Raw genomic sequence first — 57,671 nt, forward strand, 5'->3', positions numbered from 1 at the left:
CACTTCCTTAGACAGATTCCGACGTTCTTGAGACGAAAACACCGGAATAAACAACTGTCGCAGTTGCTCGACCGTCCCATCCACTTGTTCGGCGTCGATGGGTGTAGAATAAGATCGCAACGGTTGATCCGGCAAAGACAAAATCACCTCGATGCGATCGCTCAAAATAATCGGATAAATCACCGCCGCCGACCGATCAACTTGATCAATAGATGTCTGTTGAAGATCGGCATCGAGACAAGCTTCGCGAAAGAAATTATCCAACTCCGCCAGTTGTAAAGATTGAATTAACTCCCGGGCGGTTTTCAGGCTTTCCTGAGAAGGAACTTCACCCGATGGGGAAGGCTGTAAAATTAAACTCACCAACTGGCGATAAACCGGTTCAACACTCTCTCGAAACGAAAACTGAACATCGGGATCGACCGCAACCAGATCGGTTCTCAACGATTCTAACGTATTGACCGCCTCATTATAAGCCGCGATCGCCATTTCAGTTTTGCCCTGGGCTTTTAACAGTCTACCAAGCTGCCACTGCCAACGATAACTAATATCGGGTGCATTGATGGCAGTAGCCAACAACAAAGCCTCCTCAGTCAACCTCTCGGCAATTGACCACTGTTGCGTTTGTTCGTAAACTGCGGCTAAACTCCCCAAACTGTAAGCTTCGGCTTTTTTGTCTTGCAATTGTCGGGCGATCGCAATAGTTTCACTCAGCAGTTCAACCGCAACCTTAAATTCCGGTTGGGGTAAGTTTAGCAAACTTTCAGCCAAATTCACCCGCAAATAAACCGCTTTGCGACTGGCGGGTTGCTCAGATAATTGTACCCGAATTTCCGGCCACAGGGCGATCGCAATAGTTTCACTTTCAGCTTCCGTTAACAGGCGCAGGTGATTGAGTTGAGCTTGAATCCGAGTTAAACTAGAATCGGCTAACTTCTCGGCCTGTTGGTAAGCCTCGATCGCCAGTTGGGGCTGTTGTTGGGCGCGATAAGTATTTCCCAAACTCAACCAAATTTCCCCTTGGGTTTGAGTCGTCCCCAAAAGTTGAGCAATTTCCAAACTTTCCCGTAAAATCGTTTCAGACTCGTCAAGTTGTCCGACCACTCGCAGCGCTTCAGCCAAACTTCGCAGTCCGGTTGCTTTCAGCAAAGAATTTGGCTGCGATCGCAAATTTTCCCGAATTTGTTGTAAAGTTCTTAAAGCTTGGCGATAGAGTCCCAACGCTTGCAGGGCTTGGGCTTGATTAATTTCGGTCGTCAACACCCCGTTAACATCGTTGAGTTGGGCGAAGACTTCTTCGGCTTGTTTCCACGTCTGGTGGGCTTGTGAGGCTTGTCCTTGCTGTAGGTATAGCTGACCTTGAATATTGAGGACCGAGGCCAAAATACGGGGTTGCGATCGCGATTTTAACAGGTTGAGGCTGCGGTCGATCGCGATCATTGCCTGTTCCCATTCTCCCAAATTTTGCCAAACCAAGGCCAAATTACTCCAGGCGATCGCTTCGTTTAGGGTATCCCCCCGGGCGGCGAAGTCTGAAATAGCTTGTTGGAGGAGTTTGGCGGCTTCGTTGTTTTTTCCGTTTCGGTAATATTGTCGGCTTTGTTGCAGGGTTTGGTGGGGGGAGTCGGGTGGGAGTTGGCTAAATGCGGGTTGAGTGTCTAAAAGCGAGAGTAACAGAAGACTCCCCATCGAGTAAGTCACGCTGCTGTATTGACCCATTGCAACCCATTTCAACCACCTGTTTCCCCTTCGGTGTTCCCTCTTTTTTGTGCGAAGCGCCATAGATGCTCCAATTCCTATCATGTCTGGTTTGTTTAACAGAACTGTATAATCTTATTCAGCCGATTTTCTCTAGTTTGGGCAATTCTCGGGGTTCAGATTAGTTTGTTGACTCATTTAGGTTGACAGAGGTTCACAACAGTGGTATTTTGATAGGTTGGTATTCGGGTTGTGGGTTCAATTGTTGTTTGTCCAATAGTCGCTACACTTTAGATGTTTGGAGCAATGACGCGAGACGAACCCAACCCGAAACCCGTTAGCGGGGGAAAAAATTGCTTAACAGATTGAAATCTGCAAAAGTTTTTAATCGGAATTGAGATGGTACATTAAAAAAATTGAAACATTCACCCCAAACACCATTAACTGTGTTGGTGTACCTCAATCTATACTAAATGCTGACTTATCAAGAACGATTTATCCCCGGTCAAAGAGACTCCCTGATTTTGTTGCAAAATCTGCTAGAATCTGGGCTATTTTTTGATTATATGATGTACCACCAGAAACAGGAGGTTCGCATCGCCGCTAATATTTTAGCCGTCGTGTCCGTTAATCTGGAAACGGTTTGTATTCAAAGTTTAGATCGAACTCAGTTAGAAGCGATCCGAGATCCCTTTGGACAAGTCGAGTCAGCCTTGGCGAAATTACCGATAGAGAATTGGACAGCATACGGTTATGTTAGCTTTGATATGGCTCGTTTTTATTATCCCTATACCAAAGCGATCGATCAACCCCTGCTTTATTTTTTTGTTCCCGAAACGGAACTTCGCATCACCTCAGAAGGGGTTTATCTCAAAAGTTTAAATCATCTGTCCAAGTTGCAGGCGATCTGTGAAATTGAGACACCCGTAAAGACTTATTCTCCGACTTCTATACCCCAATTCTATTTTACCGAAAAACAACAATATCTTCAAAAAGTTCAGCAGTTAATTCAAGCTATCCAAGCGGGAGAATTGCAAAAAGCGATTATTTGTCGTTCGATAAAATTTCCCGGAGAACTGGATATTTTAGGAACTTATGCACTGGGTTATCAAGGAAATCATTCCGCACGTTCCTATGGTTTTCAGTTGGGAGAAGTGCGGGGGGTTGGGTTTAGTCCCGAAATTTTAATGGAGATTAATTCTGAAAATTGGATTGTTACAAATCCCCTGGCGGGAACTCGACCCCGAGGGAAAAATCCCCAAGAAGATTTGCAACTTCAGCGAGAATTATTTACCGATGCAAAAGAAGTCAAAGAACACGCCCTTTCGATTTTATTAGTTCAACAAGAAATGAGAGAAATTTGTATTGAGAATACAGTGCAGATTTTAGATTTTATGCAGGTGAAACAGTATCCCTATGTTCAACATTTATCTTCTCACGTTGTCGGACGTTTGCAACGGGATAAAACGCCTTGGGATGCGTTAAAAGCCTTGTTTCCGGCGATTACCGTTTCCGGAATTGAAAAAAGTCAGGCGATCGCTTGGATCGATCGTTTAGAAGATACACCCCGAGGAATTTATGCAGGTGCAATTGGTTGGTTAAACCGGGAAGGACAAGCAGATTTTGCGATTCCCATTCGTTCGGCTTATCAATATGGAAACAGCATTCATTTAAACGCAGGGGCGGGTATTATGGGAGAATCTATCCCGCAAAGAGAGTATATTGAATGCGGCAACAAAATGAATACTATTTTGACCAATCTCGTTTTAAAAACCGATTAGCAAAAACTAAACCCAAAGCCAAAAAACCTCCCAAAAATTGGGGTTCGGGAATGAGTTGGTTTTCTTCGGTTGTCAAGGCGGCAACTATTCCTTCGGTTGGCGGTTCGGGAAGTTCTAATTCAGTCTCTATCGTCGGCGAAATTATATTGTCAACAGCGGTAATTTTCCCAAATAAAACGGCTTGTGAAGTTTGATGTTCTTGGGAAATAAAATCGCTGAGAATATCTTGATCGGCACCGTCGCTAAAGCCAACTAAGGATAACGTGTAGCTAACTCCGTCAATTTCAAAGCTTTGGGGTGCAAAAGCGGTGGGAAATGAAATCTTGTCGGAACAGTCGCTGCTGACACTGTAATACATACAGTTTCCATTGTTCTTAGTCTCATCAATTTCTAAGTTGAAATCAAAGGTTTTCATCCCCAATTCAGCAAAGTCTAAATTCAAGCTTAAATCAACCGCAGAGGCGGCTGTATTTCCGTAGATAACATTATTGAAATGACTCAATGTTCCAATTTCAAAAACGTTTTCGAGTTCAATCTCTGTAGAATCAACTCCGGTAAACCCGAGTCCGCTTTGTTCTCCTGGAGTGACGGGATTACCCCAACGAATTTGGTTTTCTTCGCCTATGGTTTGGTATTGAATAAATTCTCCGCCGACGGGATTACTCCAACTCCCCGAAGAACCGTTTAAAGTTAACGCATTCGCCGCAGTTCCCCCCAATGCAAACGCCGAGGTCAAAACTGAGGTTAACAGCAAGTTAATAGAAGGTTTTGATGACATAAATCTCTCCCGAGAAAGGTCATTAACTTGCCTATTAGGATACTGTAATTTGTTCCTGAAAACAGAAAAACTTTACGGAATTTTACAATTAAAATTACAACAATTTTTGTTGAAATATAAGGATGGGTAATCCCCATCCCCATTTCTAACTATTTGGTTTGTTTTTTCTGACGAGTTAATACGGCCCCTAAAGCACCAAATACCAGTAAACCCGCAGTTGTTGTAGGTTCCGGTACTGACTTACTTTCTTCGAGGTATGCAAACAGATTACCCTCATTAAAAGGCACGTTATCAAAACTAGGATTGAGAGAAACAAACACGGGAAATCCATTTTCATCAACAAAAGTTCGCCCTTGATTTTCACCCGGAGCGGATTCTGTATCAACATTTAACGATAGCAAAGTTTCGGTTGAAAAGTCGGATTCACTGAGGTTAATTGCCGCAACTAAATCCCAAACTGCGTTCGGATCGTCGTCATTTTGAATAACAGTCAGAGCAAAGTCTAAAAACTCAGCCGCGATTAAACTTTCCGGTGTTCCTGTCTCGATCCAGGCTTGGTAATCTTCGCGACTAAATTCGATTTTGTTGGTGGCATCTAGGGGAGTTAACTGAATTTTTAATCCCTTTTCAGCCGCACTAAAAATTTCTTGAGCGGCTAACGGATCGATCCAAATATTAAACTCAGCAGTGGAGTTTGTAGAGAAAGGTGGGTCAGGAAATGTGGTTAAATTTCCGGGAACAAATACGGCTCCGCCCATAATTTCAACGACAGAAATATTATTGATAATTGTGGGGTCAAGTCGTAAAGCTTCGGCAATATTTGTTAACGGACCGGTGGCTAAAATAGCAACAGGTTCGGGAGAGTTTTTAACGGTTTCTACAATCAGTTCAGCAGCCGATCTTTTTTCAGCAGGGGGAGCGCTATCCGGTAGCGTCACAAACGGCGCCCAAAAGCTATCAGAACCATCCCGAACAAAGTCGGGAAAAGCGTTGTTTCCCGCCACAGGATTGGGGCTACCAATTCCCAGAGGAATTCCGGTAACATTGAGTCGTCCTAACATCCGTTCAACATTATTGACAAAAATTTCAGGACGAGCAATGCCTTGGGCAATTGTAATGGCTTCAATCTCAAACTTAGGATTCGCTAACATATAAGCTAAGGCGGTCATCCCATCTTGACTCCCATCATCATCAAAAATCAGGGGAGTTGGTTTCATTGTAGCCGCAAATGCGTTAACAGCAAACGCACCTGAAAAGGCAACCGTTGTCACTGCGGTAGCAGCAATTTCCGTGAAAATATTTCTCATGCTTTCAACCTAGAAAAAATTAGCCTTTAATTTCATAAAGATTTCGGTTGTTTATCAACTTACAAAAGGCTTAAACGACGAGTTATAAGACTTTCATAAGTCATCCAGAAATCAACTTTACAACTCAAATTATCTCATAAAAATAAAATTTTTTTCTAAAGATTTTATAATTTTTTTTGGAGTTGCTTTACAGAAAAAGGGTTATTTAAAGTCCATACAAAAAATATAAAATAAAAGTAGGATGGGCAATGCCCATCCCCGGAATATTATTTAAGCCTCGATCTTGTTGTTTGTGAGGAGTTAAACTCGCAGCTAACAAACAAAACATCACTAAACTAGGCATTCTTTCAGATTAAACTCACTTGAATTTTTATTTACCCTTTAGCTTAAGGATAAGTAGCTATTAATGAAACCGACGAATGGTTTTCCGAAGTTGATAGACTCCAACCAATCCGAATGTGACTAATAATCCGGTCGCAGGTGACGCTTCCGGTACGGCTTTGAAAGTGGGAGCAAACTGAGTTTCTCCTGTATTGTCTCCAAACAGTTCTGCGGTTTGTAAACAATCTTCAGTACAAACATCAAAGGGGTTTCCAGCGATTGTTAATGTCCCTTGATTTTGACTATCTGGATCTCCGAATACCCCGGAATTTAATTCCATATTAAGATTAGTTATATTGCTAAAAAAATCCGTTGCAAATCGTGCTGCTGTGATCTTTTTCCCTTCAACATTAAATTGATTTGCGAAGTTAGGAAGTGTAGTAAAATCAAATCCAACTAAGGAATCAAATATTGGATTTGTGGTAGAGGTCAAGATAACAGATGTTGCTGAAACATCGTTTCCTTCTTCGACTTCAAGTGTTCCTGAAACTGTTCCATCTACTCCACCAATAAGGTTAGAGAAGTCCCATTTAAAAGTTGCTGCTTTTGCTTCGGGTGCTTGGAGTGCGATCGCCGCAGACAAAACAACAGCAGTAGCGACGGTAGATGTAACTTGGTTGAAGATATTTTTGAGAGTCATAGTTAGATAATTAGGTAGAAGTGAATGATCAAGTGACTCGAAAAAAGCACCTTAAATTCGGGGGAATTTATCCCCTGGAAACTCGTTTAACTCTCTCCAGATTAACCCGACTTAAAACATCAGGCTAACTGCAAGTTTCCCGATTTCCATTAACAGAATGATCGGGCTAAACTTATTCTGACAATCTATTGAAGAGGGTAAAATATATAAAATTTCACCCGAACACCAACCCTATTCGGAACTTAAATCTCGATAAAATGTAGTCTTTCCTGTGTGACTGCTTGTTGAAATCAGGAGGTTTGATTGACGAAATTTCTGAACACATAATAATCGGGTTCACTCCGTTACGGCAATACCCCAACCGTATTTTTACGGAATCTTTAAACTTTCACCCCCAAGCAACCGATCCAACTTTACATAAGGGGGGGTTTTGTAAAGACTCGTAGGTTGGGTTGAGGAACGAAACCCAACATTACTAAGGATTTTTTGGGTTTCACTGTTGTTCAACCCAACCTACAATTTTAGAAACCCAACTAAAAATTTGTTGGGTTTCACTGTTGTTCAACCCAACCTACTGTTATTAGTATTACTGCCCTATTTACCGTGTTCTCCAAGGGCTTTATTAAGGTTCCAAGCCGCACTAATTAATGCTAAGTGAGTAAAGGCTTGGGGAAAATTTCCTAACGCTTCTCCTGTGGCGCCTGTTTCTTCGGCAAAAAGTCCGACATGGTTAGCATAACCGATCATTCCTTCAAACATCAAACGGGCCGATTCTAAACGTTTTTGATCGAGATGTCCCGATCGTGTTAACGCTTCAACTAACCAAAACGTACAAATATTAAAAGTACCTTCCTCTCCTTCTAAACCGTCGTGAGTTTCATCAACATTGTAACGATAAACCAGATTATCTGAAACCAATCCTCCCTTATCTGGCGGCTTATTAATGGCTTCAATCGTTTTCAACATTCGCGGATCGGTAGGCGAGAGGAAAAACACCAAAGGCATGATTAAATTTGCCGCATCGAGGGTATCACTGCCATAATATTGCATAAAAGCTTGGCGTTCTTCATTCCAGCCTTTTTCCATGATTTCTTCATAGATTTGATCGCGAATATCTAACCAACGTTGACGTTCACCGGGAAGCGAACGTTTATCAGCCAGTCGTATCGCCCGATCTAAAGCCACCCAACACATTAAACGAGAATAAACAAAAGCCTGTTTGTCGCCTCGCATTTCCCAAATTCCCTGATCTTTCATTTGCCAGTGATCGCAAACCCAGTTCATCAGCTTTCGCAGTTGAGACCAGAGTTGATAAGAAATCGGAGTGCCATATTTATTGTACAAATAAACCGAATCCATCAATTCGCCGTAAATATCTAATTGAAGTTGTGTGTAAGCTTCATTGCCAATGCGAACCGGACTAGATTGACGATATCCTTCTAAATGATCGAGGGTTTCTTCAGTGAGAACATGACGGCCATCAATTCCGTAGACAATTTGTAGAGTACCATCGGGATTGAGTTCTTTGCAGCGTTCTTCTATCCACCACATGAACTTTTCGGCTTCTTCGGTAAAGCCAATTCGCATCAAACCGTATACCGTAAAAGCGGCATCCCGTATCCAAGTATAACGGTAATCCCAATTGCGCTGTCCGCCAATGCCTTCGGGTAAACTACAAGTGGGGGCGGCAATAATGGCGCCTGTCGGTTCAAAGGTCAGCAATTTCAACACCAACGCCGAACGTTCCACCATTTCCCGCCAGCGTCCCCGATAGGTACATTTGGACAGCCAGTTTCGCCAGTAGTTGACCGTATGTTTAAATAATTCTGTCGCCTGAGAGGGTTTGATGGGTAAACCGCAACCCGCCCCCGCTTCGGTTCCCTGCAACACAAAAACGGCAATTTCTCCCGCTTCTAGGGTAAATTTGGCACAGACGCCCTTATTTTTGGGTTCGAGGGGAATATCGGTGGCGAGTCCCAAATTGGCCGTTGAGGAGTAGAAACAGGCGCCTTTGGGGGTGATGGTGGTTTCGTGATCGTCGCGGGCATAGTTGAAAGCGGGTATACAATCAACGGTAAAGGTCATTGTACCCCGAACCACGCGCACTTCCCGGATCAGGGAATGATAGCCGATTTGATCTTCTCGCAAACCGACCGGCATAAAATCAACAATTTCGCCCACACCATCGCAGGTGAGAAAACGGGTAACGAGAATGTTACTTTCCGGCCAATAAAGTTGTTTGTGGGTAGCATCGGGAACGGCGGGGGCAATTTGGAAATATCCGCCTTTGTTTTCATCTAAAATTGATGCAAATACACTCGGCGAGTCGTGATGGGGAAAACAAAACCAATCAATTGATCCGTTTAATCCCACCAAGGCGGTGGTGTACATATTGCCAATTATGCCGTAATTTTGAATCGGTTGATAGTTCATTATGTAGCTTAAACAGAATTAAATACTGTACTGCCCTGCATCGGAGGGATCTGGAATTAGATCGCGATCGCAATCTAATACCATTTCTTTCTAATCATGCAACTTTTTCTGATCCCTCCGGCTATATCCTTCGGATAGGCTTCGCCAACGCCACCCCCCTTAGTAAGGGGGGCAAGGGGGGATCAATTAGATGCAGCTTCATCAAGAATTGGTATAACTGCTTCTCTTTGATAACATTAGCATTCGTGCCAGTTCTGTATATATAAGGTATATTTTAGGTTTAACCCCAAATTCAACCCCCCTTTCCTATTCGTGAATTGATTATGCAATCTAACCTCAATACCAATACTCAGGAAAATCTCGATTCATCTTTTGATTCTCAAGATAAAATTTTAGCAATTTTGGGCGCCGGGAGGTGGGGGTCTGCGTTGGCGGGTTTGGCGAGGTATAATGGTCATCAAGTCCGGCTTTGGTCGCCGAGTTTGGGGAATTCTATCGAGGACGTTGTTGCGGATGTAGATTTGGTGATTTCTGCGATTTCTATGCCCGGAGTTTCGCCAACGGCGAATCAAATTAAAGCGATTGGTTTGAGGGAAAATATTCCGATTGTTACCGCTACAAAAGGTTTGGATACAGAAACCACTTGCACCCCTTCACAAATTTGGTCGGCTTGCTGTTCGGATCATCCAATTGTTGTGTTATCCGGGCCGAATTTATCGAAAGAAATTGAACAAGAATTACCCGCAGCAACGGTGGTTGCAAGTTTGGATATTGATGCTGCAAATATTGTTCAACAGGTGTTTTCTTCCAAGCGTTTTCGGGTTTATACCAGTTCCGATCCGGTGGGGACGGAGTTGGGAGGAACGCTAAAAAATGTGATTGCAATTGCAGCCGGAGTTTGCGATGGGTTGCACTTGGGAACTAATGCAAAATCGGGGTTATTAACTCGGGCTTTAACGGAGATTATTAGAATCGGAACTCATCTGGGCGGACAGAAAGAAACGTTTTTTGGGTTGTCGGGTTTGGGGGATATGTTGGCGACCTGTAATAGTAATTTAAGCCGCAATTATCGGGTCGGTTACGGACTCGCAGAAGGGAAAACGTTAGAGGAGGTTATTGCTGAAATTGAAACTACAGCCGAAGGGGTTAATACAACTAATGTGTTAATTGAAATTGCCCGGCGAGAACAGATAAATGTTCCGATTTCTTGGAAAGTTTATCAACTTTTAAATAATCAAATTACGCCCCAACAAGCCGTAGAAGCGTTGATGGAACGGGATTTAAAACCAGAATTTTACGAGGGAATTATTCAACCTAAAAGTTCCGATACACACCAACCTTAGGGGCGGCTTCCTACGAGATTTTGTAAAAAAATAGATTCGGATAAGCCCGCCCTTAAACAATTAATTTTCGCGGGCAATAAATTTATGTTAACCGCCCAAAGTATACAATATTTATTAGACTCACTATAATCCCATTTTCAACAGAATGAACAAATTTAAGTTACCGGATACTCTTGTGATTTCTTCTTTTATTCTTCTTCTGGTAATTGTGCTAACCTGGATTATTCCAGCCGGAGAATATGTTCGAGAAATTGTCGAAAATCGTAGTATTGTTGTACCCGGTTCTTATCAAGTTGTACAACCCTCGCCTCAAAACATTTTCAGCTTCTTTATTGCCCCTGTAAAAGGCTTTATTTCTGCTGCTGAAGTGATTGCTTTTATTTTCTTTGTGGGCGGTGCATTTGGCATGGTAAACGCCACAGGTGCTATCGATGCAGGGTTAGAAAAATTAGTCAATTTAACCGTTAGAAATCCGGCTTACAAATGGGTGATTATTCCGGTGTTAATCCTCGCTTTTTCCTTCTGTGGAGGTAGTTTTGGGATGAGCGAAGAAATATTAGTTTTTGTATTAATTACCATTCCCTTAGCCCAAGCATTAGGCTATGATACAATTACCGGGGTTGCTATTCCCTTTGTGGGGGCGGGTGTCGGTTTTGCGGGAGCATTTTTAAACCCCTTTACCGTTGGAGTTGCCCAAGGAATTGCTCAAGTTCCGTTATTTAGTGGAATTCGCTACAGACTCTTAGTTTGGGCGGTGTTTTCTATTCTTGCGATCGCTTATATTTTGTGGTATATTTACCGTCAAGATGTTAGTCGAGAAAATAGTCTGTTATATTCCGTTGAAACCGCAACCCCATTAGAAAAAAAAGTTCGAGAATATCCCCTCACTGTTAATAGAATTATCGTTTTAATCCTATTTTTACTAACAATTTTTATTTTAGCGTGGGGTGTCACAACTCAAGGATGGTATATTACCGAAATAGCCGGATTATTCTTGGCTTTAGGAATTTTTTCGTCGTTAATTGGTGGACTTTCCCTTTCTCAAACCACAAATTCTTTTGTTGATGGGGCAAAAGACATGATGACAGCCTGTTTAATTGTGGGGTTTTGTAAGGGGATTTTAATCGTCGCCACAGAAGGGAAAATAATCGACACAATTTTATTTCAAATTACCCAAACCGTTGAAAGTTTACCTGCGGTGATTTCAGTACAAGCGATGTTTTGGTTTCAAGCCATTTTAAACTTTTTTGTTCCCTCCGGTTCAGGACAAGCGGCGTTAACAATGCCCATTATGGCGCCGTTGAGTGATTTATTAGGAATTTCTCGACAAACCGCAGTATTAGCCTTTCAAATGGGAGATGGTTTAAATAATCTGATTATTCCCACCAGTGGGGTAACAATGGGTGTCCTTTCTATCGCCAAAATCCCCTATGAAATTTGGTTGCGTTGGATAATGCCGTTGATGGTTGCTTTGTTTTTAGGGGCGATGTTTTTTCTGTTTATTGCGGTTCAAATTGGCTGGAGTTAAACTCAGTTATTTTGTCTTATTCCCCACCCATTTTCCCATCATCGTTTTTGACCCAAATCGTGAGGAAATAATACTATGGAAACCCCAAATAAAACCTTGTCTCTCTTTTTAACATCCCGCATCCCCTACAACGGGAATTTCTACCGTTTCCCCCGCTTGTTCAATTTGTAGAGTTCCCTGCGGAATTTCAACAGATTCTATTTCTCCTTTTTCCCCAAGTTCCACGTCAACTTTTACTTCAGTTTCTCCATCTTCGCTGACAAACGTTTGAGAGGTTTTTTGTCCGTAAAAATCTTCTCCTGTTGCTTCGGTTCGCTTGAAATTAACCAATTTACCATTGATTTTCATCAGAGTTGAATTTTCATCAATTCCATTAAAAAAGACTATTGCTTCCTGAGGATTACTTCCAGCTTTCCAGAGACTCATCCCACAACCTCCACCTCCACTATCAAATAACTCATCCATCGTAAACCCTTCAACTTGAGGAACAGTTGCAACCTCTGTTACAGGTGTGATATTAGAAGAATTGGTTTCAGTTTGACTGGTTTGAGAATTGATAGTTTCTCCAGAATTATTACTTACAGAAGATTGAGGAGTACAAGCAGATACACTCGCAAATAATAACAACGCCAAGCTACATTTAAAGATAGTTTTCATGGTGCTTTTCTCCCGGATTCTTCATTAAACTGCCGACTAATAGTTTACATTCGACAGATTATTACTATGACTCAATTTTGAATCAATTGTTTCTGAAAAATTAGAAGAATTGGGAAAATCACACCGATGAACCTAGAAATGAATCACAAACCCCAACCCCAACAGCAAGCCACTCCAAAAATGCAGGGAAACCGCAATATATTTACAGTTACTAACTAACTCCGGTTTGTCGTGATTTAAACCAACGTGACGACAGAGTTTAATCGCCGCCGGTAAACCCGCAAAACTCAATAACGTCCAAATTGGAAACGTTCCTAAAATAACTCCAATCACCGTAATTCCAAATATTATCCCGCAAAACACCGGCAAAAGTTGGGCGCCTGTTTTCGTTCCCATACGAACAATTGGGGAATATTTTCCCGCAGCCAAATCATCTTCGACTTGATGAAAGTGGGAACAAAATAAGATTAAAGTCGTCGAAATTCCGAGAATAATTGAAGCCGCAAAACTAACACCCGACCAACTCTGAGTTTGACTGTAATAAGCCGCAGAAACTGCCAAAGGTCCGAAGGCAAAAAAGCAGAGAAATTCGCCCAAACCTTGATAACCCAAACGAAAAGGAGGCCCTTGATAAGCGTATCCCAGAAAACAACAACCCAAAATTAAACCAATTACAGTAAAGTCTTTTTGCCACCAACAAATTAACAAAATTTCAACAATTCCAACCGTTAAACACAGCAAACCGATGACAAAAACTAAATTCTTTTTTTGGGTTAAATTAACCAAAGAATGCGCTTTATTTTTATCAATTCCCGTTTCTGAGTCGAACACATCGTTATGAATATTTTCCCAGGCTAATATTAAAATAGCCGCACTGATAAACGTGGTAAAAATTCCCCAATTGATGTATTTTTGTTCAAACCAAGCAATAGCTGTCCCCAACCAAATCGGCATAATTGCCACGCTATACATTGGCGGTTTAATAGCAGCCAACCACAGTTTATTTTGGTTTGTCTCTGTAATCAGTTTTGTTGTCATAATCCGTTTTGTTTAAATGACCAAAGATGAACTTAAAGGTTTACAGTTTGACTGGAAATACCCGTCTGTTTTCCGGTTAACACGGTCAGTCTAAAATTACTCGATGGAACGATAGTAATTCCCCGTCTAACAGGTTTAACAACGTGAGTTTGATTGAAAGCTAACTGATAGTTTAACAAAATTGTTGCTAAAATTAGCTTCATTTCAAACAAAGACAGCGCCATCCCGATACAGCTACGACTTCCGCCCCCAAAAGGTAAATATTCGTAGGACGAAAATTTGCGTTCTAAAAAGCGATTTGGGTTAAACTGTTTAGAATTGGGATAAACCTCCTCCCGACGGTGCGCCAGATGAATACACGGCACTAATATTGTACCGGGTTTAAACTGATAATTCTCAATTTTTACGGTTTCTTTAACGACTCTCGGCTGAGAAATTAACGCAATGGGATGAATGCGTAACGTTTCCTGACAAACGGCGTTTAGATAAGGCAATTGTACGATATCCATCGGGTCTGGATTTTCGCCCAAACCGTTTAATTCTTCAACTAATTGATCTAAAATTAGAGGATAACGATGAATCCAATAAAACGCCCAAGCCAACGCCGATGCTGTGGTATCGTGTCCTAACAGCAATAACGTAATTAATTGATCTCTAAGTTCTTCGTCGGTTAGGGGTTTTCCCGCTTCATCTCGGGCGGAAATTAACAGCGAAAGCACATCTTCCCCAGGGGGTTTTCTGCGACGTTCGGCTATTTCAGCGTAAATTAAATCATCAATTTGTTGTCGCTGTTGGAGAAATTTTCCCCAGGGACTCCAGCTTCCTAAATTTTGTTGTAAAGGGGGTAAGAAAAACTGAATTGAATTGAGGGGTTGATTGACACCTTCTAAATAGGGTTCAATTAGATGTTTGAGTTGAAAATAGCGTCGATTTTCTTTCAATCCCAAAACCACTTGTAAAATAACTTCTAGGGCGATTTGGGAGGTATAATCTCTAATGGCAATAAAATTACCCGGATACCAGTTTTTGGTGGCTTTTAACGTTAAATTACAAATGGTTTGACCGTAGGCGGGAAGTTGTTTACCATGCAAAGGAGGCATTAATAATTTCCGCAGGCGTTGATGGCGTTCACCATCTTGCATAATCAAAGATTTAGACCCCGTTAACGGTCGAAAAACGTGGGTAATTTTCCCGAGTTCAAATTTATCCGCATCGGTGTTAAAAATCGCTTCAATCGCTTCAGGATTGCTAAAAAATACAATCGGAGGCGAGTTCAAACCCAGTACCCGTAATGTAAAACAATCTCCAAATTGGTTCGCACACCGTTCTAAAAATTGGGTCGGTTGTGCGATAATTTGTAAGGTTTGGAATAATGCAGGCAGCCTGGGGCCATCAGGCAATCTCATAGATTTGGTTTGTAGAGAATCCAGTACAAAGGGCTAAAAACGTTCTAGAGAAGCGTCTCTAACCTCTATTTGATTAGGATAGCATTTCAGTTAACCCCTGCAACTTTACAAAAAATTACAGATATAATAACAGCAGAGATTCACAACTTTTGTCAGAAGCGAACTCTGCCGAACATCGATTCTCTTTTTCTGTCAATTTTTATGGGTGTGATTATTGGTGCGATTCGTCAATTTTACGAACGACAATCATCCCCCGAGAGCGGGTTGAGCTAGAATCTTTATCGACACAAGCTTTGTACATTCGTTCTACAGGACATTTCCAAAAACGAGTATACTTCTTGGGGTTGGTATCGGCAATTGTGATGTCCTGGGTGTTAGGATCGTAATCAGCCACCAAAGAGAAGTGACCACCGCTCAAATTAAAATTATCGTGGGCAATGGTCACACCAAAATTTAAAATATGAATATCCTTGTCATCGCAGACCGCTTTTTCAATTTCTTGAATAAAGTTGTCGAAAGTCATGGTTGTTTTGTCGAAATGTTCTACTCTGACAGACAGGGGTAACTGGGCTTTTTCGACGTAGGTGAGAAAGGTATCGTAAGTTTCCGCCAACGTCATCCCATCATCTAAAACTGTCGCAATGGGTAATCGGGTTACATAAAAAATATCATCAACAGAGGTAGAATGTCCGAGTGCGGTTAATGCGTAAGCGATGGCTGTTACATTACAACAGTTAATGGGTTGTTGAAAAGCCAAAAGGTTGATATTGTCCAGATCTTTGGTGACCATCAGGGTTATCCTAATTGAATCGATTCCCGGAATTTTTAGGAATCCAGCAATATCCTATCAAGAAAAGTTCTTTCTTTGGCTATGAACGTTCAAGATATTGGTGAACAGGGCTTGTTAGCAATTGTCAAGCGTTTTTGTCCATCAGAAGTGGTGGGAGATGATGGGGCGATTATTACTGCAAAATCCGATGGATCTTTGGTCGTCACTACTGATATGTTAGTCGATGAAGTGCATTTTAGCGATCGCACAACTTCAGCTTCCGATGTGGGTTGGCGGGCGACTGCGGCGAATTTATCGGATATTGCGGCGATGGGGGCGTCTCCGTTGGGTATTACGGTGGCGTTGGGGTTAACCGGAGATACGCCCGTCAGTTGGGTTGAGGAGTTTTATCGGGGGATATCGGAATGTTTGGAACCGTTCAATACGCCGATCATTGGGGGCGATGTCTGTCAGTCGAAAGTCCGCTGTGTTTCGATTACCGCTTTTGGACAGGTTAATTCTCAGTATGCCATTCGTCGAAATACGGCGCAAGCGGGAAATGCAATTATGGTAACGGGGGTGCATGGAGATTCCCGAGGCGGGTTAGAATTATTGCTGAAGCCAGAATTGGGAGAGTCTTTAACCGAGGCGCAACGAGACTGTTTAATTCAAGCTCATCAGCGACCCATACCGCGACTCGATGCGATCGCCATTTTACAGGAAATGCTTCCCGATGGAGTCGTTGTCGCCGGAATGGATAGTAGTGATGGTTTGGCCGATGCGGTGGTACAAATCTGTCAGGCCAGCCAGATCGGGGCGAGAATAGAAAAACATCAAATTCCCATTTCAGACGCCTTAAAACTGCTGGTATCGCCCTCTCAGGCCTTAGACTGGGCGCTTTACGGGGGGGAAGATTTTCAGTTAGTCTTCAGTCTGCCTTTACCGCTTGCCGAAGAATTGGCGGAGAAATTGGGAGGCGGTGCCGCAGTTGTCGGAATGACTTCCCCCGACTCCCAAATTCTATTAGTTGATCAGACGCAACCTCAGACGGACACTATCCTAGTTCTTAACAAAGGATTTAAGCACTTTTAAATTCACCTGTATTCGTTGAAAAGATTAATTTTCAATTAAAAAATTCAACCTTTTCCAGGCCGAGCGGGAAAATGGAGTAGGAACAAGAAAGCCTTACGAATCGAGTGCTTGATTCCAGTTTTCCCGTTCCTAATCCCCAATCCCTTGTTCGTTCTAAGCGGCTGGCCAGTGTTTGGCGACCAACTCAGCCAAGTCTACAACCCGTTGGCTGTAGCCCCACTCGTTATCATACCAAGCGATAACTTTCACCATGTCACCATCCATAACCATCGTCAAACTAGCATCGACAATAGAGGAGGCATCCCGTCCGCGATAGTCGCAGGAAACCAGAGGCAGATCGCTATACTCCAGAATCCCTTTTAAGGGGCCTTCGGCGGCTTCTTGCAGAACTTGATTAACTTCTTCTGCAAAGGTTTTCTTTTCAACCTGAACCACCAAATCTACAACGGAAACATTGGGGGTCGGTACGCGCATGGCAATCCCGTTCAGTTTACCCTTAAGATCGGGAATAACCAACGCGACAGCTTTAGCAGCACCCGTAGAAGTCGGTACAATATTCATGGCTGCCGCCCGCGCCCGACGTAAATCCCGGTGACTCGCATCTAAGATGCGCTGATCCCCGGTATAGCTGTGGGTTGTGGTCATCGTCCCTTTAATGATCCCAAAGTTATCGTGTAGCACCTTGGTAAAAGGAGCGAGACAGTTGGTGGTACAACTGGCGTTACTGACGATATTGTAATCTTCGTGTTTGTAGGTATTGTCATTGACCCCCATGACGAAAGTGCCAATATTTCCGCCTTTACCGGGGGCAGTAATCAACACCTTCTTTGCACCCGCTTCTAAGTGCTTAGAAGCACCTTCTTCAGTGACAAAGACACCTGTAGCTTCGATAATCAAATCCACATCCCAATCCCGCCAGGGTAAATTGAGGGGATTGCGATCGGAGACACACTTAACCGTTTTACCGTTGATCGTCAGGGAGTTTTCATCCGCTTTAATATCAACATCTTTGAGAGTCCCCAGCATCGAATCATACCTCAACAAGTGAGCATTTGTCTTCGGGTCTGAGGTATCATTAATGGCGACCAGATCCAGATTGCTATTCTCGCGAGTCAATAAGCAACGCACAAAGTTGCGTCCGATCCGTCCGAAACCATTGATTGCGACTTTAATCACCTTGTTCCTCCTAACAATGGCATTGCCCAACTCAGGCACGAGCCTTTTATGATTTAGGTTTCTAATGACCCCAATCATACCGTAAAGGCTGACCCATTCTTACGTTTAGGATTCCAAACTTCTCATTCAACCCGGGCAACCGAGGGCGATCAAACCCCTAAAACCCAATCCCAGTATGAGTTTCAGCTTTTTAAATTCCCCCGGGCTTCTCAACTTGACCCAACAAACCGATCCCCGATTCAATTGTCCCACTCCCATCCCCTCGAAATTTTATGGAAACGAATCCGGTATTTGCCTGGAGACAAGGGATATAGTATACAACTACTACAGCATTTCGCCCCCTATACGCGAAGGATGGCGTAGAATGCTTCTTGAGAAATATTTACCGAACTGTATCGGGAAAAAACAATTCTTGATATGATATCGCCTGTTATTGGCGTGGTGTGGTGTGGTTAAGGAGCTAAAATGCCTAGTTCTGTTGATTTCAGTGGCAGACCCTTTCATTTCATCGGGATTGGTGGAATCGGAATGTCTGCTCTTGCCTATATTCTAGCAAAGCGCAACCTGCCAATCTATGGCTCGGACTTGCAAATGACCCATATTACCCGGCGTTTGCAAAACTTAGGCGTCCATATTTTTTGGAGCCAAGAGGCCAGCAATTTTGAGGCTTTTCAAACTCAAATCGATCCAAACAGCACCCCGAACAGCTTAAACTTGGGTCAGACGAACGGCTCCAAGCCAGAAATTCGGGTCCCATCCGGAGCAGTTGAGGCCAAAAGCGGCAACATTGCATCCTCAATGCAATTACCCCAAGTCGTCTGTTCAACGGCCATTCACCCGGAAAACGCCGAGTACAAAGTCGCTCGCGCCCTGGGCTGTCCGATCCTTCACCGCTCTGACCTCCTGGCCGCCCTGATTGAGGAATACCAAAGTATAGCAGTAGCGGGAACTCACGGAAAAACGACCACCAGCAGTCTAATTGCCTATATGATGCTGGAAACCGGCCTCGATCCGACGATCTTAGTCGGGGGTGAAGTCAGCGCTTGGGAAGGCAATGCCCGTGTTGGTCAAAGTCCCTACTTGGTCGCCGAAGCCGATGAATCCGATGGCTCTCTCGTCAAGTTTGCCCCGGCCGTTGGGATAATCACTAATATTGAACTCGATCATCCGGATCACTATCAAAATCTCGATCAAGTCGTTTCTACCTTTGAAACCTTTGCCAATCATTGTCAAACCTTAATCGGTTGTATTGACTGTGCAACGGTGCGAGAGCGGATTCAACCTCAAATTACCTATAGTTTAAATCCCGATTCCGGGGCCGATTACACGGTTGATGCCATCGAGTATCACTCCGACGGTTCTGTCGCTCAGGTTTGGGAACGGGGTAAACTCTTGGGCCAGTTAAAGCTGAAATTACTCGGCCAACACAACCTGCAAAATGCCCTCGCCGCCATTGCCGTTGGACGGCACTTCGGTCTGGAGTTTGCCGAGATCGCCATCGCCCTGGCCAGCTTTAGCGGCGCCAAACGACGGTTTGAACATCGCGGCTATACCAATGGCATCCTATTTGTTGATGACTACGCTCATCATCCCAGCGAGATCCGGGCAACATTGGCCGCCGCTCGCCAACGGATGACCTCGGACTCCCCAACTCTCACCCCCGTTCAACGGATTGTAGCGATCTTTCAACCCCATCGTTACAGCCGCACCCAAGCTTTCTTGTCAGAATTTGCCCAGTGTTTCGGTGACGCTGACCTGGTTGTACTAACGGACATTTATAGTGCGGGTGAACCCAACACCGGCCAAATCGATGGACAACAGTTAGCTGATGCCATTGCCACCTATCACCCTCAGGTTTACTACCGACCCACTTTGGAGTCCGTTAACGCCCTCTTGAGTGAAATTCTCGCTCCCCGTGATTTGGCTCTGTTTCTTGGGGCAGGCAACCTCAACAAAATTATTCCTGAGGCGATCGCATTCTATCAGCCATCACCCGCCATCTCGGGTTGAACTGTGGCTGCAAAAGGCCGTCACAGATGTGGGTGCATGAACTCTCTTACTGTGCTGTTGCACACGATTTGATTTGAAAGCATTTTAAATTTGTTATGGTTATGACGCTTTCCTACGACTCTCCAGGTCAGCTTAATCGGCAGTCAAGTCCCCAAGCTAGAGAGCCAGGTTCTCGCTGTATCTCTTTGCTTGGAACAGACTGTTTGATTCAATCGAAAGTTTCCCTGGCTTCCTACACCTCCTACCGTGTCGGTGGCCCGGCTGAATGGTATGTCGCCCCGAAAAATCTCGATGAAATCCAAGCCAGTTTAGAATGGGCTGCTGCACAAGGACTTTCAACCACTTTACTGGGCGGCGGCTCGAATCTTTTGATCAGCGATCGCGGTTTATCGGGATTGGTGATCGGGACTCGGGCTTTGCGCTCTACTCATTTTGATTTGGCTACCGGACGCCTTCATGTGGCCGCCGGTGAATCTCTGCCCCGTTTGGCCTGGAAAGCCGCCCGTTTGGGCTGGCAGGGCTTGGAATGGGCGGTCGGGATTCCCGGTACCGTTGGCGGGGCTGTGGTGATGAATGCGGGCGCTCACGGCAGTTGTACCTCCGAGATTTTGGTCGAGGCTGAAGTCCTTTCTCGCAACGGACAGCGATCGCTTCTGACTCCCAAAGATTTGGGCTATCGCTATCGCACTTCTAATTTACAAAATAGCGATCGCGTTGTCTTACAAGCCACTTTTGAGTTAAAACCGGGGGCAGATCCGGCTAAGGTCCTGGCCGATACCGCCGATCAACTCCGAAGTCGGCGCAGTTCTCAACCTTACCATCTTCCCAGTTGCGGCAGTGTTTTTCGCAACCCCGGCCCTCAAGCCGCAGGTTGGTTGATTGAACAAACTGGTCTGAAAGGATACCAAATTGGCGGCGCTCAAGTTGCCGAACGCCATGCTAATTTTATTCTTAATTGTGGTGGGGCAACGGCGATGGATATTTTTCAACTTATCCGCCACGTTCAAGAACAGGTCGAAAGCCGTTGGTCTTATCTGTTAGAACCGGAAGTTCGGATTATCGGCGAGTTTTAACCCCGTTAAACCGATCGCTCCGTTTGGCTTCATTCACGCCCATTTTAGCTGCCTACTCAATTCAACTGACTTTTCGGGTTGCAATCGGCCTGCTGTTGAAGCGGGAAAAATACGATAAAATTGACAAGCATCCTTTGTAATGCAGCCTCTATGATTTTCTTTGGGGGTGATCCAAAATCCACTCGCCGTACACTTGTTATCCTTAGATTGTCAAAAGTGACTCTTAAACTCAGTTTGAGAACAGACAACCGATAGCATTTGGCTTTTTGGATTTTGCGATCGGGTGTTTCCAAAGACGAAAATCGACCAATGGCTGAGTGAAAACTCGAAATTGATGGCTCCGGCGATCGCGATCGATGAAACTTGGCACTATAATGTGATTTTGAGGTGAAAACCCCAAAAATCATACACACATCCTAAAAGTTAGACGGTACTGTTGCAGTTTTCTTTAAAATTAGAGAAAGTGCCAACGTGCTGCACTAAAAGTATTCTCAACCGATCAAGTACAATTTGGAAGCGTCCTGGGCGCTATAAAATTGAATTATGTCAAAGCAAGGACAAGGATTTGGCTTCGGCATGGGTAAAATGAAAGAACTCGCCGAAGCGTTCAAAAAGGCTCAACAGGTTCAAGAAGGAGCGAAAAAGCTTCAAGAAGAGTTAGACCAGTTGGAAATTCCCGGCGAAGCCGCAGGCGGCTTGGTTAAGGTATACCTCAGCGGCAACCAAGAACCCCGTCGGGTAGAAATTTCCCCCGATGTGATGGGTGAAGGCCCGGAGGTGGTTTCGGCGATGGTTCTCGAAGCGATGCAAGCCGCCTATGAGAACTCAACCGGCACGATGCGACAACGGATGGAAGAATTGACCGGAGGATTGAACCTGCCCGGAATGTAACCCTCGCAGGTCGCCGAAATCAATGCCTTATCAGTTGCTATTTGTGTGTCTGGGAAATATCTGCCGCTCTCCCTCGGCAGAAAATATTATGAATCACCTGATTAATCAAGCCGCTCTCGGTGATTATATCATTTGTGATTCGGCCGGGACTTCTAGCTATCACATCGGAAGTCCCCCGGATGCTCGTATGACTAAAGCCGCTTCATTACGGGGCATTAGCCTCAAGGGTCAGGCGCGTCAATTTCAGGTCAAAGACTTTGAGAACTTTGATTTGATTTTGGCAATGGATTACGATAACTATGAATCGATTTTAGCCCTCGATCGCACCCGTCAATATCAAGATAAAGTGAAGCTGATGTGCGAGTTTTGTCGCTATCACTCGGTTAAAGAAGTTCCCGACCCCTATTATGGTGGCCCGGAGGGATTTAATCGGGTCATTGATATTCTACTGGATGCCTGTCAAGGTTTGCTGGAGTACGTCGGGTCTCAACCCCAGTTGAAAACCATGTAACCGGGATGGTTATTGGGGAAAATGACGTTTTTATAGGGAACAGGGTCTTGTTTGGCGGTCAAAAATTGCCTGATCTAAAATCTCAGATGAATCGGTGAGAATTGAATTTTATGTCACACAGTCTCACTCCTTCCCCGACAGCGGGATATGCGCCTGAAGACGAGGAAGAAGACTCTAGCTTAGACTATTTCTACGACGAACCCGGAACTCTACCGGGGACGTTGGACCTCGAACCGGATGACCCTGCACCCGAGATCGTCTTAATTGACTACAATCTCGCCAAAGCAACTCGGGTGAAACTCGATCAACCTCAAGATTTTCTTCCCTACTTGACCGCCCAAACCGTGAGTTGGTTGGATATTCAAGGACTGGGAAATACAGAAACTTGGCGACAAATGTCGCAAATTTTTCAATTTCATCCGTTGGCTTTGGAAGATGTGGTCAATGTTCCCCAACGTCCGAAAGTCGTCTACTATGAAAATCCCGACCAAATTGTGATTGTCGCCTGGATGGTTTTACTCAAACCGGACTCTAGGACGCTACATCGAGAACAGGTGAGTCTGATTTTAGGGGAAAATTATCTGATTACCGTTCAGGAAGAACCCCAATACGACTGTTTAGAAGCGGTTCGCGATCGCATTCGCAATAATCAGGGTAGCATTCGCAAGCATGGCGCTGATTATTTAGCCTATGCGATTTTAGATGCGATTATTGATGGCTTTTTTCCCGTGCTAGAACATTACACTGATCGCCTCGAAGAACTCGAAGATGAAGTGCTGTTTAAACCGAGTAATCATACCCTTTGGCAAATTTATGAGGTCAAGCAAGAACTGTTAGTTTTGCGGAGGGCGATTTGGTCGCAACGAGACGCGATTAATATCTTAGTTCGCGATCGCACACGCTTGATTAGTAAACGAGTTCGGGTGTATTTGCGCGATTGCTACGATCATACCATTAATATTCGAGATATGCTCGAAACCAATCGAGAACTTTCTTCAGATCTGATCAATATTTATATGTCCACAATGGGCAATAAAATGAATGAGATTATGAAAATTCTCACGGTAATTTCAACCATTTTTATTCCCCTTACCTTTATTGCCGGGGTGTACGGGATGAACTTCAATCCGGAAGCCTCTCCCTGGAATATGCCCGAGCTAAACTGGTACTGGGGTTATCCGGTTTGTTTGGCGGTAATGCTGGCGATCGGAGTCAGTTTATTTGTTTTCTTTTGGAAAAGGGGTTGGTTTGAGGACTTTTCCGAATTGAAACAAAAGAAATAAATGATGAATTATGAATTATGAATGATCAATTACAAATTCTAATTCTGTAGGGGCGGGTTCCGCAATGATTTATCATGTCCCACAAATAACGGATATAAACCCGCCCCAATTTTGTCGGGAATTCAAAGGGTTAGGGGCGGGTTGATCACAGTTTTCTGTTAGAATTTTGGGGTTAGGGGCGGGTTGATCACAGTTTTCTGTTAGAATTGATGGTTAACTCAGAACCCGCCCCTACAGAACGCGCCTACAGAACGCCTATAGGATGATCTGCTGTTGGCTTCTGGAGTTGTTTCAATATTCCCGCCCCGGTTGCACCCTAACATCTTGCCAAACTGGACTTTGATATGTGATAGTTTGGGAGATCAAAGACCATCATCAAACGTCATCGTTGCTCCCCATGATGTACAAAAACAAATCCTCCCTCTGGTTAACACTAGGAGCCGCTGCCCTTCTGATCGGAGGGGGAGTCGCCACCTACTACTTTGTACTTTCGAGAAAAGCCCTCGAAAACGTTCCCATTGGGGCGAACATCGTGCCGACGGATGCAATGGTGGCGGTTTCGTTGTCCACCGAACCGAAACAATGGGAAAAACTGCGCGAGTACGGCACCCCCGAGTCCAAAGCCGCCCTCAACAAAACCATCCAACAATGGCGCGATCGCCTGTTTACCGATAGCGGTTTTGACTACCAACAAGACATTCAACCCTGGGTCGGAGATGAAGTCATGGTGGCTTGGCTCCCCCATCAAACCATTACCTCGGGAACGCTACCCAAACCCGACTCGCCCCCGTCTTCTCCCACCGAACCGGCAATGGTGATGGTTTTTCCGATAGCCAACCCTCAAAAAGCCCAGGAAGTTCTCGCTCAACCGAAATTGCTCACCGAAGGGGATATTAGCCAACGGACCTATCGGGGAATTGAAATTATTGAAACCCAAGGCTTACCGACTCAAAATTACTCGATCGCCGTTTTGGGTGAAAAGTTCTTGCTGGTCACAACCGATGCTAACGCCACCGATCGCACGATCGATACTTACCGGGGGGAGGCGTCGATCGCCAAAACGCCCGGTTATGCCAATGCGGTGGAAAAAATTCAAACGCCGAGAGCTTTTGCTCAAGTTTATCTGAATATTCCTGTCGCCGCGAGTGTGGCTTCTTTTACCTCCGCTCAACCCATTCCGCCTGAAAATCTTGAGAAATTACAGCAGCATCAAGGGTTTGTCAGCAGTGTGATTTTTGAAGCCGGGGGAATTAATTTTAAAGGGATTTCTTGGTATAAACCGAGCAGTCAAAAAACCTTGGCGGTTGAAAACGAATCTCAGGAAATGCTGAAATGGATTCCGAATAATGCGATGATGGTGATGGCGGGGGGAAATTTGCAGCGACTCTGGCAAGATTATAGCAAAGATGCGGTTTCTAATCCTATTGCTCCTTTTAATCCCGAAACCCTGCGATCGAGTTTAAAACAAGCTACCCAAATGGACTTGGATCAAGACTTTTTGAGTTGGATGGATGGAGAATTTTCCCTGTCTTTAATTCCGGCTGTTCCCAATAAAGAAACCCCCCAAAAGTTTTCGGCGGGATTGGCTTTGATGGTGGAAACCAGAGATCGCCAAGCCGCAGAAACCGCCTTAGAAAAGTTGGATGCGTCGATGAAGTCTAAAGATTTTCGGGTAGAATCGACCCAAGTTGATGGCCAACCTGTGGTTAAATGGACTTCTCCCTACGGCGGATTTAGTGTGGTTCGCGGGTGGTTGGATAACAATGTGTTATTTGCTACTTTGGGCGCCCCGATTGCCAATCAAATTTTACCAGAACCGGAGACGGCGATCGCCTCAGATCCGCTATTTCGCGAAACTGTTCCCACGGAATTAAGTCCGAATAATGGCAGTTTCTTTGTCGATGTCCAACGGGCTTTCGATCGCCGTAATCTTTCTTTACCTCAGCTTCCCCCTCCCCAAGCGGTGTGGGTGAATGCGATCCGATCAATAGGGGTGAGCGCCGCAGTGGTCAGCGATCGCAGCACTCGCTATGATATTTTTGTGAACATCAAAGACGATACTCAACCGAGTTCATCTACTCCGACGGAGACCACTTCTAGCCCAGAAAATCAGGAGAATTTACCCGAATAGTTTATATGGGGTCTCAGTATATTTACAGAAAAACACCATCCTTCAAACCGAAATTTGACCCCGGAAAATCGGTATAATAACGGAAGTCATGGCGACCAAAAATTGATAGGGTATAGAAAGGAGGAGCGATGCCTCTGTTTTGTCATTTATAAAAAGAATTAAACTTTAAAATGATGATTCTTACCTTTTTGGTTCGAGGTTATGTTCTAATTGGTGTGATCTTCTTTGCTCATTGCTTAAGAAAATTCTTCCAAGACCAAAGCACTCCAAAGACGAATAAAAGCTCTTGGATCGTTCTGGGAGCCGCAGCCCTACTCTGGCCGATTGTGATTCCATTATCTCACCTCGAACGTCGAGCCAAGCCAAAAATTAAATCCGATCCGGGTGATATTGTTCAATATCGGATGACGGCGCCTCCTCTGGTTGAACGGGAAAATAGCGATCAGAAAATCTCTCTAACTTCAACTCCCCCCTGCGAAAGCCCGAGTTGCAGCAAGAATAAAGATACCACAAACATCGCCTAACGCTTCTATAGTCTCCGATGAGGCGGCTTTTGTCCTCATCCTTTGGGATAAAATTTTCTGATCGGTTTTAGACAAAACAAAGCGAGTAGTCGCGATAATATTGTGATATTCTTGTAACGATATCGGTTCTGATGGGGATCAGCCATTGGATGCAAGGGGGAAAGCCTAGTGAAAATCTAGCACTGTCCCGCAACTGTAACGAGAGGATAAACCTTCTCTGAGTCAGGATGCCCGCCGATGTTTCCGTCCACTCTGAGCGCGTCTGCGAGGTACAGATAGTGTTAAATTTGATCTGCATTAACCGCCTAACCTTTCAACTTCGGTCGCTACATCGAGAAGTTCTAGATTTGCAACTCTTTCCATCAAGATTTTAACGGACTTACCCGACTGACTAACAGTAAAATAATCTTCAAAAATTCCAACCATGCACAAAATACCCGTTACCGTTGTTACCGGATTTTTAGGCGCCGGAAAAACCACTTTAGTTCGTCATCTCTTGCAAAACAATCAAGGGCGTAAAATCGCCGTTTTAGTTAATGAATTTGGGGAAGTGGGAATTGATGGGGAACTGTTGCGTTCCTGTCAGGTTTGCGAAGACGACGAACTCCCTCAAAATAATCCTCAAAATAACATTGTTGAACTGACAAATGGCTGTTTGTGCTGCACCGTTCAAGAGGAATTTTACCCGACGATGCAGGAACTTCTTAAACGCCGCGACCAAATTGATTGTATACTGGTAGAAACCTCGGGATTGGCTTTACCTAAACCGTTGGTTCAAGCGTTTCGTTGGCCGGAAATTCGCAATCATGCAACGGTTGATGGGGTGCTGACGGTTGTCGATGCTCAAGCTTTGGCTGCCGGCACTTTAGTCGGAGATTTAGAGGCTTTAGAAGCTCAACGCCAAGCCGATCCGAATTTGGAACATGAAACCCCCATTGAGGAGTTATTTGAAGATCAGTTGGCTTGTGCGGATTTGGTTTTATTAACAAAAACCGATTTAATTGATCCAGCTTCCTTAACTAAAGTTCGAGAATGGTTACAACAAGAACTTCCCCCCGGTGTTAAGGTTGTTTCCTGTCAGCAAGGAGAGGTAGAAACGAATCTTTTACTGGGTTTTAATGCGGCTGTAGAAGATAATTTAGAAAGCCGTCACTCTCATCACGATCACGAAGAAGAACACGAACATGATGATGAGATTAATTCGGTACAGCTTATCGTTGAGCAAGCTTTTGAACCGAAAACGTTAATTGAAAAATTGCAAGATTTGGTCAAACAAGAGGAAATTTATCGAATAAAAGGCTTTGTTCACGTTCCCCAAAAACCGATGCGAATGGTCTTGCAAGGGGTGGGAAATCGCTTTGATTCGTTTTATGATCGCCTGTGGTTAAGCGATGAACTCCGCCAAACTCGTTTAGTTTTTATTGGGCGAAAACTCAATTCTACTGCGGTGGAACGGGCGATTTTAAATTAATGCTGTCCGACGACGGTTGGATTCAATTCAAGAGGAGTAGAGAGGTTAATTCTACTTTCTGTAAAATGTTTTGTCGGATAATTCTGTGAGGTGATAGTCTGGAAATAAGGAGCGGCTAATGCAGCGAGACTGCTGCTATAGGTGAGGAATAAAACCACCAGTAAAACTAAAGCCGATCGCAATAGAGAATGATGCTGAACGCATTGTAAGGTAAAGATACCAATGACAATGGTTTCTAAAACTAATGCAATCAAATCCAGTAAATTCATCTCTAAATCTCCCGTATTAAGTTGTTAGAGATTAGGAAGCAGAAAGAAGAAGATTAATTCAATTCTTTCTGAACTTCCTAAATTTTAAGTTACTCCCTTAACTCACTGCGATGGTTGTAGGCATGGGAGCTTGAACATTTTCGCCCAAACGAGTCCGATATAACGTGGCAAATAATTCTTCGTGACGACGAAGATTTTCTTCGATTTCTTGTAATACAAAAGCCGTAGCCGGATCGGTAATTTGAACCGACAAATGAGAAGCATCAATAATACCGGTTTGGATATCGCCTAAAGCCCGTCGCATCAAATCTTGATCGCTACTATTAGACTGTAACCAACCTTGCAATTTGGCGAAAGCTTCGCTTCCCATTGCTTGCCAAGTTACCTGTTCGTCAAAGTCCCGCAGACGGGCTTCTAACAGTTCAATATGACGTTCTTTTGTGCCGATGGCTTCTCGGAAAAGAATCACCAATTCGGGGTCAGAAACTTGTTTGTTATACTCTTTAAAAGCGGCTAAAGTATAACGTTCGCCCACGATCGCCGTATTGAGCGCATTAACAATATCATTTTTGCTCGAACCTTGCCACTGTTCGGCCAGCGTCCACCATTCAAACGTTTGGTCGGTGGGATCGGGTAACGTGACCCCTTCCATGCCCAAATTGAGGTAACTTAATAATGTTACCGTAAACATGGCTAAATCACTCGGCTGACGGGAAGTAATTAAGTTACCATCAACCACAACAGGTTCGTTAACATAGGTCGCCCCGGCATTTTGAATATCTTTGCGAATGGCTTTAAAACCGGTCGCTTGTTTACCTCGTAAAACATCCGCATCTATTAAGACTTGTGGGCCGTGACAAATGGCGGCGATGGGTAAACCTTGGGCCATACCATCGATAATCAGTCTCACCGCATGGGGGTTGCGACGAACTTTGTCGGGAGCGTTACCACCGGGGATGAAAATGGCATCAAAGTCTTCTGAACGAACTTCTGCGGCCGTAGCGTCGGGTTTGGCGGAGGCTTGACCCCGCTTTCCTTCGTATTCGTCGTTCATGCGAGAACCGATAATTACCGTTTTCGCGCCCGCTTTTTGTAATGCGGTATAAGGGATTTGAAATTCGGAGTCTTCAAAACCACTTTCGAGTAAAATAGCAACTCGTTTGGAACTTGAACCATTTGATAGTGATGTCATTTTATAGTTTCCGTACTAATACAACAATTGTTAACAGGGTAATAAACGAAAAGAATTTGGATATACAATCTTTAGTATAGGAAATTAAGCCTAGATTATTCCTCTACCCCGAGAGGGAATTGCTTCAATGGCAGGATTAAAAACCCGGCTTCTCGTAGAAACCGGGCTTGATCAATGGATAATGGATAATGGATAATGGATAATTAATTAATCAGGTTGAAGACCTCTCCTGATCAATGGATAATGGATAATGGATAATGGATAATTAATTAATCAGGTTGAAGACCTCTCCTGATCAATGGATAATGGATAATGGATAATGGATAATTAATTAATCAGGTTGAAGACCTCGACTTTCAAGGAGAAAAAAGAAAAATTATTTCCTCTGTATCAATCATCTTCATTTAGATCGAGGTCATTATCCATTATTAATTATCCATTATCCATTATTACTTATCCATTATCCATTATTACTTATCCATTATCCATTATTGAACAGCCATCTAGAACGAGCGGTTATAAGTAGGATTGACTCGGCGATCGCCAACGGTTCCGGGGATACCAAACAGATGTAAATCTCTGACTTGGTAGTCGTTTAATAAGGCTTCGGCGTTGCGAATTTCCTGGTCTGTGCCTTCCATTAACACTAAATAATCGCCGTGTTCGTGGACGCGAGAATTGTAATATTGTGCTTGATCTTCGGGTAAACCCCAACCAATTAAAGCACCAACTAAACCGCCACCAACGGCACCAATACCGCCACCAAGCAGGGTATTTGCTAAGATTAAACCCAATTCGGCCGCCGGACCCACGCCGGGAATCGCCAAGACTCCCAAGCTTCCCACCAAACCGATGAGTCCGCCTGCGGTACTTCCGGCAACCGCACCCGCACCGGCACCTCCTTTTATTTGATCGCCCGTGCTTTGTTCTACTTCCGCATCAGCAATATTACCCTCGTTATCGTGACGGGTGACAACAGAAACTTTATCCATATCAAAGCCAATATCTCTGAGGCGAGATAAAGCGGCTTCCGCATCTCGACGATTAGAAAATAATCCAACTGCTCTGGTTGTTTCGCCTGTATACATAGTATTTCCTCTGTTCTTTTGTTCTTTGTAACCAATGTAGCGTTTTGAAAATCGATATCGATTCAATCTTTGGGGTGATTTTCAATTATTTTATTACTATTGAAATAGTTTAAGCTTAATCTGTCTTTTTTTCATCTATCGCTAGGAATAGGTGATCTTTTAAGCGGTAAACCCTGATTATTATAAGTAGTCGGACAAAATTAAAGTTAACTGTGCCGTTAAGAGGGTTCTGGCAATAGACAAGCAAAAGAAAAGGGTTTCAGTAGTTGTTAATCTTTTTTAATACAAAGCTGTTTATTGATGTCCGGGTACTTATTTGATTTTATATTATTATCGCCAATCCCTCACACCCTACACCCGACACCTGAAACCGATCTCCAGATCTCTATCCAAAGGCATAAAAGTTTTCTTTGGCTCTCAAATTAGATTGAGATTTGATAAATTTGAATTAAAATTGATTGTTAGTTTTGAAAATTTTCTTCAATTTTAACCTATGTTAGACTGGATTAATCAAGGAATTGTGACTTGGGGATATGTGGGAATTGTCCTGCTGATGTTATTAGAAAACATTTTCCCTCCCATTCCTTCGGAAGTGATTATGCCTTTGGCGGGTTTTACAATCGCTCAGGGCGAATTGAACTTTTTCGGCGTAATTTTATCCGGTGTAATGGGTTCGATTTTAGGGGCGTTACCCTGGTATTATTTGGGTAAAAATTGGGGAGAAAAGAAACTAAGAAGATGGATTGAATTGCGGGGTCAATGGATCGCGATTTCTACAGATGACCTCGAACGTTCTCAACAGTGGTTTCGTCGCTACGGAAATTTGGTGGTGTTTTTAGGTCGAGTTATTCCCGGAATTCGCACTTATATTTCTATTCCGGCCGGCTTACAAAATATGCCGTTATTGCCCTTTTTAATTTACTCGACTTTCGGCACAATTGTTTGGATTAGTTTGTTAACGTTTGTCGGGTATTGGCTCGGAGATAACTATACTTTAGTGAAACAATTTACCACTCCAATTTCTGTGATTGTATTTGTGATTTTAGCCGTTGGAATTACCATCTGGTTCTACAAACGAAAAAAGCGATAAATTCTTCATTTTTTAACCGTTTACACTGGAAGACCTGTTATAAGTGAGTTAAAATTAAATTGGATTGGGCAAAGCTAGGAATCTACCGATCAACTTTGCCCTTTGTTTGTTGCCGAGTTGATCTTAGGCAAATTTATGCCGCTTTCCGATCTTTGGCAGTCGTTTCTATTAAGTTAGCCGTGAAATTAGATGGGGCTTGAGACCAAGCATACTTACGAAGTAACTTTTTGCGATAAGCATCGCGATCGCCAACCATAACCTCTACTCCCCGTCGCATTCCCCATTCGACTAAATTGTTCATACAAGCAACTCGCTCACTCACGGGTAAAGGTAGCCGCGTAATCCCATCGAGATATTCTTTAAACTTGACATAACCTGCCAAACGTCCGGGAGTTTTAACTTTAGGATTAAACCATTTTAACCGACTGGCGTTATCTTTGAGCTTTGCCATATAAGATTGGGAATGAACCCGATGCAGAAATAAACGTTCTTCAACATATCCCATATCACCGAGTAAAAGAATTTCCGCCATTAAATTGCGATCGCTTCCCACATAACTCCCATGAAGTTTAGTTTGAACCAATAAATCCGATCGCATCACTCCAAAAATTTCTGTGAAGTGATTCGCCCACAAAACCCGCCAAAACCGTTCGCTCGGACGCGATCCATTTAAGCGTAAATCTTTATCGTGAGTTCCGTAGATTTCACCTTTCCCATTAATTTGATAAGAAAGACTGTGAGCCACTGAACATTGAGGATTATTATCAAGTAACTCAACACATTGACGCAGATAATCGGGATCTAAAACATCATCATGGGCAGCCCATTTAAAATAGGGAGCCAACCCCGGTTGAAAGACAAAATTATAGTTGGGTGCGGCGCCTAAATTTTCCCGTTGTCTGTGATAAATAATCCGGCGATCGCGATCGGCATATTCGCGGCAAATCTCCTCTGTTGCGTCGGTTGAGGCATTATCACTGATAATTAACAAAAAGTTGGTTAGGGTTTGATCCAAAATTGATTCGATCGCCGATCGCAGATAATTTTCTCCGTTGTAAACGGGCAAACCGATCACAACTTTAGGAGCCTTTTCGTCTGCCAGTGAGTTATTCATAGTCGGGTAGATGCGAAAATTTGAGTTGCTATTCATGACACCCAAGTCAAGTAGATTTACATGAAAAATATATCTGACTGTTACTCACAAGCACCCAGAAAAAAACGAACTTTATATATTTCGAGAAACAGTTGATCGATAGTATTACTCGATTTGACTGTTGATTTTAATCTCCCTTTTTTAGATTTGTCAAGGCTTTGTATATATTCAGAAAAAAAATCTATTGTTTGTAAATTTTTATTAAAATAATTACAAAAAAAGGTTACTTTCCCAGCCAAAATTCAAATATTTTATTAAGTTTTGAACGATAAACATCTGCCAAAATATCAAGGATTCTTGATACTTAACGGTCTTTTGAACATTCAAACCGGAGGAGATTTCGCCCAAACAAATCCAATCCCCGCTGATGAGATGGGAGGAAAAAGCTTTCCTGGGAAGGCTCCAATCTATTAACCCGGCCGATGGCTAAGGATAAACACTTCTAATATCCAACCCCCTTTAACTTTATGTTTAGATTAATTCAGCTTGTTTATATCCAGTTTTCTTTCACTAAAAATTTTTAAATGTGAGACGTTAACAACCCTTTTTACTCACAGTTTAACAAGCTAGCTTACAGCTTACATCAACATCCCAAAGGAAGTATACCGGGTTATATAAAGTTTAAGACAATCTTTGTAAAGAATTGGTAAAGAACCCGCCACCGAGATCATCTGTACATCCCAGAAACCCAGTTTTTCATCTCATATGATCTCCGGTTGATTAATGGATGTTATGGGGCGGGGCGGGTTTAATTCAATCTCGGAGTGGTCATCAAAATCGAGGATGAACCCGCCCCTACAGCACTTCGGATTGATTAGTCCGAGATGATATCAAACCAAACAAAAAAAGAGGGCAACAAACTGTCGCCCGACCTACAAACGTAAATTAAGAATCACTCAAGCGAAACAATCAACTAAGAAGCCGCAACCGCAACTTTTTCCGTCGATCCTTCCGCACTCGCTTCTGGGCTATTCTCCTCAGAAGGCGGTACAACCTGCCAGAACTTCGGCAAATACTCGGACCAATTCGCCAAAATCGTCCGTGCTTTTTGACTTCCGGTGCGTTCGGCGTGCTGTTCGATCAGGTCTTTCAACTGCTTTTCCCCTGCCGGAGTACAAACCCGTTGAATCTTAACAATCTCCCCATTAACCCGTTCCGGGAACTGATCATTTTCATCGAGGAAATAGCCAATACCGCCAGTTTGACCGGCCGCCACATTGCGACCAACAGCCCCCAACACAACCACAACACCGCCCGTCATATACTCACAACAGTGGTCGCCAGCGCCTTCAATCACCGCCCGTCCCATCGAATTCCGCACGGCAAACCGTTCGCCCGCCTTACCCAAAGCATAAAGCGTTCCTCCGGTTGCCCCGTAGAGGCAGGTATTGCCAATAATCACATTTTCAGAGGGGTCATAACTAACCTCGTCGGCAGGCTTAATAATCAACTCGCCGCCGTGCATTCCCTTACCGACATAATCATTCGCTTCCCCGGTCAACGTCAGCGTCATACCCGGCAAATTAAACGCCCCAAAACTCTGACCCGCAGAACCCGTAAACTTCAGGCTAATTTGTCCCGAGAATCCGGTATTGCCGTACATCGAGGCAATTTTTCCAGCAATTCGCGCCCCCACCGTGCGGTCTGTATTCACCAGACGAACCGTTTTGTTAACCGTACCCTGGTTACGAATCGCCGTAGCAATATCCGCATCTTCAAGCAACACATCATCCAACACCGGACCGTTGCTGTGAACGCCCTCATGGTTCAACCAATCTCGGTCAGTACGAGTATCGGGCAAATTCATCAAACAATCAAGATTAATCCCTTGCGTCTTGGTCAGTTTCACGCCTTCGCGCATTTTCAGCAAATCCGAACGCCCCATAATCTCGGTCAGCGAACGATAGCCCAAACGCGCCAACAACTGCCGGACTTCCTCAGCAACAAAATAGAAGAAATTCACCACATGATCCGGCGTACCGGGGAAACGCTTCCGCAAATCTTCCCGCTGAGTCGTCACGCCCACCGGACAGCCGTTGGTGTGGCAAATCCGAGCCATAATACAGCCTTCAGCGATCATGGCAATCGTCCCAAAGCCAAATTCTTCCGCTCCCATCAGAGCGCCCATGATCACATCCCAACCGGACTTTAAGCCGCCATCAACCCGCAACCGCACGCGATCGCGAAGCTTATTATTCATCAGCACCCGATGAACCTCAGTCAAGCCCAATTCCCAGGGCGTACCGGCGTGTTTAATCGAAGATAACGGACTCGCCCCGGTGCCGCCATCGTGACCGGAAATCTGGATGTAATCGGCGTTTGCCTTGGCGACTCCCGCCGCAATGGTACCGATACCAATTTCAGCCACCAACTTCACCGATACCATTGCTTGGGGGTTAATTTGGTGCAGGTCAAAAATCAGTTGCGCCAAATCCTCAATCGAGTAAATATCGTGGTGGGGGGGCGGAGAAATCAGCGTTACACCCGGTTTCGAGCGTCGCAACATGGCAATATAGGCGCTCACCTTTTTACCCGGCAACTGTCCGCCTTCTCCGGGTTTGGCCCCCTGAGCGATTTTAATCTCAATTGATTGAGCATTCATCAAGTATTCGGGAGTCACCCCAAACCGCCCCGAGGCGACCTGTTTAATGGCCGAACTTGCGCTATCGCCGTTGCGTAACCCTTTCAAATAGGGACGGCTAGCCGAATTGCCCTGATCATCGACATCATCCAACGCCTTAAACCGGGCCGGATCTTCGCCGCCTTCGCCGGAGTTGGACTTTCCGCCAAGTCGGTTCATGGCGATCGCTAACGTTTCGTGGGCTTCTGGAGATAACGCCCCGAGCGACATTCCGCCGGTACAGAAGCGTTTGACAATTTCCACCACCGATTCGACGTCTTCGAGGGGAATTGGTTCGCGATCGCTGTTAAAATCGAGCAGATCTCGCAGTGCCGAAACCGGGCGACCTTCGAGGTATTGCTGATAGGTTTGATAGTGGTCATATCCGGGCAATTCCGCACCCTTACCGTTGCCGTTTGTACTGCGAACAGCTTGGTGTAAAACTTTTGCCAATTCGGGGTTATTGCTGTGATATTCGCCCCGTTTGAAGAAGTTGACAAAACCGTAATTTTCCAGTTTTTTCTGTTCGGTTTCCGGGAACGCCTTAGAATGAAATTGGTTAACTTCTTGAGCCAATTCGCCAACGGTTAAACCGCCAATTCGCGAGGTTGTCCCTTTAAAGCCCAATTCCAACAAATCTCCGGCTATTCCAATGGCTTCAAAAATTTGGGCGCCGTGATAGGAAGACAGCAGCGAAATTCCCATTTTCGAGAGAATCTTTAACAAACCGCCTTCTACCGCTTTGCGATAATTCTTTTGCGCTTCGGCCAAACTCAGGGATAATTTACCCTGTTCGATCGCCTTTTGAGTCTTCGGTTGTAACCACCATCCGCGTACACTTTCTAACGCTAAATAAGGACAAACCGCAGAAGCCCCGTAACCAATTAAACAGGCAAAATGATGGGTACTCCAACATTGGGCTGTCTCTACGACTAAAGAGGCTTGACAGCGCAAACCGGTTGCGATCAAATGATGGTGAACCGCACCAACAGCCAACAAAGGCGGAATATAAGTCAAATCTGCACTAAGATTGCGATCGCTTAAAATGACAATTTTTTTGCCATTGCGAACTTCATTTTCCGCCTGTTGACAGAGGTGTTTAATCGCGTCTGACAGTCCATTCGGGCCTGTAGAAACCGGGTACAAAGTTGACAGTTTGATACTTTGAAAATCGCTTTGACATATCGCTTCGAGTTCAGCAATATTAAGAACCGGAGACTCTATTTTCAGCATCCGAGCATTTTCGGGTTGGGGATCGAGTAAATTTCCCCGCTGACCCAATTGCATATTCAGCGACATGACGATCCATTCGCGCAACGGATCGATCGGCGGGTTTGTCACCTGAGCAAACCGCTGTTTGAAGTAATCATACAGCAAGTGAGGTTTGTCGGAAAGCACCGCCAGGGGAATATCATCGCCCATGCAAAACGTCGGTTCTTTCCCCAAGCTTGCCATATCCGCGATCACCATATCCAAGTCTTCCGAACCGTAGCCGAAAGCGGTTTGGAGTCTTAACTGAGTTTGGGGATCAAATTCGGTTTGTTCAGCAAAGGGTTGGGGTTCTAAGTTTACCCGATAATTGTCCAACCACTCGCGATAGGGGTGACGGGCTGCGATGCGTTCTTTAATTTCCCAGTTTTTGAGAACTTCGTGGCTTTCCAGGTCAACCGCCAACATTTGTCCGGGTCCCAAACGGCCTTTTTCGACGATATCTTCCTCGGGGATGTTGACCACTCCGGCTTCGGAAGCGACAATCACTAAATTATCTTTGGTAATGCAGTAGCGCGCCGGACGCAAACCGTTGCGGTCTAGAGTGGCACCGACTTGTTTACCATCGCTAAACACCAGCAAAGCCGGCCCGTCCCAGGGTTCTTGTAAACCGCTGTAATATTCGTAAAAATCGACAATTTCTTCCCGTCCCTGAAGATCGGGTTGATTTTTATAGGCTTCCGGCACCATAATCATCAAGGTTTCCAGGGGAGTCCGACCGGTTCGCACCAACAACTCCATCACATTATCGAGGTTGGCGGAGTCGCTATTGGTCGCATCCACAAACGGTTTTAACGTTTCTAGGCGTTCTCCCCAAGTCTCGGAAGCGAGGGTTCCTTCGGATGCCCGCATCCAGTTAATGTTACCCAGAAGGGTGTTAATTTCGCCGTTATGACCCAGTAAACGCATCGGTTGAGCTAGGGGCCATCTGGGGAGGGTATTGGTGCTGAAGCGTCGGTGATAGACCGCAAACGCACTCTTGTAGGCGGGATTTTTCAGATCGAGGTAAAATTCTCCCAAAACCGCACTTCGCACCATGCCTTTATAGACAATTGTCCGACAGGAGAAGGAACAAATATATACATTTTGTCCCCAAACAAACCCTTTGGCTTCCAAAGCATCCCCTATCGAACGCCGTGCCAGATATAATTGTCGCTCAAAAGCGTCTCCCGTCTTATCGGTATTTGAGGAAACGACAAACTGTTCGATGGAAGGCTGATTTTCTCGCGCTTGCGGCCCCAATACATCGGGATTAACGGGAACTTTCCGCCACCCTACATTCGTCAAATTCTCGGCCTTGAGTGCTTCGTCAATAATTTGACGGGCTGTAACCGCCTCCGACTCCTCGGGGGGTAAAAACACCATTGCCACCCCATAGGCTTCGTGTAGCTGTTCGACCGACTTTGACTGAAGTTCGGACAATTCTGGGGACTGCTGCAACATTTCCCAAGGAATAGCACTCATCAACCCGGCGCCATCTCCCGAGTCATAATCAGCGCTGCATCCGCCCCGATGTTCCAAACAGGTGAGGGCGGGTAAGGATTTTTCGATAATATCATGGCTAGCTACACCCGATGGATTGGCTATAAAACCCACCCCACAAGCATCTCGTTCTTCGACCAACCAGCGTTGACCGCCGTAGGGGACACCTGTGTTAACCATACCCTGATGTTGATGACTGTTCGTTTTGACTGTCATCCCTTGATTTTGATTCTCGCTTGTGTTGATGTGATCCATGTCGCAAATTTCGTAAGCTACTGTTAAGATACGCTGACCGCACGACGGTCGCGAACGCTTTGGGTACCCAAAACGACTACAGATGCAAGAAGCCGTTTGGGGTAGAACAGCGACTTGCTGACCCATTTGTGTGCTTCAACGCAGTGAATAGAGTTATTGTTCCTAACCAAGTTATCGATATTCACGCTTAGGGTTGACCCCTCGCCAAAAGCGCGTGTGAAGTTCCCCGATGCCGGAAGCGTGATAGAAATTGTAAGTAATTTAGGATAAAGAAAAACGGGCAAAATTTCCATTCCTCGGAGTCACTAAAAAGATATCTATTCAAGTGTCAATTTCAGTTGGTATAGACTTAGAGTTGAGGTAGAAATTGCAGGTTGAATGTCTTTGACCTCCAGATTGCTCTGTTAGGGGCAATATTGCCACCGGACTCGACGAGCCGAGATGCTGTCACCTCGTTGATTGATCATGTTCTCACCCCAATCACCGATAAGGACTCACCAAACCTGACCCTGTACACTTTGCTGCTTCCTTCATCGATACCTCCAGACCCCCAAAAGGTTCTAAAAGTCGATCTGTTGAAGTCCGCAGACTTTGATTTCCACTAAGGACACCTGCTCCCCGGCATTCGGCCGATACCGAACACACGATACTAGAATGATCTAAACCGATCTACCTCGAGTGATTATGTAACCTAGAACACGGGGATATAAGCTGCATAGCGTCCCGACCGTTTTCTGATGGTGTAGTCATAGGATACACTCAAGCCGAGTGTAGCGTGAATATCAATTCTAACGTCTGAGTTCGTCTCTGTTGTGTCTTTACGGGTCTGCGGCGTTTGAAGGTCAGACTTCTCAAAAATTTAACCTTTAAGCCCAACTGACTTAATTTCATGTTTCAATCAATCTGGCTTTCTACTCAGTACATTGCTATCTGTACTGCTTTCTTTCTGGTATTTGGCTTTGAGAGTTCTTCGGCACAAGCTCGCTCTGAAGCCCTCAAAATCGTTCGACAGGGTTCTTCTATTGAACTGAATCACCAAAAATTAGATTTGGCTTGGGTTCAATGGCAAACCTCGGAAGCTGAACCGCTACGAGTGGGAATTCGAGATCTGGGGTTAATGAGGCTTTTCGGCTTAGACCTACTGAACACAAATGATAGCAGTATTCAACCGATTCAGTGGTTTTCCTCAGCAGACTCTTTCCCTCTGAGATTACCCGTTTTTCCCGACTCACCGCACCGATATCTAGATATTACCGCTTTAGCTCAAAAGGGACAATGGGATCTTTCGGTCGTCGGAACTCGCCTCGAAATTGTCACCCCCCAAGCCACTATTCAAGCCATCGAGGAACATCCCCTTTCGCCTTCGGTGAATTTGCCGGTTTCTCCCGAACTACTCCCGAGTTACCGAAAATTAGAGATAACATTGGATCGGCCTGTCGTTTGGCAACATCCCGAAATCGCTCCGGCTGCCAACTCTCCTCAAAACCTGCAAGCAGATGACCCCAATTCGCCCTCCGTTCCCCCTCTAACCACTTGGAGGATGAATTTAGCCGCACAACCCGATGGAGGGCTTATCGGTTCATTTCCCGCCCTCTCGGAGAACCCTCTGACCGGACTGAAAGTGGTTGACGATCGCGATCGAACCTCTCTGGTGTTTAATGTTCCCGTCGGTTGGCGTCCGGTGGTTTCGACCGTAACCGATCCCGATCGGCTGATTCTTGAAATTCGACCCGATTTTCTAGTCGAACGCGATATCCTGTGGATGCCGGGGTTGCGTTGGCGACAGCAATACATCGAAATTCCCGATCCCCAATCCGCCGATCGCCTTGCTTCTAGCCGTTTTCCTGTTTATTGGCTGGAAATTGACCTTGACCCCCCTCAGCGAACCCTAGAACCCATTCTCAGCCGCAATAGTTCCCGTGTGGGATTGGCGCCTTTGCTAATAACCGCTTCGCGATCGCAAGCTGTCGCCGCCATTAACGGGGGATTTTTTAATCGAAATACCCTGTTTCCCCTCGGTGCCATTCGCCGTCAAGGACGCTGGTTGTCCAGTCCCATTCTCAACCGGGGGGCGATCGGTTGGACGGATCAAGGAGAAATTTACATCGATCGTCTGACCCGTTTGGAAACGTTAGTTACCCCGAGCGGGGAGCGTTTCCCGATTTTACATCTCAATAGTGGATATGTCGAAGCGGGTATTTCTCGTTATACTTCGGACTGGGGTTCGACCTACGTTCCGGTGATTGATCGCGAATGGGCGATGCTTACCCGCAATCATCGGGTTGTTGAGCATTTATTGCGAGAAAGACCGGTTAAGCTTCCGGTTCCCATTGTCGGCGATGATTATTTACTCGTGATCCGCAATAATATTGCGAGATTGGCTCAAATTCCGGTGGGGACGGAAGTTAAGATTGAGAGCGAAACTCAACCCCCGGTTTGGGAAGCATACCCGCAAATTTTAGCCGCAGGGCCGCTGTTATTGCGATCGGGTCAAATTGTACTCGATGCCCCCGCAGAACGCTTTAGCGAGGCGTTTAGCAACCAACGGGCGATTCGGAGTGCGGTGGGGAGAACGGGTGAAAACAAGCTTCTTTTGGTTGCGGTTCACAATCGTCCTCTGGGGTCCGGGCCGAGTTTAACTGAACTGGCTCGAATTCTGCAAGAATTGGGGGCGGTTTCGGGGCTAAATTTGGATGGGGGAAGTTCGACGAGTTTGTATTTGGGAGGGGATTTGATCGATCGACCTCCTCAAACGGCGGCGCCGGTTCACAATGGATTGGGTGTGTTTTGGCAACCTTAAATGCTAGTCGAATTGACGTACTCTAAGACTAAGCTTGCGCTATAATCTCAGATTCTTGAAGGACGTTAATCCTTACTGGCTGCGTCAAACAGACCCTAGACACTCGCTCAAAACTGAGTTTATGCTTACTTTTGAGACCGATATTTAAACTTCCGTTGCAATCAGCGTTAATCAAATGACCGTATGCACTCTTATACAATCCACGCTTAACTCGTCTCCCCGAAAACTTGGGCTTGACGGGATTATCGGCATTATAGATAGGCATTTGATCGCGATCAAGGCTGGATGCTTTGGAAGTGTAGGATTCTTCCTGTTCAACGTAGTTCAACCCATATCGTTCACAAAGGTTTTGTAAACCGAACTGTACTTAAGTAAAGATTGGGTAAAATTTGCTGATAATCCGTAAAATCAGGGATGACAGTTCCCCAGATCGATTTGCTATGTTTGTTGTTAGCGTCTAAGAGGTGACAGGTTCGCCGAACTCGTTCCAAAGCCTAGTGCTTCTAGAGATCAACTTGTGAGCTTCAGCAGGTTGAGTCAAGCTAACCCCGAACTGGAGCGACCACTTAGGCAAGCTCTATGGTGATGTTGGTGGGGATGATTCTCTTCCGACTCCAATTAGGTACAGTGGCTGATGTCTAGGTGTATTTACTAAAATCCCGTTGTCAAGTCGTTCTGTGAGATAAAGATTATTATGGTAGCTATCCAAGAAAAGGCTCAAAGCCCGAACTCTTTGAAAACTTCTTCTCAAATTGTTGCTTCTACCGAGTTGCGTCCTTGGGGATCTTTTACAACTCTTGAAGAAGGTCCGGGTTATAAGATTAAGCGGATTGAAGTGAATCCCGGACACCGCCTCAGTTTACAAATGCACCACCATCGCAGCGAACACTGGATTGTTGTTTCTGGAACGGCTAAAGTGGTTTGTGGCGATCGCGAAGAAATTCTGTTTGCCAATCAATCAACTTATGTTCCCCAGTGTACCTCTCACCGTTTGGAAAATCCTGGGGTGATTCCTTTGATTTTGATTGAAGTCCAAAATGGTGAGTATCTGGGTGAGGATGATATCGTTCGTTTCCAAGATGATTATTCTCGCGCTCCGGCTCAAAGCAAATAAAACACACAAAATATAATAATATCATTGTTGAAGAACTGGGGATTAGATCGGGGTGTATGGGGCGCTGATTAGCCCAACTGCGTTCTAGTCTCCGGTTTTTCAAGGGTTTTGATCTTGTTGTTTTAGTGATGATACAAATTACCCAAGCTGCAACTCGTGAAGTGTTGCGTCTGAAGTCTAAGCAAAAGAACGCTGATGTTTTGTTTCGCTTGCGGGTGCAGCCCGGAGGATGTAAGGGTTGGTCTTATCAGATGACCTTTGATGACGCTTTACAGCCCGACGATGGGGTTTATAATTGTGGTGAGATCAAAGTCGTGATTGATACCCAAAGTTTGAGCCAGGTTCGGGGGTTGACTTTAGATTACTCCGAGGATTTGATGGGCGGCGGATTTCGCTTCAATAATCCCAATGCGACTCAAACCTGTGGTTGTAGTCATTCGTTTGAGGGGAAAGCTTAAGAAATTTTAAGAATTTCCGGGAACACCCTTGACAAAATCTGGTTTTATTACCTATAGTAACAATTTGGGTATCAAAATAATTGAAGAATTCGGTATAGTGTTCTGCCCGCTAAAGGCGGAAAGATATATTCTGCTCGAAGGAGCGGAAAGCCGAATCTTTAAAAGAGCCAAGTCAAAGAAAGGTAAAATTTGGAGAGATTGTCTGGGTCAAATGTAATAATTGTCAATTTTTAGCCAGGAGAGTTTCTTGCCCAAGAAAATCCCAGCCTCTACAGCCAAGAGTGATTGAGGTGTAGAGAAAATTGAACTCAATTGAACAAGGCAATGGCTCAAATTCGGCAGCTCAACAAAAATTTGAAGGTATCCCCCATCAACCCCTAGATGATGAGGAAAACGGGTGTCGCCGTAGGTTAACGGTGGAGATCCAATCTTTGAAATATCCTAGCACGCCGATCTGAATTAATATCTTAATGCGGTATTCAACGTTTGGAAAGGAGGGCTAGAGATTGTGGATATTGAATAAAAACAGTATCCAAAAGCCGGAAAAACTGCCGAGAACGTCTTGAGCCGGGGAAATCCGAAGCCGGAAAACGCTAGAGAAAAAACCGAAGCTAGGGGTCGGAAGAAATCCGATTGCTCTGGTTTTATCCAGCAATAAACAACAACAAAAATCTCCCCGCTAAAGGGATGGGGAGTGAGTCAAAATCACTCTGAAACGAGAAAAAGCCGATTTGAGGGAATATGTTATAACTCATGCCCACTATACAGCAACTTATTCGATCTGCACGAGAACAATCTCAGAAAAAGACAAAATCACCCGCTCTTAAGAGTTGTCCGCAACGCCGAGGAGTGTGTACGAGAGTCTATACAACTACGCCGAAAAAACCTAATTCTGCACTGCGTAAAGTCGCGAGGGTACGATTAACATCAGGCTTTGAAGTGACGGCTTATATTCCAGGAATTGGTCATAATTTACAGGAACACTCGGTGGTGATGATTCGTGGAGGTCGGGTAAAAGATTTACCCGGAGTCCGATATCACATTATTCGAGGAACTTTGGATACAGCCGGCGTAAAAGACCGCCGTCAAGGACGCTCAAAATATGGGGCGAAACGTCCGAAGTAAAATAAAAATCGAAGTCGTCAGCCGACGATGCCGCCTGTGGAAATGACTAATAATCAAAAGAAATTAGGGTAAAAATTAGGTATGTCTCGCCGTAGAGTAGTTCAAAAGCGTCCCGTTCCCCCAGACTCGGTGTATAATAGCCGCCTAGTCAGTATGATGGTTCGTCGCATTATGAGGCATGGAAAAAAATCCCTGGCTTATAAAATTATTTATGATGCGATGAAAATTATCGAAGAACGAACCGGAGCCGAACCGTTAGAACTGTTTGAAAAAGCAGTGCGAAACGTGACTCCGTTGGTGGAAGTGAAAGCCAGACGGGTCGGTGGTGCAACTTACCAGGTGCCGATGGAAGTTCGCTCAGAACGGGGAACCACCTTGGCGTTGCGCTGGATCATCAATTATTCCAGACAGCGTTCCGGTCGGACAATGGCGTTGAAACTGGCTAACGAGCTAATGGATGCGGCCAACGAAACCGGAAGTGCGGTTCGCAAACGGGAAGAAACCCACCGGATGGCAGAAGCAAACAAAGCCTTTGCCCATTATCGGTACTAAAATTAATCAGGTGGGGATAGCAGTGATTTCCGCAAACAGATAGAATCTTAATGAAGGCTTAAAAAGGAGGTAGCTGTGGCACGTACTATCCCGCTTGAGAGAGTACGTAATATTGGTATTGCAGCCCACATCGATGCGGGCAAGACAACCACAACCGAACGAATTCTGTTTTATTCGGGTGTGGTTCATAAAATGGGTGAAGTCCACGAAGGTACTGCGGTAACGGACTGGATGGCTCAAGAGCGGGAGCGTGGTATCACGATCACGGCTGCCGCAATCAGTACCAGTTGGAGAGATCACCGGATCAACATCATTGATACTCCCGGTCACGTAGACTTCACGATTGAAGTTGAACGTTCGATGCGGGTGTTAGATGGGGTGATTGCGGTCTTTTGCTCGGTTGGTGGCGTTCAGCCCCAATCCGAGACCGTTTGGCGACAAGCAGAACGTTATAGAGTTCCTCGGATTGCATTTGTTAACAAGATGGATCGCACCGGGGCAAACTTTTTCAAAGTTTACGAGCAAGTGCGCGATCGCTTGAGAGCCAACGCCGTTCCGATCCAAGTTCCCATCGGCAGCGAAAGTGACTTCCGGGGCTTGGTAGACTTGGTGGCGATGAAAACCTATATCTACACCAATGATTTGGGGACCGACATCCAAGAAACCGATGAAATCCCAGAAGATGTTCGGGATTTGGTCGCCGAATACCGGGAAAAAATGCTGGAATCGTTGGCAGAAGCCGATGAGTTCATCATGGAGAAGTACCTCGAATCCTTAGAAGGGGGAGAACTTCCCACAGAAGAGGAACTTCGCAGTGCGATCCGTAAAGCAACGATTGCCGGAAGCATTGTTCCGATCTTGTGCGGTTCGGCCTTTAAAAACCGAGGCGTACAACGGTTGTTGGATGCTGTGGTGGATTATCTCCCGGCTCCGACCGAAGTGCCGGCGATTAAAGGTACTCTTCCGAGTGGAGAAGAACAAGAACGTCCCGCCGATGACGAGGCTCCCTTGTCTGCATTGGCATTTAAGATTATGGCCGATCCTTACGGTCGTTTGACCTTCGTTCGGGTTTACTCGGGCATACTTCAGAAGGGAAGCTATGTTTTCAACTCGACCAAAAACAAGAAAGAGCGGATCTCTCGCTTGATTGTGTTGAAAGCAGACGATCGGATTGAAGTGGACGAACTGCGATCGGGAGATTTGGGAGCCGCTTTGGGTCTCAAAGATACCTTAACTGGAGATACGCTCTGTGATGATGGATCTCCGATTATTCTGGAATCTCTGTTCATCCCCGAGCCGGTAATTTCCGTTGCGGTCGAACCGAAAACCAAGCAAGACATGGAGAAACTCTCCAAGGCTCTGCAATCTCTGTCGGAGGAAGACCCCACTTTCCGCGTCTCCATCGACCCGGAAACCAACCAAACCGTGATCGCCGGAATGGGTGAACTCCATTTGGAGATTCTGGTAGACCGGATGTTGCGAGAGTTTAAGGTCGAAGCCAATGTGGGCGCACCGCAGGTGGCTTATCGCGAAACCATCCGCAAAGCCGTTAAAACTGAGGGCAAATTTATCCGCCAGAGTGGGGGTAAAGGTCAATACGGTCATGTTGTGATCGAGCTAGAACCGGGCGAACCCGGAAGCGGCTTTGAGTTTGTCTCTAAAATTGTCGGGGGTTCGGTTCCAAAAGAATACATTAACCCGGCAGCAGAGGGGATGAAAGAAGCTTGTGAATCCGGTGTCATCGCTGGATATCCTTTGATTGACGTCAAAGCGACTTTAGTCGATGGCTCCTATCACGATGTAGACTCCTCAGAAATGGCCTTTAAGATTGCGGGTTCGATGGCAATCAAGCAAGGGGTTCAGAAAGCCTCACCTGTGCTTTTAGAGCCAATGATGAAGGTTGAGGTGGAAGTGCCGGACGATTTTATTGGCACGGTCATCGGCGACCTGAACTCCCGTCGAGGTCAAATCGAGGGTCAGGAAACCGATCAGTCACAAGGTCTGGCTAAGGTGACGGCGAAAGTTCCCTTAGCGGAAATGTTTGGTTATGCGACTGATATTCGGTCCAATACCCAAGGCCGGGGAATTTTCTCGATGGAATTTAGCCATTACGAAGAAGTTCCTCGCAGTGTGGCTGAAACGATTATTGCCAAAAGCAAAGGCGAATAATTAACAGTTGAGAGGGGGCAGTTGTGCGGCGTGAGAAGATAAAATACAGATTGGCTCCGAACGCCTTCTGTTCCCTCAGACTCAATCTCGAGTTATCAGGTTTTAGCCTCAATCATTCAACATCTAACATCTCGAATCAAAGATCAAGTAGGATATGGCACGCGCAAAATTTGAACGGACTAAACCCCACGTTAACATCGGTACCATCGGTCACGTTGACCACGGTAAAACCACTCTGACTGCTGCAATTACCATGACCCTAGCGGCAGGTGGTGGAGCCAAAGCTCGTAAATATGAAGATATTGATGCGGCTCCTGAAGAAAAAGCTCGGGGTATTACTATCAACACCGCTCACGTTGAGTATGAAACCGCAGAGCGTCACTATGCTCACGTTGATTGCCCCGGACACGCGGACTATGTGAAAAACATGATCACCGGAGCCGCTCAAATGGATGGGGCGATCCTGGTGGTTTCGGCGGCAGATGGCCCCATGCCCCAAACTCGCGAGCATATTCTGTTGGCCCGTCAGGTGGGTGTTCCCAGCTTGGTGGTTTTCCTCAACAAGAAAGATATGGTCGATGACGAAGAGTTGCTCGAACTCGTTGAACTGGAAGTTCGCGAACTCTTGAGTTCTTACGATTTTCCCGGCGATGATATCCCCATTGTTGCGGGTTCCGCTCTCAAGGCTGTAGAAGCGTTGAGCAGTAATCCTAAAATTGCACGGGGAGATGACGAGTGGGTAGATTACATCTACGCGCTTATGGATAACGTCGATGAATACATTCCCACCCCGGAACGTGCGGTTGATAAGCCTTTCCTGATGGCGGTAGAAGATGTTTTCTCCATCACAGGTCGCGGTACGGTAGCTACAGGCCGGATCGAACGGGGTAAAATCAAGGTGGGTGAAACCGTTGAATTGGTTGGTATCAAAGATACTCGTAGCACAACTGTAACGGGTGTGGAAATGTTCCAGAAGATCCTCGAAGAAGGAATGGCTGGAGATAACGTCGGACTGTTACTGCGGGGTCTGCAAAAAGCGGATATCGCTCGGGGTATGGTACTCGCTAAACCCGGTAGCATTACCCCTCACACTCAATTTGAGTCTGAGGTGTATGTTCTCAAAAAAGAAGAAGGCGGTCGTCATACACCCTTCTTTTCCGGCTATCGTCCTCAGTTCTATGTACGGACCACCGATGTAACCGGTACGATCGACAGCTACACCGCTGATGATGGTTCCAACGTAGAAATGGTCATGCCCGGAGACCGGATTAAAATGAACGTGACTCTGATCACTCCGATCGCAATTGAGCAAGGGATGCGCTTTGCGATTCGTGAAGGTGGACGGACGATCGGTGCCGGTGTTGTGTCTAAAATTGTGAAGTAGGCATGGTAGCCTCCAAACACTGATCAAATAAACGGCTCGTCTTGAACTCCCGGTTGTTAACCCACAAAGGGAATTTAGACGGGCTGTTTATCCCGGTGTAGATCTGGCTGTTGTCCAAAGATTAGAGAACAAACAGCAAATTTTTCCATCCCTACACTGACAAAGGGTACGTTTCACCCGAATTCTCAAGGGTGAAAATTTCAATGTTGTCTTGAGTTTAAGGTAACAACCTCAACACGAGTCGTTAAAAACTTGCACTGAACCTGGAAAACTTAAAAGTAAATGGCTACAATTCAACAGCAAAAAATTCGTATCCGCCTCAAAGCATTTGACCGTCGTCTGCTGGATACCTCTTGTGAAAAAATCGTCGATACTGCCAACCGCACCGGTGCAACGGCGATCGGCCCCATTCCCCTACCTACAAAACGACGCATTTATTGTGTACTTCGTTCTCCTCACGTCGATAAAGATTCCCGAGAACATTTTGAAACACGCACTCATCGCCGCATCATCGATATCTATCAGCCTTCGTCTAAAACCATTGATGCTTTGATGAAATTGGATTTACCCGCCGGGGTCGATATTGAGGTCAAACTCTAGAGTCCAGCCATCCCGTTGCCAGTCAGACACCAAAAAATAGAAACTTGAGTTCGGAACAGGGGAAACAAATCCGTTAAAGTAAAATAAAGAAGCGCACACCATAAACGGACAATGGCATCATCTTCCTCAATAGCAGTTCGAGAACTCCCCCTGTTTCCACTCCCGGAAGTGGTTCTATTTCCCGCCATACCTCTGCCGTTGCATATTTTTGAGTTTCGTTATCGAATTATGATGAACACGATCCTCGAAAGCGATCGCCGCTTTGGGGTTCTCATGTTCGATCCGACTCAAGGTCAAGTCGCTTCCGTGGGTTGCTGTGCCGAAATCATTCAGCATCAGCGCTTACCCGACGATCGCCTGAAAATGATCACCCTGGGACAGCAACGGTTTCGCGTTTTGGAAACTGTTCGAGAAAAACCCTATCTGGTGGGGTTGGTTGAATGGATAGAAGACGAACCCCCCCAACAAGATCTGAGACCTTTAGCAACGGAAGTTGAAGGCTTGCTGCGAGATGTGGTTCGCCTCTCCAGTAAATTGATGGACCAGAGCATTAAACTTCCCGAAGATATTCCCAGTTTGCCCACAGAACTCTCCTACTGGGTGGCGAGTAACCTCTATGGCGTACCCGCAGAACAACAAGCCCTTTTAGAACTGCAAGATACCGCCGCTCGTTTACAACGGGAAGCGGAAATCTTGAGTTCAACTCGCAGTCACTTGGCGGCTAAAACCGTTCTCAAAGACACTTTTGAGAATCCGGTCGATCCCAACTAAGTCCATTAAAAACCCGTTATTTTTTTTGAGAATTCCAACAGCAGCAAACCCAATCTGTTGATAACAATTCCAGTCTACAGAAATGAATTTTTTCTCTAATTCTTTCTGTCCTCTGTTCTGTTTTCTCTGTTCTCCATCTCAGCAGTAGCGTTTGTTGCTAAACCCAATTTAAGATCATACCAACTCTGGACTGCTAACCATCCTGCGGATAGCAGTCCTGCTAGGCTAAGAGTCAAACCACTGTAGGGAATCAATAAACCAAACACGGGTATTGCCACCCCTGCAATTGTACAAATAATCGCCGCCAAACCCGCCTGACGATGTTTTCCCAGTCCGCCCATCAAAACCAATAAAATCGGACAAATCAAAACAAAAGCCAATTTAGCATCGATCAACCGACTGCTGTAGGTCAGTGTCAGCAAACAAGCAAAGAAAACACCGCCCGCGATCGCAATATCTCTCAAGCTCAACGGTAACGAAAGATTCAGTAACAGAATCCACCACAGAAAAATAGCCGGCGCCAACAGCAACAACCGGGGTAAAACTCCCGTATTCGTAACCGGAGCGGTCGCAGTAAACACCCCCAAGGGATTACGCACCGAGACATTCCCCTCAAAAATCCAAGTTAGCTCTCGCAAACCTTCTTTTTCCTGCGTCACCGTCGGAATAGCCCCCGCAAAATCAGCATTAGCAAAATTTGCCAAAACCGTCAGGCGAAAATTGGACAGCAGTTGTCCCATCGGTTCATAAACCCAACGGGGCGCACCTTGGGCTTGATAAACCACCCGAAACCTTGTGCTTTGTCCGGGCGCCAACCGAAACGGAAACCCATAATCCCCCGGATTAATCGATACCAAAGCTTTCCCCTCTCGTTCGACTTGAAAATCTTGGAGAAGCTTATACCCAAAAGGCGGACGAACTTCAAAGAAAAACTGCTCAATATCGCTGAGTCGGTTCACCACCTCGTATTCGGCTTCAAAACCCACACTGTACAACCACTGACGAGTTGCCGGATCGGTAGCCTGATCGATTCTAACTTGAATTTGCGAACCTGCGATCGCCAAAAACCGATTCACCTTCTGGGTTGCTTGTTCCTCAATTTGTTGATTATCAACCCAACGATAGCGGGTATAAGTTTCTTCGATTTCATAACGAACCTGAGGGGGCGCTTGTTCGAGGCGTTCACCGGCTACCGTCGTCGCCACTTGAGCAACTTTTTGTTGTTCCCAATGATGATATCGGTTCGCCAGAGTCGAACACAGAAAAAATCCCCCCACCAAAATCACCAAAATCAAACCGATGTGGGGTAACTTTTGAATCAGAAAAAGATAGCGTTTTAACCCCCCTTGCAGAATGGCGGCGATGGTTGACTCTCCGTGACGAGAATTCGACCAAATCAGAACCGCCATCACCAAGCCAAACGCTAAAATAAACAGGCTCAATTTCCAAGAAAATAGAACAAAATTTGAGCCAAAATTAATTAGCTCCGAAGGATGAGTTAAATCCGGTAAATTTGGAATGCCTTGAGACGAAGGATACATGAGAAAATCCTACGATAAAAAATGCACAACTATACTTACACAAGCTCGAAGGTTAGCCCAGTCGTACAAAATTAACGTTTACTTATACAGCGACAAACTTTCCAAATCCTGTCAAACTGTTAGCATTTCCGCCTTGCACAAATCCGACCAGTTCCCCCGAACTATTGCCAAAGCCAAAAGAAGTTGTCTCTCGAAAAATTCCCGCACCCGGCCCCAAACCCGGTAAGGTGATATCATCCAAAAAATACTCATCGGCATTTCTAATCACAATCAAATCTCCCTGGGCCAAGTTAAAATCAACAATCAGAGCATAATCGTCATTGCCTCCTTGGTCATAGTAAGTCTCTGTCGTATCTGCCAAAACAAATTCGTCTGCTCCCGCTCCACCAATTAACGTATCTTTTTCATTGCCAAACAAGTTAAAACTTGGCGGTGATATTATCGGTGATGTCGTCGATTCTATTTCAAAACCGACCAAAGTATCATTCTCTAAATCGCCAGAGATCAGATCGTTTCCCTGACCTCCAACCAAAAAGTCATTTCCCTGACCTCCAAACAAGGTATCAGACAATCGATTCCCAAAAAGAAAGTCTGCACCCAGATTCCCAAATATTAAATCATTGCCGCTCTCCAACTCAGCAAAAGAGGGGAAAAGGTCGTCAATAATATTGTCTATATCCCCATCTAACAGGTCATCTCCCTGGCCACCATAGATCACATCGTTGGCCGAACCGCCCCTAATATCATCATCTCCCTGATTGCCGTTGATCGTATCATTTCCATCTCCGGCGGTAATCAAGTCATTCCCTTCTAAGCCAAAAATAATATCGCTCTCGGACGTGCCGGAAAGAGTGTCTGACAAAATAGTAGCTGTTGTAGTAGAAGTCACCAGTTCATCTCCTAAAAATTAGAGAGTCATACAGACTTATCTCTGAGGGAGAGAACTTATGCGCTTTTGTTGGCTGGCTTTGACTTCGCTACAATTAACGGTCAACAATGGAATAACTCCCAAAAATTTTCAGAGTTTTCGTATAAGTTGCCAATTCAGCTAAAGCCGATTGTACTGATTGATCAGAAGTATTCGCCTCAAGATCGATAAAAAACAAATAATCTCCCAGTAACCGTTTTGTCGGACGAGATTCAATCCGACTCATATTAATCCCTCGTTTGGCAAATACCTGCAACGGTTGAACCAACACGCCCGGTTTATTTTCCGGTACACTAAAAGCCAAAGAGGTATGACTTCCCCCCGGAGACGGTTGTAAACTCACCGCCCAAAAACGAGTACAATTATCGGGATAATCATTAATGGGATGAGCCATAATTGGCAACTTATATAAACTCGCGGCTCGTTCGGAAGCAATCGCTCCGGCACTTCTCTCCCGGTCTAAATGCTGTAAGGCTTCTGTGGTTGAATTTGTGGCAATTTGTCGCACTTGGGGAAGATTTTGATTTAACCACTCCTGACATTGGGCGAGGGCTTGAGGGTGGGAGTAAACCACTTCAATGTTTTGTTGATTTTCAGCCAGGGAAATCAAAGCGTGAGAAATCGGCAATACTAAAGCTTGCTGAATTCTCAGGCTATCAATTTGCCAAAGGGTGTCTAAGGTCATGCTGACACTCCCTTCGATGGAGTTTTCCACCGGGACAACCCCCAAATCAACTTCTCCTTTGGCCACTGCCCATAGAGTTTGAGCAATGCTTGGATAGGGATAAAGGGATGATTGTAAACCTTTTGTTTCTACTAAATGTCGAACGTAGGCTGTGGCTGCGGCCTCGGCGTAGGTTCCCGATGGGCCTAAATGGGCGATTGAAAGTTGCATTTTGATCTATTTTATCTGGGTTTCGATTCCAGTCTTCGGTTCTAGAAAACGGAGAAAATCTGGCTTTCGGATTCATCCCAAAGAGGGAAATTACTTCAATTTTTTCTAGTTTTGGTCATCAGTCGATAAAATTTGTCATAATTCTTTACTTTAGACTCATTATTTCTACCTGTATGATGAGACAATTAACCGATCCGATAGAGGATTTAGATTGTTTTATTGTTTTACAATATTTCTCTGCCGATCCGGATCACTTCACAAATTGTTAAAATTAATTAAAATAAGTTTACAAACATTGCAATTTTAATACTTCTATGACTATTCAATTTCATGCGAGTCAGTCCGTGGAAATGGCTGTAACGCAACAGCAGATTCCCATTCAACATTATTTGCGTCAACCGAGACGTTTAATGAACGCCCTGGTAGATCCCACCCGGTTAGAACAACTCAGCAAAGATACCTTTCGGCTAAAAATGCGCCCCCTGTCGTTTATGATGCTCAGTATTCAGCCGACAGTAGACCTCAAAGTGTGGGCTTTAGCGGACGGAACCATTGGCTTAAAATCAGTCGGTTGCGAAATTCGAGGCATCGAATACATCAATCAACGCTTTTCTTTAAAATTAGTCGGGCGTTTATCCCCAACCCAGAAAGAAGGAGTAACTCATCTGACCGGTCAAGCCAACTTGGAAGTCCAGGTCGAACTCCCACCGGCGTTAAAATTTACTCCCCATTCCATTTTAGAAACAACCGGAAATGGCTTGCTCAAAAGCGTTTTAATCACCATTAAACAAAGACTCATGCACCATCTTCTCAACGATTATCGCCAGTGGGCTTCCGAACAAAGCGATTTGGTTAATCAGCCCGAGTCTGTGCTTTCCGGCGAAGGTCAAACCATCTAAAATCGAGTGAAATTTTGATTTTTTAAGACGGAGTTAAATCCAGAGGAAGGGAGAGTTGACAGGGACTAAACGAAAGTCGATGTTGACAAGTCGGGCCGTATTTTTGCAGGGCTTGTCGGTGTTTTTTCGTTCCGTATCCCTTGTTATTGATCAAATCATACTCCGGATATTTATTTGCCAAACGCACAATTAACTCATCGCGCCAAACCTTAGCGACAATACTCGCCGAAGCGATCGCCGTTGAAGTTTGATCCCCTTTAATCACCGTTTGTTGGGGAATCAATAAATCCCGAATGGGTTGATTCCCATCAATTAAACACAAATCTGGAGGCGGTTTCAACTTCAAGATCGAGCGTTTCATCGCCAACAACGTCGCTTGGAGAATATTAAGGCGATCAATTTCTCGCACTGAAGCTATCGCCACCCGACAATCTAAGGCACCGGCGACAATTTCCGAAGCCAGTCGCTTTCTCACTTGAGGCGATAACTGTTTGCTATCTCGCACACCCGAAGCCGTCAACGCCGCGCGCGCATCATCGGATAAAATCACGGCTGCCGCCACAACCGGGCCAAACAAAGCACCCCGCCCAACTTCATCAACACCAGCAATCAATGGAGGCATAAAATCAATCTTTGTTCAGAGGACTTGCTGACCCAGTAGTGCGCCCCACCCATCAAATTACTATTCTGATAGGGCAGAGGAACGGCGACGGCGGCGGCGTTTCGGAGAAGAATCTTCTTCAGAATCCTCGTCGAGATCCATCCCTTCTTCAGAATCTTCCGAAATCCCCCCGTCAGGACTTCCAGAAAACTCCTCAACCCCAAACTCATCGGAAGACTCTTCTGGGTCCTCCGACTCAAACGACAGGCTTGACTCGTCGTCGAGCGGGGTCGGAGTCGATGAACTCGGCGGACTCACCTCCATCGATCCTTCTTCTTTGTCGTCTAAAAGATCCTTGGGTGAGGGCGGTTCTTCTCCGGGTAAACGAACCGTAACAATCACATTTCGAGAATTTTTCGGACTTTGATGAGCAAGCATCAAAGGAGAAATGCCCATCATCGCATACATTTGCTGCTCGTCGCTCGTCATTTCAACAGAAATCACTTCCGGGGGTTCGGTCGCGGGCTTCAAAGTATCCGATTTCGAGGTCCGACTTCCTCGCTCTGCCAAACCGGTCCGGGCGGGTACAACTTCCGATAACTGAAGTTCCTGACGATTCTCATTGTATCCGGTGGTTGGCAAGCGCAAATTATTGCGGGCGGGTTCATCTTCGTGAACCAAAGAATCTAAACGCCGACGCCGACGCCGACGAGCGTTAGTACCGGTGGTCAGATCTTGATAACTCGGATGGTTAATTAGCTCTAAATCCTGTAAATTGCTGGAAGGATCTAGCTCCATCGTTTCCGGTTCGCTGCGTTGTTGCGGGGAGACCTCTAAAATCGGCGTTGTTTTTTCCGGTAGCCGTTCTACGGTTTCGGGTAAACCGCCGGACAAACTGGTGCGGGGAGTTAAAACAATCCGTTCGGGAACAGTGCTTTCTGCGGCCGGTTCGGGTTCGGGTAACTCGCCGGGAAGATGTACCAAATGACCCAAACCGCCACAAGTTTGACAGGGGCGACCAAATAACTCGTAGATATTTTGTCCCTGACGCTTGCGGGTTAACTCAACCAATCCCAACTCGGACAATTGGGCGATTTGGGGTCGGGCTTTGTCGGCTTTGAGAACCTTGTTAAAATGTTCGAGGACTTGCAACTGATCGCGGCGAGAATCCATATCGATAAAATCGACAATAATCACCCCGGCGATATTGCGTAGGCGCAACTGACGGGCGATTTCGGTGGCGGCTTCGCAGTTGGTCCACAACACGGTTTCTCGGGAAGTGGCCGACCGGGTAAACGAACCGGAGTTAACATCAATCACGGTTAAGGCTTCGGTTGGCTCAATCACAATATAACCGCCCGAGGGCAAATCTACCCGAGGTCGCAAGGCTTCGCGAATTGCCGCATTCACCCGAAAATATTCTAGAACCGGAATTCGTTCTCGATGGTGATCGATCAAAACCCCCTGAGGGGCTTTACCAACACTCCAGTTAATCAGGTGTTGCTTGACGCGCTTAATCCCGGTGGGATTATCAACCACAATCCGATTAACATCGCCGCTGTACATATCGCGCAACACCCGTTGAATAAAGTCGTTATCGCGATTGAGCAAAGCGGGAGGACGGGTGGAACTGGCTTCTTGCTGAATATTTTCCCACTGTTTTTGCAAGCTTTCCAAGTCTTCTAAAATGGCATCTTCTGCCATTCCTTCGGCTTCGGTTCGCACCAGCAAACCCATTCCCGAAGGTTTAATTAAAATTGCCAGGGCTTTGAGGCGATTTCGTTCGGTTTCCGAGCGTATCCGCCGGGATAAATTCACGCCCCGTCCGTAGGGCATTAAAACTAAATACCGCCCCGGTAAGGTAATATTTCCGGTCAGTCGCGGGCCTTTAGTTCCGGTGGGTTCTTTCATCACCTGCACCAAAACTTTTTGTTGGGGTGCTAATAATTCGGTGATGGAACCGGAAGATTTTTTCAGTCGTAAAGGGCCGAGATCGGAAACGTGGATAAATCCGTTTCGTTCTGCATCCCCAATATTAACAAAAGCGGCATCAATTCCGGGCAAGACATTTTCAACAACTCCGAGATAAATATCGCCAACTTGGTGACTTCCGGTGGCAACAACGAGTTCTTGAATCTGATCTTCGGAGAAAACAGCCGCTATTCGATGCTGTTCGGCAATGATAATTTGTTTTGACATCTAATTTCCTCAAAACTTGGCAACACAGGAGGCAGCTACGCTGCGTGTACCTCTGATGTTGACTTGAGTTGTTCGTTGATAAATGATGTTTCTTCTAACCAGTAGAGTGGGAACGGGCGAATTCCCCATTTGAATCGGCTCACAGAGCATTTCCAAAATAATAAACTTTACAAGCAAAATGTCGCAACTTTGGTTTTTCCTTATTCGCTAAACTAACCTGTTGATAAAGGGTGAACTGTAATCATTTTCGGTTTTTGCAACTTTTATTGGATTGGAAATCCGGTTGACCTTTCACAGTGCTTGAACATCTGATTTATCCGCTTCTATCAGAGAAAAATAGGACTTGACAATGATCGTGGGTTTCTCGAATAAGAAATGATTAACGTTGAAATCATTTCTGAGTTGACTTCGCTGACCGCTTGACTCTGTTGTTAATTATCCTTTTTTCTCGGATAATAGTTGGTTTGTTTAGCTTTAAGGACGTTCAACCGCAGACCCGCTCAATATACTGCTGACTCAGGCAAAAAAGCCTACTTTTAGAGGACTCTATCGTGAGTTTCAGCAATACAAATCCGCTTTTTTAAGGGGAATAGGGAGAGCCAAAGTTTGATAAGTTGATTGAGGAACTGAGTTTCTCAAAGGATTCATCTAACAAACTTAAACATCCCCAATTTTCGGATCAAGACTACTTCTTTTGCCGTTGACTCTAGGATGAACCATCGATTCCCTTAGCTATCTCTTGCCAGAATTTATTTATTAGATCGGATCGCCTATGCTGCTAAATCGCAATTCAGGCAAATTTCAACCCTTTGAGATCGACTCCCGTTTTATAAGTTTAACGGGAAAATCCGACCTGTGTTGAGAAATTCCACAACGAGCAACTGAACCCTTTGATTAGAATTTTATACCGATCTGCTGGTTCAATCCTCAAAGTTTTGACGAATCGCTCCGAACAGAATCGCTCTGTTGGGTTCTCACCTCAACCCTTATGAAGTTCTCCCATCAGAGGTTTTTTGGATAAAACGGTGTAAAATTTTTCCCCGGTGACATCTTTATTTAGCTTGCCCTATCTAAACAGGAGGGTAGCTTTTTCCGGAACCTTCCCAGTGGAGTTCTTCTGCTGTCTCGGTTGTCTCACCGATCTAAACAAGCGACTCTAGCTAAAGATTGTCACTGCTTGTAGCCTTTGCCCTAAATTCTATAATAACATCTATTTTGATACAACAAAAGACGGGCAATTTTCTGCGCTTTTTGATCGGAGTCTAACCGACCCCACGAATGAGATCGAGGAAAAAT

Annotated in this window: 45 protein-coding genes and 1 riboswitch (1 of these 46 only partly in view); of the genes, 23 read left to right on the forward strand and 22 right to left on the reverse strand. The window is 45.2% G+C overall.

The window, feature by feature from the left end:
- Positions 1–1,734 carry the 5' portion of a CHAT domain-containing protein gene (locus ACL6C3_RS29860; protein ID WP_413163695.1) on the reverse strand. 798 nt of this gene lie to the left of the window's left edge, so 1,734 of the gene's 2,532 nt are visible here — the first part of the coding sequence; it begins with the start codon at positions 1,732–1,734; the stop codon falls past the left edge of the window.
- A gap of 437 nt (positions 1,735–2,171) precedes the next feature.
- Here ACL6C3_RS29860 and ACL6C3_RS29865 point away from each other — a divergent pair, with 437 nt between their 5' ends.
- The gene (locus ACL6C3_RS29865) at positions 2,172–3,479 is read left to right on the forward strand and encodes an anthranilate synthase component I family protein (RefSeq protein WP_413163697.1); all 1,308 of its coding nucleotides are present in this window, start codon (positions 2,172–2,174) and stop codon (positions 3,477–3,479) included.
- Here ACL6C3_RS29865 and ACL6C3_RS29870 read toward each other — a convergent pair.
- The 5 genes from ACL6C3_RS29870 to ACL6C3_RS29890 form a co-directional block, all read right to left on the reverse strand.
- On the reverse strand, positions 3,445–4,257 hold the full coding sequence (locus tag ACL6C3_RS29870; RefSeq protein ID WP_413163698.1) for a THxN family PEP-CTERM protein: 813 nt from the start codon (positions 4,255–4,257) through the stop codon (positions 3,445–3,447). The genes ACL6C3_RS29865 and ACL6C3_RS29870 overlap by 35 nt on opposite strands.
- Positions 4,258–4,406: 149 nt before the next feature.
- Positions 4,407–5,564, reverse strand: coding sequence for a nucleoside hydrolase (locus ACL6C3_RS29875; RefSeq protein ID WP_413163700.1), 1,158 nt, complete (start codon positions 5,562–5,564; stop codon positions 4,407–4,409).
- A 205-nt stretch (positions 5,565–5,769) separates the two neighbouring features.
- Positions 5,770–5,907, reverse strand: coding sequence for a hypothetical protein (locus ACL6C3_RS29880; protein WP_413163701.1), 138 nt, complete (start codon positions 5,905–5,907; stop codon positions 5,770–5,772).
- Between the two features lie 60 nt (positions 5,908–5,967).
- Positions 5,968–6,585: a hypothetical protein gene (locus ACL6C3_RS29885; RefSeq protein ID WP_413163702.1), complete on the reverse strand. Its 618-nt coding sequence runs from the start codon at positions 6,583–6,585 to the stop codon at positions 5,968–5,970.
- Between the two features lie 594 nt (positions 6,586–7,179).
- Positions 7,180–9,018: a glycoside hydrolase family 15 protein gene (locus ACL6C3_RS29890; protein ID WP_413163703.1), complete on the reverse strand. Its 1,839-nt coding sequence runs from the start codon at positions 9,016–9,018 to the stop codon at positions 7,180–7,182.
- A gap of 323 nt (positions 9,019–9,341) precedes the next feature.
- Here ACL6C3_RS29890 and ACL6C3_RS29895 point away from each other — a divergent pair, with 323 nt between their 5' ends.
- Positions 9,342–10,361: an NAD(P)H-dependent glycerol-3-phosphate dehydrogenase gene (locus tag ACL6C3_RS29895; protein WP_413163704.1), complete on the forward strand. Its 1,020-nt coding sequence runs from the start codon at positions 9,342–9,344 to the stop codon at positions 10,359–10,361.
- Positions 10,362–10,506: 145 nt separating this feature from the next.
- Entirely contained in the window at positions 10,507–11,889 is a 1,383-nt protein-coding gene (locus ACL6C3_RS29900; RefSeq protein ID WP_413163705.1) for a YfcC family protein, read from the forward strand.
- A gap of 108 nt (positions 11,890–11,997) precedes the next feature.
- Here the strand turns inward: ACL6C3_RS29900 and ACL6C3_RS29905 are convergent, their stop codons facing one another.
- The 4 genes from ACL6C3_RS29905 to ACL6C3_RS29920 all read right to left on the reverse strand — a co-directional run bounded on the left by ACL6C3_RS29905 (position 11,998) and on the right by ACL6C3_RS29920 (position 15,780).
- On the reverse strand, positions 11,998–12,546 hold the full coding sequence (locus tag ACL6C3_RS29905) for a hypothetical protein (protein ID WP_413163706.1): 549 nt from the start codon (positions 12,544–12,546) through the stop codon (positions 11,998–12,000).
- Between the two features lie 132 nt (positions 12,547–12,678).
- Positions 12,679–13,584, reverse strand: a complete 906-nt coding sequence (menA, locus tag ACL6C3_RS29910) for a 2-carboxy-1,4-naphthoquinone phytyltransferase (RefSeq protein ID WP_413163707.1) — start codon at positions 13,582–13,584, stop codon at positions 12,679–12,681.
- 32 nt (positions 13,585–13,616) lie between these two features.
- Positions 13,617–14,990, reverse strand: a complete 1,374-nt coding sequence (locus ACL6C3_RS29915; RefSeq protein WP_413163708.1) for a cytochrome P450 — start codon at positions 14,988–14,990, stop codon at positions 13,617–13,619.
- Between the two features lie 211 nt (positions 14,991–15,201).
- The gene (locus ACL6C3_RS29920; RefSeq protein ID WP_413163710.1) at positions 15,202–15,780 is read right to left on the reverse strand and encodes a phytochelatin synthase family protein; all 579 of its coding nucleotides are present in this window, start codon (positions 15,778–15,780) and stop codon (positions 15,202–15,204) included.
- Between the two features lie 81 nt (positions 15,781–15,861).
- On the opposite strand from ACL6C3_RS29920, the gene thiL reads away from it, so the two are divergent.
- Positions 15,862–16,851, forward strand: a complete 990-nt coding sequence (gene thiL, locus ACL6C3_RS29925; RefSeq protein ID WP_413163711.1) for a thiamine-phosphate kinase — start codon at positions 15,862–15,864, stop codon at positions 16,849–16,851.
- A gap of 153 nt (positions 16,852–17,004) precedes the next feature.
- Here thiL and ACL6C3_RS29930 read toward each other — a convergent pair whose 3' ends face one another.
- Positions 17,005–18,027 (reverse strand): type I glyceraldehyde-3-phosphate dehydrogenase, encoded by a 1,023-nt coding sequence (locus ACL6C3_RS29930; RefSeq protein ID WP_413163713.1) that lies wholly within the window; start codon positions 18,025–18,027, stop codon positions 17,005–17,007.
- Positions 18,028–18,492: 465 nt separating this feature from the next.
- On the opposite strand from ACL6C3_RS29930, the gene murC reads away from it, so the two are divergent.
- The 7 genes from murC (at position 18,493) to ACL6C3_RS29965 (ending at position 26,450) form a co-directional block, all read left to right on the forward strand.
- On the forward strand, positions 18,493–20,037 hold the full coding sequence (gene murC / locus ACL6C3_RS29935) for a UDP-N-acetylmuramate--L-alanine ligase (protein WP_413163715.1): 1,545 nt from the start codon (positions 18,493–18,495) through the stop codon (positions 20,035–20,037).
- A 95-nt stretch (positions 20,038–20,132) separates the two neighbouring features.
- The gene (gene murB / locus ACL6C3_RS29940) at positions 20,133–21,110 is read left to right on the forward strand and encodes a UDP-N-acetylmuramate dehydrogenase (protein WP_413163717.1); all 978 of its coding nucleotides are present in this window, start codon (positions 20,133–20,135) and stop codon (positions 21,108–21,110) included.
- 543 nt (positions 21,111–21,653) lie between these two features.
- Positions 21,654–22,001, forward strand: coding sequence for a YbaB/EbfC family nucleoid-associated protein (locus ACL6C3_RS29945; protein ID WP_413163719.1), 348 nt, complete (start codon positions 21,654–21,656; stop codon positions 21,999–22,001).
- Between the two features lie 22 nt (positions 22,002–22,023).
- Positions 22,024–22,512 (forward strand): low molecular weight protein-tyrosine-phosphatase, encoded by a 489-nt coding sequence (locus ACL6C3_RS29950; protein WP_413163721.1) that lies wholly within the window; start codon positions 22,024–22,026, stop codon positions 22,510–22,512.
- 110 nt (positions 22,513–22,622) lie between these two features.
- Positions 22,623–23,795: a magnesium/cobalt transporter CorA gene (corA, locus tag ACL6C3_RS29955; RefSeq protein ID WP_413163722.1), complete on the forward strand. Its 1,173-nt coding sequence runs from the start codon at positions 22,623–22,625 to the stop codon at positions 23,793–23,795.
- Positions 23,796–24,192: 397 nt separating this feature from the next.
- On the forward strand, positions 24,193–25,926 hold the full coding sequence (locus ACL6C3_RS29960) for a DUF3352 domain-containing protein (RefSeq protein WP_413163724.1): 1,734 nt from the start codon (positions 24,193–24,195) through the stop codon (positions 25,924–25,926).
- Positions 25,927–26,096: 170 nt separating this feature from the next.
- Positions 26,097–26,450, forward strand: coding sequence for a hypothetical protein (locus ACL6C3_RS29965; RefSeq protein WP_413163725.1), 354 nt, complete (start codon positions 26,097–26,099; stop codon positions 26,448–26,450).
- A gap of 106 nt (positions 26,451–26,556) precedes the next feature.
- A riboswitch (cobalamin riboswitch) is annotated at positions 26,557–26,704 on the forward strand.
- 43 nt (positions 26,705–26,747) lie between these two features.
- On the opposite strand, the gene ACL6C3_RS29970 is transcribed toward ACL6C3_RS29965, so the two are convergent.
- Positions 26,748–26,876, reverse strand: coding sequence for a hypothetical protein (locus ACL6C3_RS29970; protein WP_413163727.1), 129 nt, complete (start codon positions 26,874–26,876; stop codon positions 26,748–26,750).
- On the opposite strand from ACL6C3_RS29970, the gene cobW reads away from it, so the two are divergent.
- A complete protein-coding gene (gene cobW, locus ACL6C3_RS29975; protein ID WP_413163729.1) occupies positions 26,875–27,921 on the forward strand; it encodes a cobalamin biosynthesis protein CobW in 1,047 nt (348 codons plus the stop codon). The genes ACL6C3_RS29970 and cobW overlap by 2 nt on opposite strands.
- On the opposite strand, the gene ACL6C3_RS29980 is transcribed toward cobW, so the two are convergent.
- The 3 genes from ACL6C3_RS29980 to ACL6C3_RS29990 form a co-directional block, all read right to left on the reverse strand.
- The gene (locus ACL6C3_RS29980; RefSeq protein WP_413163730.1) at positions 27,918–28,190 is read right to left on the reverse strand and encodes a hypothetical protein; all 273 of its coding nucleotides are present in this window, start codon (positions 28,188–28,190) and stop codon (positions 27,918–27,920) included. The genes cobW and ACL6C3_RS29980 overlap by 4 nt on opposite strands.
- 97 nt (positions 28,191–28,287) lie before the next feature.
- On the reverse strand, positions 28,288–29,382 hold the full coding sequence (locus ACL6C3_RS29985) for a DJ-1/PfpI/YhbO family deglycase/protease (protein ID WP_413163731.1): 1,095 nt from the start codon (positions 29,380–29,382) through the stop codon (positions 28,288–28,290).
- A 503-nt stretch (positions 29,383–29,885) separates the two neighbouring features.
- The gene (locus ACL6C3_RS29990) at positions 29,886–30,470 is read right to left on the reverse strand and encodes a hypothetical protein (RefSeq protein WP_413163733.1); all 585 of its coding nucleotides are present in this window, start codon (positions 30,468–30,470) and stop codon (positions 29,886–29,888) included.
- Positions 30,471–30,963: 493 nt separating this feature from the next.
- On the opposite strand from ACL6C3_RS29990, the gene ACL6C3_RS29995 reads away from it, so the two are divergent.
- Positions 30,964–31,560: a DedA family protein gene (locus ACL6C3_RS29995; RefSeq protein WP_413163735.1), complete on the forward strand. Its 597-nt coding sequence runs from the start codon at positions 30,964–30,966 to the stop codon at positions 31,558–31,560.
- Positions 31,561–31,693: 133 nt separating this feature from the next.
- Here the strand turns inward: ACL6C3_RS29995 and ACL6C3_RS30000 are convergent, their stop codons facing one another.
- Both ACL6C3_RS30000 and gltB read right to left on the reverse strand, forming a co-directional pair.
- Complete coding sequence (locus tag ACL6C3_RS30000) at positions 31,694–32,674, reverse strand: glycosyltransferase family 2 protein (protein ID WP_413163737.1); 981 nt, start codon at positions 32,672–32,674, stop codon at positions 31,694–31,696.
- Positions 32,675–33,626: 952 nt separating this feature from the next.
- Positions 33,627–38,339, reverse strand: a complete 4,713-nt coding sequence (gltB, locus tag ACL6C3_RS30005; protein ID WP_413163739.1) for a glutamate synthase large subunit — start codon at positions 38,337–38,339, stop codon at positions 33,627–33,629.
- A gap of 889 nt (positions 38,340–39,228) precedes the next feature.
- Between gltB and ACL6C3_RS30010 the strand changes: the two genes are divergently transcribed.
- The 9 genes from ACL6C3_RS30010 to ACL6C3_RS30050 all read left to right on the forward strand — a co-directional run bounded on the left by ACL6C3_RS30010 (position 39,229) and on the right by ACL6C3_RS30050 (position 49,312).
- Positions 39,229–41,139, forward strand: a complete 1,911-nt coding sequence (locus tag ACL6C3_RS30010) for a phosphodiester glycosidase family protein (RefSeq protein ID WP_413163741.1) — start codon at positions 39,229–39,231, stop codon at positions 41,137–41,139.
- 694 nt (positions 41,140–41,833) lie between these two features.
- Positions 41,834–42,253, forward strand: coding sequence for a phosphomannose isomerase type II C-terminal cupin domain (locus ACL6C3_RS30015; protein WP_413163743.1), 420 nt, complete (start codon positions 41,834–41,836; stop codon positions 42,251–42,253).
- A gap of 128 nt (positions 42,254–42,381) precedes the next feature.
- The gene (locus ACL6C3_RS30020; protein ID WP_413163744.1) at positions 42,382–42,711 is read left to right on the forward strand and encodes a HesB/IscA family protein; all 330 of its coding nucleotides are present in this window, start codon (positions 42,382–42,384) and stop codon (positions 42,709–42,711) included.
- Between the two features lie 753 nt (positions 42,712–43,464).
- Positions 43,465–43,836 (forward strand): 30S ribosomal protein S12, encoded by a 372-nt coding sequence (rpsL, locus tag ACL6C3_RS30025; RefSeq protein ID WP_413163745.1) that lies wholly within the window; start codon positions 43,465–43,467, stop codon positions 43,834–43,836.
- A gap of 81 nt (positions 43,837–43,917) precedes the next feature.
- Positions 43,918–44,388, forward strand: a complete 471-nt coding sequence (gene rpsG, locus ACL6C3_RS30030) for a 30S ribosomal protein S7 (RefSeq protein ID WP_413163746.1) — start codon at positions 43,918–43,920, stop codon at positions 44,386–44,388.
- A gap of 75 nt (positions 44,389–44,463) precedes the next feature.
- Positions 44,464–46,557: an elongation factor G gene (fusA, locus tag ACL6C3_RS30035; RefSeq protein WP_413163747.1), complete on the forward strand. Its 2,094-nt coding sequence runs from the start codon at positions 44,464–44,466 to the stop codon at positions 46,555–46,557.
- A 154-nt stretch (positions 46,558–46,711) separates the two neighbouring features.
- Positions 46,712–47,941 carry an elongation factor Tu gene (gene tuf, locus ACL6C3_RS30040; protein WP_413163748.1) on the forward strand — a complete coding sequence of 410 codons (1,230 nt, stop codon included), beginning with the start codon at positions 46,712–46,714 and terminating at the stop codon, positions 47,939–47,941.
- Positions 47,942–48,232: 291 nt separating this feature from the next.
- A complete protein-coding gene (rpsJ, locus tag ACL6C3_RS30045) occupies positions 48,233–48,541 on the forward strand; it encodes a 30S ribosomal protein S10 (RefSeq protein ID WP_198012903.1) in 309 nt (102 codons plus the stop codon).
- Between the two features lie 111 nt (positions 48,542–48,652).
- Positions 48,653–49,312: an LON peptidase substrate-binding domain-containing protein gene (locus tag ACL6C3_RS30050; RefSeq protein ID WP_413163750.1), complete on the forward strand. Its 660-nt coding sequence runs from the start codon at positions 48,653–48,655 to the stop codon at positions 49,310–49,312.
- A gap of 95 nt (positions 49,313–49,407) precedes the next feature.
- Here ACL6C3_RS30050 and ACL6C3_RS30055 read toward each other — a convergent pair whose 3' ends face one another.
- The 3 genes from ACL6C3_RS30055 to pheA all read right to left on the reverse strand — a co-directional run bounded on the left by ACL6C3_RS30055 (position 49,408) and on the right by pheA (position 52,676).
- Positions 49,408–50,853, reverse strand: a complete 1,446-nt coding sequence (locus ACL6C3_RS30055) for a hypothetical protein (protein WP_413163752.1) — start codon at positions 50,851–50,853, stop codon at positions 49,408–49,410.
- Positions 50,854–50,935: 82 nt separating this feature from the next.
- Entirely contained in the window at positions 50,936–51,742 is an 807-nt protein-coding gene (locus ACL6C3_RS30060) for a calcium-binding protein (RefSeq protein ID WP_413163753.1), read from the reverse strand.
- A gap of 94 nt (positions 51,743–51,836) precedes the next feature.
- Positions 51,837–52,676 (reverse strand): prephenate dehydratase, encoded by an 840-nt coding sequence (pheA, locus tag ACL6C3_RS30065; RefSeq protein ID WP_413163755.1) that lies wholly within the window; start codon positions 52,674–52,676, stop codon positions 51,837–51,839.
- A 314-nt stretch (positions 52,677–52,990) separates the two neighbouring features.
- Here pheA and ACL6C3_RS30070 point away from each other — a divergent pair, with 314 nt between their 5' ends.
- Entirely contained in the window at positions 52,991–53,575 is a 585-nt protein-coding gene (locus ACL6C3_RS30070) for a DUF1997 domain-containing protein (protein ID WP_413163757.1), read from the forward strand.
- A gap of 22 nt (positions 53,576–53,597) precedes the next feature.
- Here ACL6C3_RS30070 and ACL6C3_RS30075 read toward each other — a convergent pair whose 3' ends face one another.
- Both ACL6C3_RS30075 and ACL6C3_RS30080 read right to left on the reverse strand, forming a co-directional pair.
- Complete coding sequence (locus ACL6C3_RS30075) at positions 53,598–54,197, reverse strand: ribonuclease HII (protein ID WP_413163759.1); 600 nt, start codon at positions 54,195–54,197, stop codon at positions 53,598–53,600.
- Positions 54,198–54,257: 60 nt separating this feature from the next.
- Entirely contained in the window at positions 54,258–56,375 is a 2,118-nt protein-coding gene (locus ACL6C3_RS30080; protein ID WP_413163761.1) for an Rne/Rng family ribonuclease, read from the reverse strand.
- Positions 56,376–57,671: the final 1,296 nt, after the last annotated feature.

Origin of the sequence: Capilliphycus salinus ALCB114379 (assembly GCF_047276495.1) — a bacterium.
Lineage (GTDB): Bacteria > Cyanobacteriota > Cyanobacteriia > Cyanobacteriales > Microcoleaceae > Capilliphycus > Capilliphycus salinus.

Excerpts from the sequence above, each read along its gene's own strand:
- murC (WP_413163715.1), top strand. The coding sequence starts at position 18,493 with ATGCCTAGTTCTGTTGATTTCAGTGGCAGACCCTTTCATTTCATCGGG.
- ACL6C3_RS29915 (WP_413163708.1), bottom strand. The coding sequence starts at position 14,990 with ATGAGATTGCCTGATGGCCCCAGGCTGCCTGCATTATTCCAAACCTTA.
- rpsG (WP_413163746.1), top strand. The coding sequence starts at position 43,918 with ATGTCTCGCCGTAGAGTAGTTCAAAAGCGTCCCGTTCCCCCAGACTCG.
- ACL6C3_RS29965 (WP_413163725.1), top strand. The coding sequence starts at position 26,097 with ATGATGATTCTTACCTTTTTGGTTCGAGGTTATGTTCTAATTGGTGTG.
- ACL6C3_RS30000 (WP_413163737.1), bottom strand. The coding sequence starts at position 32,674 with ATGAATAACTCACTGGCAGACGAAAAGGCTCCTAAAGTTGTGATCGGT.
- thiL (WP_413163711.1), top strand. The coding sequence starts at position 15,862 with ATGAACGTTCAAGATATTGGTGAACAGGGCTTGTTAGCAATTGTCAAG.
- ACL6C3_RS29945 (WP_413163719.1), top strand. The coding sequence starts at position 21,654 with ATGTCAAAGCAAGGACAAGGATTTGGCTTCGGCATGGGTAAAATGAAA.
- ACL6C3_RS30015 (WP_413163743.1), top strand. The coding sequence starts at position 41,834 with ATGGTAGCTATCCAAGAAAAGGCTCAAAGCCCGAACTCTTTGAAAACT.
- ACL6C3_RS30070 (WP_413163757.1), top strand. The coding sequence starts at position 52,991 with ATGACTATTCAATTTCATGCGAGTCAGTCCGTGGAAATGGCTGTAACG.
- ACL6C3_RS30020 (WP_413163744.1), top strand. The coding sequence starts at position 42,382 with ATGATACAAATTACCCAAGCTGCAACTCGTGAAGTGTTGCGTCTGAAG.
- rpsL (WP_413163745.1), top strand. The coding sequence starts at position 43,465 with ATGCCCACTATACAGCAACTTATTCGATCTGCACGAGAACAATCTCAG.
- ACL6C3_RS29885 (WP_413163702.1), bottom strand. The coding sequence starts at position 6,585 with ATGACTCTCAAAAATATCTTCAACCAAGTTACATCTACCGTCGCTACT.
- ACL6C3_RS29980 (WP_413163730.1), bottom strand. The coding sequence starts at position 28,190 with ATGAATTTACTGGATTTGATTGCATTAGTTTTAGAAACCATTGTCATT.
- ACL6C3_RS29960 (WP_413163724.1), top strand. The coding sequence starts at position 24,193 with ATGATGTACAAAAACAAATCCTCCCTCTGGTTAACACTAGGAGCCGCT.
- cobW (WP_413163729.1), top strand. The coding sequence starts at position 26,875 with ATGCACAAAATACCCGTTACCGTTGTTACCGGATTTTTAGGCGCCGGA.
- ACL6C3_RS29995 (WP_413163735.1), top strand. The coding sequence starts at position 30,964 with ATGTTAGACTGGATTAATCAAGGAATTGTGACTTGGGGATATGTGGGA.
- ACL6C3_RS29865 (WP_413163697.1), top strand. The coding sequence starts at position 2,172 with ATGCTGACTTATCAAGAACGATTTATCCCCGGTCAAAGAGACTCCCTG.
- pheA (WP_413163755.1), bottom strand. The coding sequence starts at position 52,676 with ATGCAACTTTCAATCGCCCATTTAGGCCCATCGGGAACCTACGCCGAG.
- corA (WP_413163722.1), top strand. The coding sequence starts at position 22,623 with ATGTCACACAGTCTCACTCCTTCCCCGACAGCGGGATATGCGCCTGAA.
- ACL6C3_RS29970 (WP_413163727.1), bottom strand. The coding sequence starts at position 26,876 with ATGGTTGGAATTTTTGAAGATTATTTTACTGTTAGTCAGTCGGGTAAG.
- ACL6C3_RS30080 (WP_413163761.1), bottom strand. The coding sequence starts at position 56,375 with ATGTCAAAACAAATTATCATTGCCGAACAGCATCGAATAGCGGCTGTT.
- ACL6C3_RS30010 (WP_413163741.1), top strand. The coding sequence starts at position 39,229 with ATGTTTCAATCAATCTGGCTTTCTACTCAGTACATTGCTATCTGTACT.
- ACL6C3_RS29920 (WP_413163710.1), bottom strand. The coding sequence starts at position 15,780 with ATGGTCACCAAAGATCTGGACAATATCAACCTTTTGGCTTTTCAACAA.
- murB (WP_413163717.1), top strand. The coding sequence starts at position 20,133 with ATGGTTATGACGCTTTCCTACGACTCTCCAGGTCAGCTTAATCGGCAG.
- ACL6C3_RS30055 (WP_413163752.1), bottom strand. The coding sequence starts at position 50,853 with ATGTATCCTTCGTCTCAAGGCATTCCAAATTTACCGGATTTAACTCAT.
- ACL6C3_RS30075 (WP_413163759.1), bottom strand. The coding sequence starts at position 54,197 with ATGCCTCCATTGATTGCTGGTGTTGATGAAGTTGGGCGGGGTGCTTTG.
- ACL6C3_RS29990 (WP_413163733.1), bottom strand. The coding sequence starts at position 30,470 with ATGTATACAGGCGAAACAACCAGAGCAGTTGGATTATTTTCTAATCGT.
- tuf (WP_413163748.1), top strand. The coding sequence starts at position 46,712 with ATGGCACGCGCAAAATTTGAACGGACTAAACCCCACGTTAACATCGGT.
- ACL6C3_RS29870 (WP_413163698.1), bottom strand. The coding sequence starts at position 4,257 with ATGTCATCAAAACCTTCTATTAACTTGCTGTTAACCTCAGTTTTGACC.
- ACL6C3_RS29900 (WP_413163705.1), top strand. The coding sequence starts at position 10,507 with ATGAACAAATTTAAGTTACCGGATACTCTTGTGATTTCTTCTTTTATT.
- ACL6C3_RS29875 (WP_413163700.1), bottom strand. The coding sequence starts at position 5,564 with ATGAGAAATATTTTCACGGAAATTGCTGCTACCGCAGTGACAACGGTT.
- ACL6C3_RS29880 (WP_413163701.1), bottom strand. The coding sequence starts at position 5,907 with ATGCCTAGTTTAGTGATGTTTTGTTTGTTAGCTGCGAGTTTAACTCCT.
- ACL6C3_RS29950 (WP_413163721.1), top strand. The coding sequence starts at position 22,024 with ATGCCTTATCAGTTGCTATTTGTGTGTCTGGGAAATATCTGCCGCTCT.
- menA (WP_413163707.1), bottom strand. The coding sequence starts at position 13,584 with ATGACAACAAAACTGATTACAGAGACAAACCAAAATAAACTGTGGTTG.
- gltB (WP_413163739.1), bottom strand. The coding sequence starts at position 38,339 with ATGGATCACATCAACACAAGCGAGAATCAAAATCAAGGGATGACAGTC.
- ACL6C3_RS30050 (WP_413163750.1), top strand. The coding sequence starts at position 48,653 with ATGGCATCATCTTCCTCAATAGCAGTTCGAGAACTCCCCCTGTTTCCA.
- ACL6C3_RS29905 (WP_413163706.1), bottom strand. The coding sequence starts at position 12,546 with ATGAAAACTATCTTTAAATGTAGCTTGGCGTTGTTATTATTTGCGAGT.
- ACL6C3_RS29985 (WP_413163731.1), bottom strand. The coding sequence starts at position 29,382 with ATGACATCACTATCAAATGGTTCAAGTTCCAAACGAGTTGCTATTTTA.
- ACL6C3_RS29895 (WP_413163704.1), top strand. The coding sequence starts at position 9,342 with ATGCAATCTAACCTCAATACCAATACTCAGGAAAATCTCGATTCATCT.
- ACL6C3_RS29890 (WP_413163703.1), bottom strand. The coding sequence starts at position 9,018 with ATGAACTATCAACCGATTCAAAATTACGGCATAATTGGCAATATGTAC.